The sequence below is a fragment of the Flavobacterium sp. HJJ genome, assembly GCF_015351475.1.
GTDB lineage: Bacteria > Bacteroidota > Bacteroidia > Flavobacteriales > Flavobacteriaceae > Flavobacterium > Flavobacterium marginilacus.
Map to the genome: position 1 here is coordinate 1 of NZ_JADKPR010000006.1, position 57,671 is coordinate 57,671.

At 35.9% G+C, this 57,671-nt stretch carries 57 protein-coding genes, 3 tRNA genes and 1 pseudogene (1 of these 61 running past the window's edge); 46 read left to right on the plus strand and 15 right to left on the minus strand.

Going from position 1 to position 57,671, the window contains the following annotated elements:
* The first annotated feature begins 101 nt into the window (after positions 1–101).
* The 10 genes from IRZ80_RS06300 (at position 102) to IRZ80_RS06345 (ending at position 9,147) form a co-directional block, all read left to right on the plus strand.
* Positions 102–431 (plus strand): winged helix-turn-helix domain-containing protein, encoded by a 330-nt coding sequence (locus tag IRZ80_RS06300; RefSeq protein WP_228520822.1) that lies wholly within the window; start codon positions 102–104, stop codon positions 429–431.
* A gap of 7 nt (positions 432–438) precedes the next feature.
* Positions 439–1,008: a molybdenum cofactor guanylyltransferase gene (locus IRZ80_RS06305; protein ID WP_194640716.1), complete on the plus strand. Its 570-nt coding sequence runs from the start codon at positions 439–441 to the stop codon at positions 1,006–1,008.
* Entirely contained in the window at positions 1,005–1,247 is a 243-nt protein-coding gene (locus IRZ80_RS06310) for a MoaD/ThiS family protein (protein WP_194640717.1), read from the plus strand. The genes IRZ80_RS06305 and IRZ80_RS06310 overlap by 4 nt, the downstream gene beginning before the upstream one ends.
* Before the next feature lie 89 nt (positions 1,248–1,336).
* Positions 1,337–2,404 (plus strand): ThiF family adenylyltransferase, encoded by a 1,068-nt coding sequence (locus tag IRZ80_RS06315; RefSeq protein ID WP_194640718.1) that lies wholly within the window; start codon positions 1,337–1,339, stop codon positions 2,402–2,404.
* Between the two features lie 141 nt (positions 2,405–2,545).
* A complete protein-coding gene (locus IRZ80_RS06320) occupies positions 2,546–2,992 on the plus strand; it encodes a molybdenum cofactor biosynthesis protein MoaE (RefSeq protein WP_194640891.1) in 447 nt (148 codons plus the stop codon).
* Between the two features lie 128 nt (positions 2,993–3,120).
* Entirely contained in the window at positions 3,121–4,035 is a 915-nt protein-coding gene (gene moaCB, locus IRZ80_RS06325; protein WP_194640719.1) for a bifunctional molybdenum cofactor biosynthesis protein MoaC/MoaB, read from the plus strand.
* Positions 4,025–5,032, plus strand: a complete 1,008-nt coding sequence (moaA, locus tag IRZ80_RS06330; protein WP_194640720.1) for a GTP 3',8-cyclase MoaA — start codon at positions 4,025–4,027, stop codon at positions 5,030–5,032. The genes moaCB and moaA overlap by 11 nt, the downstream gene beginning before the upstream one ends.
* Positions 5,033–5,301: 269 nt before the next feature.
* Positions 5,302–6,381, plus strand: a complete 1,080-nt coding sequence (locus tag IRZ80_RS06335; protein ID WP_317174740.1) for a TIGR01212 family radical SAM protein — start codon at positions 5,302–5,304, stop codon at positions 6,379–6,381.
* Positions 6,382–6,429: 48 nt separating this feature from the next.
* Positions 6,430–7,377 (plus strand): Fic family protein, encoded by a 948-nt coding sequence (locus IRZ80_RS06340; RefSeq protein WP_228520823.1) that lies wholly within the window; start codon positions 6,430–6,432, stop codon positions 7,375–7,377.
* A 240-nt stretch (positions 7,378–7,617) separates the two neighbouring features.
* Positions 7,618–9,147, plus strand: coding sequence for an ArnT family glycosyltransferase (locus tag IRZ80_RS06345; RefSeq protein WP_194640721.1), 1,530 nt, complete (start codon positions 7,618–7,620; stop codon positions 9,145–9,147).
* Positions 9,148–9,304: 157 nt separating this feature from the next.
* Here IRZ80_RS06345 and nadB read toward each other — a convergent pair whose 3' ends face one another.
* Positions 9,305–10,843, minus strand: a complete 1,539-nt coding sequence (nadB, locus tag IRZ80_RS06350) for an L-aspartate oxidase (protein WP_194640722.1) — start codon at positions 10,841–10,843, stop codon at positions 9,305–9,307.
* 2 nt (positions 10,844–10,845) lie between these two features.
* Positions 10,846–11,772, minus strand: coding sequence for a quinolinate synthase NadA (gene nadA / locus IRZ80_RS06355; protein ID WP_194640723.1), 927 nt, complete (start codon positions 11,770–11,772; stop codon positions 10,846–10,848).
* A 258-nt stretch (positions 11,773–12,030) separates the two neighbouring features.
* On the opposite strand from nadA, the gene IRZ80_RS06360 reads away from it, so the two are divergent.
* Positions 12,031–13,854, plus strand: a complete 1,824-nt coding sequence (locus tag IRZ80_RS06360; protein ID WP_194640724.1) for a hypothetical protein — start codon at positions 12,031–12,033, stop codon at positions 13,852–13,854.
* Positions 13,855–13,936: 82 nt separating this feature from the next.
* Here the strand turns inward: IRZ80_RS06360 and IRZ80_RS06365 are convergent, their stop codons facing one another.
* The 8 genes from IRZ80_RS06365 to ric all read right to left on the minus strand — a co-directional run bounded on the left by IRZ80_RS06365 (position 13,937) and on the right by ric (position 21,204).
* A complete protein-coding gene (locus IRZ80_RS06365; RefSeq protein ID WP_228520824.1) occupies positions 13,937–14,671 on the minus strand; it encodes a hypothetical protein in 735 nt (244 codons plus the stop codon).
* Between the two features lie 61 nt (positions 14,672–14,732).
* Positions 14,733–15,167: an RrF2 family transcriptional regulator gene (locus IRZ80_RS06370; RefSeq protein WP_194640725.1), complete on the minus strand. Its 435-nt coding sequence runs from the start codon at positions 15,165–15,167 to the stop codon at positions 14,733–14,735.
* A 224-nt stretch (positions 15,168–15,391) separates the two neighbouring features.
* Entirely contained in the window at positions 15,392–15,841 is a 450-nt protein-coding gene (locus IRZ80_RS06375; RefSeq protein ID WP_194640726.1) for a CopD family protein, read from the minus strand.
* Positions 15,842–16,020: 179 nt separating this feature from the next.
* The gene (locus tag IRZ80_RS06380; RefSeq protein ID WP_194640727.1) at positions 16,021–17,229 is read right to left on the minus strand and encodes a hypothetical protein; all 1,209 of its coding nucleotides are present in this window, start codon (positions 17,227–17,229) and stop codon (positions 16,021–16,023) included.
* Between the two features lie 2 nt (positions 17,230–17,231).
* On the minus strand, positions 17,232–17,948 hold the full coding sequence (locus IRZ80_RS06385) for an anaerobic ribonucleoside-triphosphate reductase activating protein (RefSeq protein ID WP_317174741.1): 717 nt from the start codon (positions 17,946–17,948) through the stop codon (positions 17,232–17,234).
* On the minus strand, positions 17,902–18,069 hold the full coding sequence (gene nrdD, locus IRZ80_RS21225) for an anaerobic ribonucleoside-triphosphate reductase (RefSeq protein WP_115813472.1): 168 nt from the start codon (positions 18,067–18,069) through the stop codon (positions 17,902–17,904). The genes IRZ80_RS06385 and nrdD overlap by 47 nt, the downstream gene beginning before the upstream one ends.
* 267 nt (positions 18,070–18,336) lie before the next feature.
* On the minus strand, positions 18,337–20,442 hold the full coding sequence (locus IRZ80_RS06395) for a ribonucleoside triphosphate reductase (RefSeq protein ID WP_194640728.1): 2,106 nt from the start codon (positions 20,440–20,442) through the stop codon (positions 18,337–18,339).
* 30 nt (positions 20,443–20,472) lie between these two features.
* Entirely contained in the window at positions 20,473–21,204 is a 732-nt protein-coding gene (gene ric, locus IRZ80_RS06400) for an iron-sulfur cluster repair di-iron protein (protein ID WP_194640729.1), read from the minus strand.
* A gap of 431 nt (positions 21,205–21,635) precedes the next feature.
* Here ric and IRZ80_RS06405 point away from each other — a divergent pair, with 431 nt between their 5' ends.
* From IRZ80_RS06405 to IRZ80_RS06480, 16 genes and pseudogenes are all read left to right on the plus strand, one after another.
* Entirely contained in the window at positions 21,636–22,070 is a 435-nt protein-coding gene (locus IRZ80_RS06405; protein WP_194640730.1) for a c-type cytochrome, read from the plus strand.
* 12 nt (positions 22,071–22,082) lie between these two features.
* Complete coding sequence (locus IRZ80_RS06410; protein ID WP_194640731.1) at positions 22,083–23,417, plus strand: cbb3-type cytochrome c oxidase subunit I; 1,335 nt, start codon at positions 22,083–22,085, stop codon at positions 23,415–23,417.
* A gap of 107 nt (positions 23,418–23,524) precedes the next feature.
* Entirely contained in the window at positions 23,525–24,316 is a 792-nt protein-coding gene (locus IRZ80_RS06415) for a CbbQ/NirQ/NorQ/GpvN family protein (protein WP_194640732.1), read from the plus strand.
* Positions 24,317–24,381: 65 nt separating this feature from the next.
* Positions 24,382–26,157, plus strand: a complete 1,776-nt coding sequence (locus IRZ80_RS06420) for a nitric oxide reductase activation protein NorD (protein ID WP_194640733.1) — start codon at positions 24,382–24,384, stop codon at positions 26,155–26,157.
* A 316-nt stretch (positions 26,158–26,473) separates the two neighbouring features.
* Positions 26,474–27,439, plus strand: a complete 966-nt coding sequence (locus tag IRZ80_RS06425) for a DUF438 domain-containing protein (protein ID WP_194640734.1) — start codon at positions 26,474–26,476, stop codon at positions 27,437–27,439.
* A 195-nt stretch (positions 27,440–27,634) separates the two neighbouring features.
* The gene (locus IRZ80_RS06430; RefSeq protein ID WP_194640735.1) at positions 27,635–28,216 is read left to right on the plus strand and encodes a cytochrome c oxidase subunit 3; all 582 of its coding nucleotides are present in this window, start codon (positions 27,635–27,637) and stop codon (positions 28,214–28,216) included.
* Between the two features lie 2 nt (positions 28,217–28,218).
* Positions 28,219–28,470 (plus strand): cytochrome C oxidase subunit IV family protein, encoded by a 252-nt coding sequence (locus tag IRZ80_RS06435; protein WP_194640736.1) that lies wholly within the window; start codon positions 28,219–28,221, stop codon positions 28,468–28,470.
* A gap of 117 nt (positions 28,471–28,587) precedes the next feature.
* Entirely contained in the window at positions 28,588–30,048 is a 1,461-nt protein-coding gene (nirK, locus tag IRZ80_RS06440; protein ID WP_194640737.1) for a copper-containing nitrite reductase, read from the plus strand.
* A gap of 74 nt (positions 30,049–30,122) precedes the next feature.
* A pseudogene (locus IRZ80_RS06445) lies at positions 30,123–30,455 on the plus strand (c-type cytochrome); the annotation flags it as partial.
* Between the two features lie 26 nt (positions 30,456–30,481).
* Positions 30,482–31,249: a formylglycine-generating enzyme family protein gene (locus tag IRZ80_RS06450; protein WP_194640739.1), complete on the plus strand. Its 768-nt coding sequence runs from the start codon at positions 30,482–30,484 to the stop codon at positions 31,247–31,249.
* Positions 31,250–31,286: 37 nt separating this feature from the next.
* Positions 31,287–31,928, plus strand: a complete 642-nt coding sequence (locus IRZ80_RS06455; protein WP_194640740.1) for an SCO family protein — start codon at positions 31,287–31,289, stop codon at positions 31,926–31,928.
* 204 nt (positions 31,929–32,132) lie between these two features.
* Positions 32,133–33,410, plus strand: coding sequence for an alginate export family protein (locus IRZ80_RS06460; protein WP_194640741.1), 1,278 nt, complete (start codon positions 32,133–32,135; stop codon positions 33,408–33,410).
* 120 nt (positions 33,411–33,530) lie between these two features.
* Complete coding sequence (locus IRZ80_RS06465; RefSeq protein WP_317174742.1) at positions 33,531–33,905, plus strand: hypothetical protein; 375 nt, start codon at positions 33,531–33,533, stop codon at positions 33,903–33,905.
* A gap of 121 nt (positions 33,906–34,026) precedes the next feature.
* A complete protein-coding gene (locus tag IRZ80_RS06470) occupies positions 34,027–34,827 on the plus strand; it encodes an MbnP family protein (RefSeq protein ID WP_194640742.1) in 801 nt (266 codons plus the stop codon).
* Positions 34,828–34,877: 50 nt separating this feature from the next.
* Positions 34,878–35,918, plus strand: a complete 1,041-nt coding sequence (locus IRZ80_RS06475) for a cytochrome-c peroxidase (RefSeq protein ID WP_194640743.1) — start codon at positions 34,878–34,880, stop codon at positions 35,916–35,918.
* A gap of 80 nt (positions 35,919–35,998) precedes the next feature.
* Positions 35,999–36,979: a transporter gene (locus IRZ80_RS06480; protein WP_194640744.1), complete on the plus strand. Its 981-nt coding sequence runs from the start codon at positions 35,999–36,001 to the stop codon at positions 36,977–36,979.
* Positions 36,980–37,016: 37 nt separating this feature from the next.
* Here the strand turns inward: IRZ80_RS06480 and IRZ80_RS06485 are convergent, their stop codons facing one another.
* From IRZ80_RS06485 to lysS, 3 genes are all read right to left on the minus strand, one after another.
* Positions 37,017–37,328, minus strand: coding sequence for a type II toxin-antitoxin system RelE/ParE family toxin (locus tag IRZ80_RS06485; protein ID WP_194640745.1), 312 nt, complete (start codon positions 37,326–37,328; stop codon positions 37,017–37,019).
* Complete coding sequence (locus IRZ80_RS06490) at positions 37,310–37,546, minus strand: hypothetical protein (protein ID WP_194640746.1); 237 nt, start codon at positions 37,544–37,546, stop codon at positions 37,310–37,312. Before IRZ80_RS06490 ends, IRZ80_RS06485 begins: the two co-directional genes overlap by 19 nt.
* A 126-nt stretch (positions 37,547–37,672) precedes the next feature.
* Complete coding sequence (lysS, locus tag IRZ80_RS06495; RefSeq protein ID WP_194640747.1) at positions 37,673–39,373, minus strand: lysine--tRNA ligase; 1,701 nt, start codon at positions 39,371–39,373, stop codon at positions 37,673–37,675.
* A gap of 352 nt (positions 39,374–39,725) precedes the next feature.
* Here lysS and IRZ80_RS06500 point away from each other — a divergent pair, with 352 nt between their 5' ends.
* From IRZ80_RS06500 to IRZ80_RS06520, 5 genes are all read left to right on the plus strand, one after another.
* Entirely contained in the window at positions 39,726–40,439 is a 714-nt protein-coding gene (locus IRZ80_RS06500; protein ID WP_194640748.1) for a hypothetical protein, read from the plus strand.
* A 199-nt stretch (positions 40,440–40,638) separates the two neighbouring features.
* Positions 40,639–41,379, plus strand: a complete 741-nt coding sequence (locus IRZ80_RS06505) for a hypothetical protein (RefSeq protein WP_194640749.1) — start codon at positions 40,639–40,641, stop codon at positions 41,377–41,379.
* 123 nt (positions 41,380–41,502) lie between these two features.
* Positions 41,503–42,255, plus strand: a complete 753-nt coding sequence (locus IRZ80_RS06510; RefSeq protein ID WP_194640750.1) for a hypothetical protein — start codon at positions 41,503–41,505, stop codon at positions 42,253–42,255.
* A 5-nt stretch (positions 42,256–42,260) separates the two neighbouring features.
* Positions 42,261–42,965: a lipoyl(octanoyl) transferase LipB gene (gene lipB / locus IRZ80_RS06515; protein WP_194640751.1), complete on the plus strand. Its 705-nt coding sequence runs from the start codon at positions 42,261–42,263 to the stop codon at positions 42,963–42,965.
* 282 nt (positions 42,966–43,247) lie between these two features.
* The gene (locus IRZ80_RS06520; protein ID WP_194640752.1) at positions 43,248–43,388 is read left to right on the plus strand and encodes a hypothetical protein; all 141 of its coding nucleotides are present in this window, start codon (positions 43,248–43,250) and stop codon (positions 43,386–43,388) included.
* 192 nt (positions 43,389–43,580) lie between these two features.
* Here the strand turns inward: IRZ80_RS06520 and IRZ80_RS06525 are convergent, their stop codons facing one another.
* Positions 43,581–44,243 carry a ribonuclease HII gene (locus IRZ80_RS06525; RefSeq protein WP_194640753.1) on the minus strand — a complete coding sequence of 221 codons (663 nt, stop codon included), beginning with the start codon at positions 44,241–44,243 and terminating at the stop codon, positions 43,581–43,583.
* 739 nt (positions 44,244–44,982) lie between these two features.
* Here IRZ80_RS06525 and IRZ80_RS06530 point away from each other — a divergent pair.
* The 5 genes from IRZ80_RS06530 to IRZ80_RS06550 all read left to right on the plus strand — a co-directional run bounded on the left by IRZ80_RS06530 (position 44,983) and on the right by IRZ80_RS06550 (position 50,594).
* Positions 44,983–46,953, plus strand: a complete 1,971-nt coding sequence (locus IRZ80_RS06530; RefSeq protein WP_194640754.1) for a putative porin — start codon at positions 44,983–44,985, stop codon at positions 46,951–46,953.
* A 120-nt stretch (positions 46,954–47,073) separates the two neighbouring features.
* The gene (locus IRZ80_RS06535; protein WP_194640755.1) at positions 47,074–48,435 is read left to right on the plus strand and encodes a pyridoxal-phosphate dependent enzyme; all 1,362 of its coding nucleotides are present in this window, start codon (positions 47,074–47,076) and stop codon (positions 48,433–48,435) included.
* Positions 48,436–48,459: 24 nt separating this feature from the next.
* Positions 48,460–48,942, plus strand: coding sequence for a 3'-5' exonuclease (locus IRZ80_RS06540; protein WP_194640756.1), 483 nt, complete (start codon positions 48,460–48,462; stop codon positions 48,940–48,942).
* A 101-nt stretch (positions 48,943–49,043) separates the two neighbouring features.
* A complete protein-coding gene (locus tag IRZ80_RS06545; protein WP_194640757.1) occupies positions 49,044–50,315 on the plus strand; it encodes a DUF2851 family protein in 1,272 nt (423 codons plus the stop codon).
* Between the two features lie 51 nt (positions 50,316–50,366).
* Positions 50,367–50,594 (plus strand): PspC family transcriptional regulator, encoded by a 228-nt coding sequence (locus tag IRZ80_RS06550; protein ID WP_100841929.1) that lies wholly within the window; start codon positions 50,367–50,369, stop codon positions 50,592–50,594.
* Between the two features lie 76 nt (positions 50,595–50,670).
* Here the strand turns inward: IRZ80_RS06550 and IRZ80_RS06555 are convergent, their stop codons facing one another.
* Positions 50,671–52,149 (minus strand): amino acid permease, encoded by a 1,479-nt coding sequence (locus IRZ80_RS06555; RefSeq protein ID WP_194640758.1) that lies wholly within the window; start codon positions 52,147–52,149, stop codon positions 50,671–50,673.
* 287 nt (positions 52,150–52,436) lie between these two features.
* Between IRZ80_RS06555 and IRZ80_RS06560 the strand changes: the two genes are divergently transcribed.
* From IRZ80_RS06560 to tuf, 9 genes are all read left to right on the plus strand, one after another.
* Positions 52,437–53,303, plus strand: a complete 867-nt coding sequence (locus tag IRZ80_RS06560; RefSeq protein WP_228520825.1) for a ComEA family DNA-binding protein — start codon at positions 52,437–52,439, stop codon at positions 53,301–53,303.
* A 17-nt stretch (positions 53,304–53,320) separates the two neighbouring features.
* A complete protein-coding gene (locus IRZ80_RS06565) occupies positions 53,321–54,460 on the plus strand; it encodes an acyl-CoA dehydrogenase family protein (protein ID WP_194640760.1) in 1,140 nt (379 codons plus the stop codon).
* 167 nt (positions 54,461–54,627) lie between these two features.
* Positions 54,628–54,825 (plus strand): 30S ribosomal protein S21, encoded by a 198-nt coding sequence (rpsU, locus tag IRZ80_RS06570; protein ID WP_115813444.1) that lies wholly within the window; start codon positions 54,628–54,630, stop codon positions 54,823–54,825.
* A gap of 74 nt (positions 54,826–54,899) precedes the next feature.
* The gene (locus tag IRZ80_RS06575; protein ID WP_194640761.1) at positions 54,900–55,799 is read left to right on the plus strand and encodes a tyrosine-type recombinase/integrase; all 900 of its coding nucleotides are present in this window, start codon (positions 54,900–54,902) and stop codon (positions 55,797–55,799) included.
* 34 nt (positions 55,800–55,833) lie between these two features.
* Positions 55,834–56,136, plus strand: a complete 303-nt coding sequence (gene hpf / locus IRZ80_RS06580; RefSeq protein ID WP_115813442.1) for a ribosome hibernation-promoting factor, HPF/YfiA family — start codon at positions 55,834–55,836, stop codon at positions 56,134–56,136.
* 91 nt (positions 56,137–56,227) lie between these two features.
* Positions 56,228–56,301 (plus strand) — tRNA-Thr (locus IRZ80_RS06585).
* 66 nt (positions 56,302–56,367) lie between these two features.
* Positions 56,368–56,448, plus strand: a tRNA-Tyr gene (locus IRZ80_RS06590).
* 61 nt (positions 56,449–56,509) lie between these two features.
* Positions 56,510–56,581: transfer RNA gene (locus IRZ80_RS06595), tRNA-Thr, on the plus strand.
* Between the two features lie 54 nt (positions 56,582–56,635).
* Positions 56,636–57,671, plus strand: the 5' portion of a protein-coding gene (gene tuf, locus IRZ80_RS06600) for an elongation factor Tu (RefSeq protein ID WP_194640762.1). 152 nt of this gene lie beyond the right edge of the window; the window shows 1,036 of its 1,188 coding nt (coding positions 1–1,036); it begins with the start codon at positions 56,636–56,638; its stop codon lies beyond the right edge, outside the window.

A 57,671-nucleotide genomic window follows, 5' to 3' on the forward strand; every position in this document is an offset into this window, starting at 1 on the left:
ATCTTTTTTTATAACAAAAAATATATCATAAAGCCGTTTTTATATTTTTTTGAAAAACAGATTTCGTTATATTTGTAAAAGTATAACGAAAAAGACTGACTTTGAAAATCAAGAGCAAAATCTGGATAGAAACCGATGAGGGAATTCTCATTAGCGAAGGGCGTATTCATTTGCTAAAACAGATTGAAGCTACGGGTTCGCTCAACAAAGCGGCGAAGGAAATGAATATTTCGTATCAAAAAGCGTGGAAATTAATCGACGCTTCGAATAAAGCTTCCAAAGAGCCCTTAATTGCAACCCAAGTGGGCGGAAATAAAGGCGGAGGTACTGTTATTACTCCTTATGGGAAATCGCTTATCGCGTCTTTTGAAAAAATCAATGTGGCCTGTTGGGAATTTTTGGATGCCGAACTCAAGAAACATTCGTTATAATTAGTTTATGGAAAACAAAATCACAGCAATACTTTTGGCCGGAGGAAAAAGCCAGCGAATGGGAACCGATAAAGGCTTATTGGACTGGAACGGAAAAACATTCATCCAGCACATTTGCGATACTCTGCAGCCTATCGTAGGCTCGAATATCTTGATTGTTTCTGCCAACAAAGAATACGATAAATTAGGTTTTTCAAGAGTCGAAGACATTATTGAAAATAAAGGCCCAGTGGGCGGACTTTACACAGGTCTGAAAGAATCCAAAACAAAAGTAAATCTGGTTATAAGTGTCGATGTACCACTCGTAACAACCGAATTACTGCAATGGCTTTTAGAAAACCACAACGAAACAGATATGGTTACACAAACTGCAATCGGAGACAAAACCAGTCCGCTGATTGCAGTCTACGACCGCTCGATGAAAATTGTTTTTGGCGAGCAGATAGCAGGAAATAAATTGAAATTAAAGCAGGCAATCGAAGATGTAAAACACCGCACTATTGAAATTCCTGAAAAATGGAGCAATCAAGTGCAAAATATAAACACAAAAGAAGAATATCAAAATTTAATCAAATGACCATTACGCTAAAATATTTTGGGTCACTCGCCGATATTACGAAATTGAGAGAGGAGCAATTCACTTTTGATGAAGAGACTATTTCGGTTTCTGCATTAAAGTCAAAAATTGAAAGCAGTTATCAAAATATGCAAAATACAGCTTACACCATTGCGGTCAACCAGACGATGAGTGATTTGCAAAACAAAATAAAAGATCAGGATGTGATTGCCTTTTTACCGCCTTTTGCGGGAGGATAAGGATTTAAGATTGCAGATTTTAGAATTTAGATTTCAGGTAGAAAAAACTTATATGACTTATATGTTTCCAAAAAAGTTTTAAAAATAAAATGATAAACGCCAAACGCTATAACAGACAGATTATCCTCCCTGAAATTGGAGAAACTGGTCAGCAAAAATTGCAAGACGCCCGCGTTTTGGTAATTGGTGCGGGAGGTTTGGGTTGTCCAGTGCTTCAAAACTTGGCAGGTGCAGGAGTTGGAACTATTGGAATTGTCGATGGGGATGTCGTGGATGAAACCAATCTGCACAGACAATTATTATATACTTTAAAAGACTGTGGAAAAAGCAAAGCAGAAACAGCAAAAAAAGTGGTTTTGGAGTTGAATCCAGAGATTAATGTTACTGCTTTTTCAGAGTTTTTCACGACACAAAATGCAATCCAAATTGTAAATGATTACGAAATCATTGTGGATTGCACTGATACATTGGCTGTCCGTTATCTGATAAATGATTTGGCTGTAGCCAAAAAAATTCCGGTTGTTTATGCCTCTATTCATAAATTTGAAGGGCAGGTTTCGGTGTTTAATTATAAAAATGGGCCAAGTTACCGCTGTTTGTTTCCGGAGCAGGAAAGTCTGAAAGCGGTTCCAAATTGTACAGAATCAGGTGTTTTGGGGGTTTTGCCAAATACCTTAGGTACGCTTCAAGCTACCGAAGTACTTAAAATAATACTTGAAATTGGTACAGTATTATCGGGAAAATTACTGATTTACGATGCCTTGAATTTTCAGACTCAAACCATTGATTTCGCCAGAAATCCAAAAGCAATCGAAAAAGGATTTATCAATGGAAGTCTGCTTTTGAATCGTAAAAAAGCAAATGAAAACTTAAGTCCTGATGCTTTTCTAGAAAAATGCAATCAGTTGGGAATGGTTATTATTGATGTCCGTGAATCAGATGAATTGCCCGAGTTGAAGAAAGATAATGTGATTCGGATTCCTTTGAGTGAATTGGAAGAGTATAGTAAGAAATTAAATAAAAATCAGGAAATTGTACTGTTCTGCCAAACAGGCCAGCGTAGCCAACAGGCGATGAATTATCTGCAAAACTCTGGGTTTATTGGAGTTTTTCATTTAGCAAGAGGAATTGCATCCCTTAAAAATCAAATAGAATAGCAATGATAATGCAAAATTCAATGACAATTTCAATAACAATATCAAAAAAATAAAAATAGGCTATAGATGTCACAGATAATTAAAAAAATAATCGACGGAAATCCGTTCAATCCGTGTCATCCGTGGCCCAATAACAAAAATATGTCAACAGATAAACCAAAAAAAAGTTCTTTTATTCAAGGACAAATAACCTCCGAGTTCATAGGGAATTCGATAGCCAAACACCAAAGTAAAACCACAATTGGCGCCCATAACATTTTTTTAGGTCAGGTCCGTGCCGATGTCATTGAAGGCAAAACGGTAACCGCAATTGAATATACCGCCTATGAAGAAATGGCAGAACAAACGTTTTACGAAATTCGGGAATCGGCTTTCTCCAAATATGATTTGACCTGCCTGCATATTTACCACAGTTTGGGATTGGTAAAGACGGGGGAAGTCTGTTTGTTTGTCTTTGTCTCGGCACCAAGACGAAAAGTGGTTTACGAAGCTTTGGAGTTTTTGGTGGAAGAAATAAAAGAGAAAACAGCGATTTTCGGAAAAGAAATTTTTGATGACGAAAGTTATACTTGGAAAGTAAATAGTTAAGCTGTTTCGCAAAGTAACTCTAAAAAAACACAGAGATACACAAAGAAAAAATAAAACTTTGCGAGGCTTTGCGGATCCTTTGCGAATCTTTGTGAAATAAAATCATTAATCAAAAATCTGAAATCTAAATGGTAGATATCACCCATAAAATAATTACCCAGCGCACTGCAACTGCTCAGGCCATTGTAAAAGTAGGTTCGCCTGAAACGATGCAGGCAATTGTAAATAAAACAGTTCCAAAAGGAGATGTATTGGAAGTCGCTAGAACTGCCGGGTTATTTGCGGTAAAAAACACTTCAAATTCGATTCCCGACTGTCACCCGATGCCGATAGAATTTACAGGGATTGAATACGAATTGCTCGATGATTCAGTGTTGATAAAAGTAACCGTTAAAGCAATTTACAGAACAGGAGTTGAGGTCGAGGCGATGCACGGTGCTTCGATAGTGGCTTTGACCATGTACGATATGCTAAAACCCATAGACAAACAAGTCGAAATTTCGACTATAAAACTGCTTCATAAAAAAGGTGGAAAATCCGATTATGGAGTAAAAGAAAATCTTGATTTATCGGTGGCGGTGATCGTTTGCTCGGACAGTGTTGCCAGTGGAAAAAAAGAAGACAGAGCCGGAAAAGTAATTTCGGATAAAGTTAAAAAGATGGGAATGACGGTTTCCAATTATACGGTAATTCCGGATGAGGTTGCTGATATTCAGGAAACGATTACCAAATTATGTTCCGGCAATAAAGATTTGATTATTCTAACCGGCGGAACAGGTTTGTCCAATCGTGATGTAACTCCCGAAGCGATTATTCCAATGCTTGACCGTTGCATTCCGGGGATTGAGGAAGCGATTCGTTCTTATGGACAAGACAGAACGCCTTATGCGATGTTATCCCGAAGCGTTGTTGGTTTCAAAGGAAACACGCTGATTATGGCTTTGCCAGGATCGACAGCGGGAGCAAGTGAATCGATGGATGCCGTTTTTCCTTCGGTGTTGCATTTATTTAAAATACTAAATGGTTTCAACCATGGAAAATAGCAAAAATCCAATGCAGGACGACCACGGAAGGGTACACAATTACCTTCGCATTTCGATTACAGAACATTGTAATTTGAGATGTACGTATTGTATGCCTGCCGAGGGGATTGCGCTTACACCAAAAGCGCATCTGATGACTGCAGAGGAGATTGTTACCATTGCGCAGACTTTCGTAAAACTTGGCGTCAACAAAATCCGATTGACAGGAGGTGAGCCTTTGGTCCGAAAAGATGCCAAAAAAATTATTGAAGAATTAGGAAAACTTGGCGTAGAACTGACTTTGACGACCAACGGAATCCTAGTTCACGAATTTATAGATACTTTCAAAGAAGCCGGAATTACCACTCTGAACGTGAGTATCGACAGTTTGAAACAAGACAAATTCAACGAAATCACCCGTCGTAATTATTTTGAGAAAGTCATTGAAAATATTGATTTGCTCGAAAGAAACGGCTTTAAAGTAAAACTGAATGTCGTTGTTGTCAAAGGATTTAATGACAACGAAATTGTTGATTTTATTGAATTGACCAAAGAACGAAATATTCAGATTCGGTTTATAGAGTTTATGCCTTTTGACGGTAATCGATGGAATAAGGAAAAATTGGTAAGCTATGCCGAAATACTTTCACAAGTGAATGATTTTTATGGTAAATCTAATGTAAACCGTTTGCAGGACAGACCAAATGATACCTCCAAAAATCATAAAATTGAAGGTTACCAAGGGAGTTTTTCGGTAATCAGTTCGGTTACGAATCCGTTTTGCAGTACGTGTAATCGTATCCGTTTGACCGCCGATGGAAAATTGAAAAATTGTCTGTTTTCGAATACTGAAACTTCTTTGCTCGATACCTTGCGAGCAGGGGAATCAATAGAACCGCTTATTTTTCAAAATATAAAATTCAAATTCGCCATGCGTGGCGGAATGGATAATGATGCTAAATTCCAAGATCCGCTTCTTTTTTCGAAAAACAGGAGCATGATTAAGATTGGAGGGTAGTATTATTTCACAAAGATTCACAAAGTCTATTGAGTAAGGTTTTTAATGAATTTCTAAAAAAAAATCTGCGAAATCTGAGTGAGAAACAGTGGCACGCAGATTTTCGCTGATTAACGCAGATAGAAAGGATTAATTTTATAGGCAAGGACTTTGCGCCTTAGCGTCTTTGCGAGAAATTGGGTTCGTAAGGAGTCGCTAAGACGCAAAGAAAAACGAATTATGAAAATAAAATATTGATTTTTAGCCCCGATTGCAGTAGAAATCCTTGTGTGCCGGGGTTCGGCACGCAAGATTGTAACGGAGCGGGAGGAATTTCTCTGAAAATAACAAATCTTTCTGCTCCAAAATACCTGACAAAAGTCATTTCTGCGCCATATAATCGTGGATACCTTTGCGAAATGAATGCAGAAAAAGAATCCGGAAAGAAAGGTTATAACAATTACGGGACACATCTCCGTGAGAAATACAATGGAAAAAAAGTTTTCAAGGTAATTGTCGATGGTAATTTTAGCTGTCCCAACCGCGACGGACTTAAGGGTTACGGAGGTTGTACCTATTGTAATGTCGATTCCTTCACACCGGATATTTCCCGAAAAGCGCCGACAATTGAGGAGCAATTGCTTCAGGGGATGGAGCGCGCCAAAAAATCATATAAAGCGGATCAATTCATAGTTTATTTTCAGCCGAATACGAATACGTACGCCAATGTCAATTATTTAAAAACGATTTACGACCGTGCTTTAGCCTTCAATCCTGATGAGGTTGTTGGGTTTTCGGTGGGGACGCGTCCTGATTGCATCGATGCCGAAAAAGTGGCTTTACTCGAAAGTTATTGCGACCGTTTTGATGTTGATCTCGAAATGGGAATGGAATCGATGTATGACGAAACACTGTTGAAAATAAATAGAGGCTGTACCCACGCCGAATTCATTACTGCAGTGGAGCTATTAAAAGACAGCCCAATCGATTTGTGCGTGCATACCGTTTTTGGATTTCCGTGGGAAACCCGCGAAATGATGCTCAACTACATCAATGAAATCAACCGTTTTCCGCAAATAAAATTCGTTAAATTCCATCACTTGCACATCGTCGAAGGCTCGATTATGGGCGTACATTATAAGCGAAACCCTTTTCCGCTCTTCACTTTGGAACAATACACTGATTTGCTTTGTGAGTTAATTCCGCTCTTGCGACCTGATATTGTTATTCAGCGCCTCTTCGGGATCTCCGATTGGGACTTGCTCATCGCCCCAAATTGGGGACTCAAAAAAACCGAAATCCAGCATTATATCGACTCCACGATCGAAAAAAGGGGAGTTATTCAAGGTTCGCAGTACAAAGGGAATTAGAAAGAGTGTTTTTTTGCCGTTACCGGCAAAAAAGTAAAGTTTTTAAAGATGTTTTTTGTTGTATATTTGCCGATAACGGCAAGTTTAAACAAAGCGATGAGGTATATTTCTGTAAATGTGTTTGCAAAAAAATGGAGTTTGTCTGAAAGGACTGTGCGTCATTATTGTGCTTCCAGTAAAATAAAAGGTGCTTTCCAGACAGGCAAAACCTGGAATATTCCCGAAGATGCTGTTTTGCCTGAAAAGGAGAAAAAGAAAAAATTCAGTAACAATATTTTGCTGAATCACCTGAAAGAGCAAAAGGATATGAAGCTTAAGGGAGGGATTTATCATCGTACACAGATTGATCTCACTTATAATTCCAACCGCATTGAAGGGAGTAAACTTAGTCACGATCAAACCCGATATATTTTTGAAACGAATACGATTGGCATTTCTAAAGAAGCTATTAATGTAGATGATATTATTGAGACCTCAAATCACTTCCGTTGCATTGACCTGATAATTGATAAAGCTAAAGCAAAATTGACAGAATCATTTATCAAGGAATTACATTTTTTATTGAAATCGGGTACTTCTGATAGTGGTAAAGATTGGTTTAATGTCGGTGAATACAAAAAGCTTCCCAATGAAGTTGGAGGAAATGAAACTTGTTTGCCTAAAGAGGTCGCTGTTAAAATGAAAGAACTGCTTTCTGAGTATTATAAAATTGAGAAGAAATCTCTAGAAGATATTATTGATTTTCATTATCAGTTTGAAATTATTCACCCCTTTCAGGATGGTAATGGCCGTGTGGGACGATTGATTATGTTTAAAGAATGTTTGGCAAACAATATTGTGCCATTTATCATTGATGAAGATTTAAAATTATTTTATTATAGAGGTTTGCAGGAATGGAATAATGTAAAAGAATACCTTTTGGATACTTGTCTAACCGCTCAAGATAATTACAAAGCCATTCTTAATTATTTTGAAATAGTTGGTAATAAAGATTAAGAGAAGTAGTGTCTGTATGCTATCTGTTCGAAGAAAATTTGTTTTTCTTTTTTGGCAAACAACCAATATTTCGACAAGTTATTCAATAAGTTTTTTTGCCCTTTTGGTGAAAATTTAGTTTTGTAATATAATTCTATATAATATTGATGTTAATAAAAGATTTTATTGCAATATCTTTTATATTTACGAGCTTGAAATATCGAAAATGAATATTATCCTAATCGATAACTAACTTATATCATGACCAAAAAAATATTATTACTACTTGGCTTCGTTTTATTCAAATTTGTTTTACAATATTCATTAATAAGCTCCGACTACGATTTACAACGAGATGAATATTTGCACTTAGATCAAGGCCATCATTTGACCTGGGGATATCTATCGGTACCACCGTTTACTTCCTGGATTTCCTATATTATTTATCTTTTAGGGAATTCGGTTTTTTGGGTGAAATTTTTTCCCGCTTTGTTTGGCGCAATGACTTTAGTTGTGGTTTGGAAAGCAATTGAGGAATTAAAAGGTAAGCTGCCTGCCTTAATATTGGGAGCTGTTTGTGTGCTGCTTTCGTCTCTTTTGCGATTAAACACCTTATATCAGCCTAATTCTTTTGATGTTTTGTGCTGGACGACTTTGTATTTTGTCTTAATAAAATACATCAATTCTGATAATACCAAATGGCTTTTCATTGGAGCTGTCGTTTTTGCTTTAGGTTTTTTAAATAAGTATAATATTGGCTTTCTATTCATTGGTTTGATTCCCGGATTGTTAGTGACGAAACAGAGAAAAATCTTTGCTCAGCCCAAATTTTACTTGGCATTGATTTTAGGATTGTTACTTATTGCACCGAATATTTATTGGCAGATTCAAAACAGTTTACCTGTTATTCATCATTTAAAAGAATTGGCAGATACTCAGTTAGTTTATGTTGATCGGTTAGGATTTTTAAAATCACAATTGTTCTTTTTTATCGGCTCTTTTTTTGTTATTGTTTCGGGATTATTAGCCTTATTATTCTACAAACCATTTGAGAAATACAAATTTTTCTTTTGGTCTTTACTTTTTACACTAGCCGTTTTTATGTATTTCAAAGCCAAAGATTATTATGCTATTGGGTTATATCCTATTTATATTGCCTTTGGTGCTGTCTTTTTAGAAGAACAATTAAAAAATGGCTGGAAAAGGTATTTATTTTTAGTTTTAATTGTAATTCCTATGTTGATTTTTATTCCAATGTATAAAGTTGATTTTCCAAATAAAAGTCCGCAATACATTGTGAGTCATGCCAAAGAATTTCAAAAATACGGACTGCATCGCTGGGAAGATGGAACAGAGCATATACTTCAGCAGGATTTTGCCGATATGGTAGGATGGAAAGAATTGGCCGTGAAAGTAGATTCTGTTGCCGGAACATTGCCGGATTTGGAACATACCTTAATTCTCTGTGATAATTACGGACAGACCGGTGCTATCAATTATTATACTAAAAATAAAAAAGTAATCGCTCATTCCTTCAATGCCGATTATGTTAATTGGATTCCTTTGGATAAAGAAATTAAAGACATTATTTTGGTAAAAGAAGATAATGATGATGATAAAGAAAGGAAAAGAGAAATTCCAATTTTTGACACCGTTTATTTGGCAGGTAAAAGGATTAATAAGTTTGCTAGAGAGCCAGAAATTTCGATTTATGTTTTGCGGGGTGCCAAAGTGGATATCAACAAAAGAATAAAAGAAGAAATGGAAAGAAAGAAAAATTATCAAGAATAATGCATTAGTATTCTCAGCGGATATTATCGTCGAGAAGAAAAGTTATATGTTGGATTATAGTATTAGATAAACAGCAGAGCATTCCATTTTTAAATTAAACTAAAAACTCCCTCAGCTATTTTGTCGAGGGAGTTTGATAATTTATTTTTAATGCTAATTATTTAATGTCTTTAGATTCATATTTTACAAATCCGCCACAATTGCCGTTTCGGTCGATGGATTGCTGAACGATTAGGTTTCCAATATCGATCATATTATGTAATTCATATAAATCCTTGCAGACCAAATGATTTTTTATTTTGTCATCAATTTCGTTCTGCAGATTTTTAAGAACATTTTTTGCCAGTAATAAATCCGATTCAAATCGTACGATTCCCGCATTCTGACGCATTAACAATTGTAATTTTGCTTTGGTTTGTGCGATATATTCGGGAGCAATTTTATCTTTAGACTGGTTAGGCCATTCAGAAATAATGCTGGCAGTTTTTGAAGTGATAAAAGGATTTTCTGCCAAGTAATGATATATTTTATCCGAGTAAACCAAAGCTTCTAAAAGTGAGTTTGAAGCCAGTCTGTTAGCGCCGTGTAATCCTGTTCGGGAACATTCGCCGCAGGCAAATAAATTCTCTATTGAGGTTTTTCCGTTGCTGTCTACCACAATGCCGCCACATAAATAATGCTGGGCAGGAACAACCGGAATCCATTCTTTTTCAAGATCAATTCCCACTTTTTTGCAGTGGTTGTAAATCATTGGGAAATGGTTTTTGAATCCTTCCATATCCAAATGTGTGCAGTCTAAATACACACATTCATCACCCGATTTTTTAAGTTCCAAATCAATGCTCTGCGAAACAATATCTCTTGATGCCAAATCGCCTCTTGAGTCATAATTCAGCATAAATAATTCGCCTTTTTTGGTTCTTAAATGAGCACCAAAACCACGGACAGCTTCGGATATTAAAAATTTGGATCCTGGAGAATCATCGTATAAAGCTGTTGGATGAAACTGGATAAACTCCATATCCTGTATTCTCGCATTGGCACGATACGCCATTGCGATTCCATCTCCTGTTGCTATGACTGGGTTGGTGGTATGTCCGTATAGATGTCCGATACCGCCAGTGGCCAGTAAAGTAAAATCAGATTGATATGTGATTACTTCATTTGTTTTTTCATCCAAAGCATAAGCTCCTATACAGCGGTGATCTTGCGTAATCAATTCCAGAGCAAAATGATGATCGAGAACATTTATATTTTCTTTTTGCATTACCTGTTCCAAAATGGCACGCTGTATCTCATGGCCGGTTTGGTCTTTGTGATGCACAACTCTGTTTTCAGAATGACCTCCTTCTTTTCCTAAATCAAAAGTACCTTTGGCATTTCTATCAAATTGGGCTCCCCATTCGATAAGTTCTTTTAATCGTTTTGGGCCTTCAGTAACAACCATTTTAACTACGGCTTCGTCACACAATCCGTCTCCGCAAATCAGAGTGTCTTCGATATGTTTTTGATACGAATCTTCAGTCTTGTCGGTAACAATAGCGATACCGCCTTGAGCGTATTTAGTATTGGACTCGTCTGCGTTTGCTTTGGTGATAATGGTGATGGTTCTCTCAGGAAAACGGTTGGCCATTTTTAAGGCAAATGTCAGACCTGCAACTCCTGAACCTATAATTAAATAATTGGCTGTGATCATTATTAAGATAATTCGAGCATGCGTTCGATAGGGATTAATGCTTTTTCTCTAATGTCATCGGGAACATTAACTTCGGGAGTTTCATTCAATAAACAGTCGTACACTTTTTGTAATGTATTCATTTTCATGTACCCGCATTCACTGCAGGCGCAGGTGTTGTCTTCGTTTGAAGGTGCCGGAATCAATATCTTATTAGGAACTTCCTGTTTCATTTTGTGTAAAATACCCGCTTCAGTGGCTACAATAAATTTGCTGCTTGGATTGGTTTTTACATAATTAATCATTCCTGCGGTAGAACCGATGTAATTGGCAGTTTTCAATATATGTGTTTCCGATTCTGGATGCGCAATGATTTGAGCGTCTGGATTTTGTTTGTATAAAGCCACCAGTTTGTCAAGTGAAAAAGCTTCGTGAACTACGCAGGAACCATCCCAAAGCAGCATTTTTCTGCCTGTTTGTTCCATTACATATTTTCCTAAATTTTTATCCGGAGCAAAAATAATTGGTTTGTCTTTTGGAATAGATTCCACTATTTTAACGGCATTGGATGAAGTTACTACAATGTCTGTCAGCGCTTTTACTTCGGCAGAGCAGTTTACATAAGTGATAACGATATGATCGGGATGTGCTTCGGTAAATTTTTTGAAATCTTCTGGGGGACATGATTCGGCTAGTGAACAGCCTGCTTTCAGATCCGGAAGAATTACTTTTTTGGCAGGGTTTAATATTTTGGCAGTTTCGGCCATAAAATGAACTCCTGCAAAAAGAATAATATCGGCATCTACTTTCATCGCTTCCTGAGATAATCCCAAGCTGTCCCCAACATAATCTGCCACATCCTGTATATCGGATTCTTGATAATAATGCGCTAGAATTACCGCATTTTTCTCTTTTTTTAATTCCAATATACGCTCTTTAAGACTTTTCATTTTTTAAAAACTTTAATGGTGTTTTTTTAATTGAGATTAATTCTATGCAAATATAAGGTAAAACTTTGAAGCTGCACGTTTCCGCAAGCTTTCTAAACCATTCAAAAAAAATGTTTTTGTTAAAAAAAACAGCTTTTCAGGTTTTTGCAACTGGCAAATTTAAAGGGATATGTTTCATTTGAACATGATATTTATCAGGTTTTAAGCGGATGAGTATTGTGATATTTGCACAAAGTTTTAAACCAAATATTTACATTTATGAACGCTAAAAAACAACTGCATAATTTTCATATTCCTGTGATGGGACTGGCCTATACGATTGATAGTCCAATTCGTGTTGCACAGTATGGAATTTCATCTGTAGTATCAATTATAGATGATGATTTGATTGAAAGAATGAACGCTTTTTACAGCGAAAAATTCAAAATGCCGTATCAGGAAATCACAGAAAAGATCCATGATTATCGTGCTGAACGTGTTACTTCCTATTTGAATCTGATGGATACTATCGTTAAAGACAAATTCGAAAAATTCAAAGTAGAACTGACAGAAAGCAAGCAGGCTTTGGAAAATTACATCGCGATGCTTCCTAATAAATCGGAGATCAAAAAAGGGCTGCAGAATTTTATTGATGAAGGAATTACTTTCAAGGATACCATCAAAAAATACATCGAAGAAAATCTTTCTCCAGGTGAAATTGATGTGAATATCATGACCAAAGTCGATAAAGATAATTTCATAAAAGACAAGCAGTTACCAGTTGAGTTTAATGATGCTCATGCTTCACTTCGCGGTTTTGCAAACAGTAATCTGTCTTCATCAGTGGTGCTTTCTGCGGGAATGAATCCGAGATTGTACGCTTATTTTGAAAATTTCCCGGTTTTTTATCCGAATACTGATAATAAACTGCAAAAGAAAATTATCCTTAAAGTGAGCGATTTTCGTTCGGCAATGATTCAGGGAAATTTCCTGGCCAAAAAAGGACTTTGGGTTTCAGAATATCGAATTGAATCAGGGTTAAACTGCGGTGGACACGCTTTTGCTACCGACGGATACTTGCTGGGACCAATTTTGGAAGAATTCAAACAAAAGAAAGAACAGTTAATCCAATCGGCTCACGAGCTGATGGTGAAAGCTTTGGAAATAAAAGGACTGTATGTTCCAGAAACTCCATTAGAACTAAAAATCACAGTTCAGGGCGGTGTTGGTACCGCCGAAGAACATGACTTTTTACTAGAACATTATCAAGTAGATTCTGTGGGCTGGGGTTCACCTTTTTTATTAGTTCCCGAAGCCACTTCTGTTGATGCCGAAACTAGAGCATTATTAGAAAAAGCAAAAGAAGACGATTTTTATTTAAGTCATATTTCGCCTCTTGGAATTCCGTTCAATGCGGTGAAAGGGACAACGAATGAGTTTTTTAAACAAAAGAGAATTCAGGAAGAAAAAGCGGGAAGTTCCTGCCCGAAGAAATTCTTGGCTTTGAGCAAAGAATACGGTCCAAAAGGAATGTGTCCGGCATCTAAAACGTACCAAGATTTAAAACTGGAAGAATTGAATACTGAAAAAGATTCATTAACCCAAGAAGCTTTTGACAGAAGAAAAAACAGTATTACAGAGAAATCGTGTCTTTGCGTAGGTTTGGCAAATGCTTCTTATCTTGAAAACAATTTGAAAATAAAAGGACAGCAGCAGGGAGTTGTTATCTGTCCAGGTCCAAATTTGGCCTATTTTGACAAAGAAGTTTCGCTTTCGGATATGGTAAAACATATTTATGGAAATGCTTCTGTTCTTGGAAATAAGGAGCGTCCGAATGTTATTATCAACGAATTGAAAATGTACATGGATTATCTGAAAAATGAAATCAATGAATTTTCAGAACAAATCACAGCAGCACAGACAAAAAAACTGAAAGCTTTCAAAACTAATCTGAATGAAGGAATTGAATATTATCAGTCTTTAATCGCATCTAATAACTGGTTTGAAAAAAGCAGACAAACTATAGAAAAGCAGTTAAAACAATATAAAGACGAACTGCTGGAGCTTTGCATTCCGGAGCAAATACCTGCAATAGCAGTTTAAACAGAAAGAGGCTTGATTCAGAATCGAGCCTCTTTTTTTTATAGTGTTTTTCAAGTTGTTTTTATTTTGAAAACAATTGTTGTCAGTTATGATCTTTAAAAAGGGTTTCTCCTTTAACTAACCATGCAAAACCGAAGCTTTCAACTGCCAGCGTTTCCATCCAAAATGTTAGTGGATACTTTGAAAAATAGTAGGAAGGAATTATTTTTAGTAAGCCGGCAAACGGAACCAATATTGCCAAAAACATAAGTACAGCACAAATTCTGTAAATTCGGTTTCGGAGGATTTTTTTACTTCCTCTTTTACTAGGCTCCATATTTGATTTTGTAAATAAAAAAAAGCACATATACGATAGGCAAATAAAAAATAATGCTGCCATGGTATAATGAAAATACATTCTGAAATTGCTTACTGGTAATATAGTAACTGCATATTTTTTTGCAGGATCTCCGCATATATCCGTAATATTACTAGTAGGAAACAAAACGGCCAGTAAGGCAAAAATTCCTGCAGATAACGAAATATAAAAGTCAGCAGGCTCTTTGCCCTTGTAAACAATCAGAAAAAAGGCGAGGAGGCTCAAAACAATTACAAAAATACTGCCAGCACGGGTATAGTAATAATGGCTGATAGATTCTAAAGGATATTGTAAGCCATTGTCAAGATACAGGACTCCAAATAACAGTAAAGGCAAAGCCATTCCCATGATACCAATAATCTTTCGAAGGGTCAGACTATTGGTAAGCCAAATTTTATTATCATCTTCATAATCTATTTTTAGAAGAGAATTTAAGCCGGATTCCTTAGATTTAGTCATGATAATTAGAGGTTTTAAGATTGGCTGCTTAAAATTATCATGTAAATATAGGATTACTATTTTAATACCTCAAAAATGTATCACTAGATTTTATACCTAAAGCTAATTCTTCAAGATTGGTATTCTCGAGCATAAAAGCTAATTCGCTTCGAATTGATTTAAATTTTTCATGCATCGGGCAGGGATGACCATCGGAACAATGCGCGAGACCTAAACCACAGCCCGTAAAAACGCGGTCCCCTTCCAGGGCATTCACGATTTGTGCTAGTTTAATGTCCTTCATTATTTCTCTTGGAATCTCGAAACCACCACCAACACCTTTTATGGAATTAATGATGTTGTCTTTTGATAGTATTTGAAGAATTTTGGCCGTAAAAGCTTCTGGGGAATCAATCTTTTTGGCAATGTCTTTGAGTCCAACTCTTTTGTTTTGATAAGACTCTGAAGCGATGAAAATCGTGGCTCGAATGCCGTATTCACAGGTTTTGGAAAACATAATCGGTTTTTTACAAATTTAAGAAATTAGTTCCAAACTCTCTAGAAATTACCCTAAAGGTTTGGCAGTTTTTTGAATAAAAATCATCATTTGGGCGTGTCCCTTCGTAAAAAACTCAGGGTCGGGTTTTTCGTTCCCGCTTCCCGATGAAAAATCGGGAGAGCTCCACTGCAACCCCTCACGCGGGTAACTGCAGAAGAAGAGAATTAGTTGTTCGTTCAAGATTAAAGTCCTCCAAAACGAACAAAAGAACCCAAAATAAGCATCACAACACCAATCAGTGTAACCGAAAGAATATGAAATGTCATTTCGGGCAGTTTACGGGAATCAGTTTTCAGTTTTGGCAGCACTCTGAATTGTGCGCTCAGCGCAAAAAGCACCGTCAGAAAAAGCAAAAGCAGTTTGGTAGAAACCACTTTTTCTATCGGTGTAGCAAATTGAAACCAGTATTCGATGCTTACGCCATATTTGTAAGCCATCATAATTCCCGTGGTTACTAATAAAACCAGCGAAGTCATTCCCACCGGTTCGTACTTTCGTTCATAGTCGAGAATTATATTTTGGTTTTTTTCTTTCAGCGCTTTTGGCAAATGCCCAAAAACCAGTAACAAATGCCCTCCCACCCAAATGGAAGCACATATAAGATGGATGATTAACAGTAAATGATGGCTCATATCGTTTTTGGTTTAAGTTTTTAATAAAACATATAAGTCATGTAAGTTTTTTAGTTCAAACCATTAAGTTATTAAGGTTCATTAAGGAATAACCTTAATTTTCTTAATCTCTTAATGGTTCAAGATTTTGAAAATTTATTTTCTGTTAAAAAAACTTATATGACTTATATGTTTAAAAATTAATCGTTTGTTTTTTTAAATGAAATACCAATCGTAAGCATCAAAAGTCCCACCGGTAAAAAGATACTCACTAAAAATAAATTTAGATAATAATCAGGAAACGAACCTTTGTTCAGGAACAGCCAAATGCCTTGGAGAAACAGCAAGATTTCAGTTGCTACAAATCCGAGCAGAAATAGATTCATTCCCCATTTTTGAATAATTTTTTTCGGGTTTAAAAAACTATTCTGAAAAGTAAATCCAAACAGAAATCCAGTGATAATTCCCAGCATCGTCAAATGAATATAACCAATAACAAAATTCCGAATCTGATGGGAAACCTGTGCCAGTTCAGGAACCAAAACTACCAGCTGAATGATGATTTTTAAAGCTAATGAGAACAGCGCAAATCCGTAAACGGTTTTTACCAATGCAGAAAGATTCGGAAAAAACACCGTTAATTGTGGCTTGATGTGATGAATAAAAAGAACCGCCGAAACCAATTGCAGGACAACGCCAATTGCATTTATCCAGTGAAAAACGGGGTTGGACAAATACCAGCTCACGGGCAAGGCCAAAGTCAATACTGTAGAACAGACGAATAAATTATAAATTAGACTGAATTTTTTCTCATCGAAAATGAGTTTTGCCTGCTTGAAAAACAAAGCCAAAACAGCAAACAGAAACCATCCATTAAACTGAAAATGGAGGAAAAACTGAATAGCAATTTGATAGAACGCACTTGCTTTTCCCAACAATCCTACCGCAGGACCCAGACACCAAACGCCAGCGGTAGATAAAAGCATAAAAAACAAAGCGGTTCGCAGCATTTTCTTTTCGGGCAAAGCGGCGGGTTCGGCGTCTTTCCAAACTAAATAACAGAACCAGTAACTGCAAAAAATATGCAAAGTCGAAAAAAGGATCGAAAGAAAGGCATATCCCTGCGCAGGGAAGTCGATCATCATCCCGATGACTGCGATTTCTGTTACCCAAAACAATTTGTTGTAAATGGGTTTTTCTTGTGCTTTCTTAGGGATAAAAGAGTAAAATATCAAGCAATAAAGCATCATATAGACCCAGCCCAGCATTGCAACATGCGAATGGCCGTGCATCAAAAACTGAAAATTGACACCTTCAATTGGGGCAACATACATCCATCGCAACAATAATCCCATTAGCGAAGCAATGAAAAAATTGATAAAACAAACAAGAATCCAGCTCTTTCTCATAATTAGCCTCTAAAATGCACTTTAATTTTTTCTGTTGAAAGATTTTCGTTTTCCAATTCCCTGAACGAATGCCCTAGTTTTTCAATCGTTGGGGCCTCATTCCTAAAATGCTGAAGATAATAATTTCCTATATAACCGATGTTTTCCAGATAGGAAATCATCTGCTGAATATCATTTTTCTTCAATAAATCAGAATGTACCGTTGTGCGGACTTCAAATGGAACTTCGCTCTCAAGCAATAAATGTAGTGACTTTTCAAACGGAATAAAAAGATCCGACTGTGTTATCTTTTCGAAGTTATCCGGCATGGCCTTAAAATCAAGTGCGACATAATTGACAAGTTTTTTGTTGATAAGTTCTTTGAGTATTTTGGGCTGTGAGCCGTTCGTGTCAATTTTGACCAAGAATCCCATATTCTTGACTTCTTCAATGAAGGAGACGCTTCTTTTGTGCAGTAAACATTCGCCGCCGCTAAAGACGACAGCGTCCAGCAGTTTTTTTCTGTTTTTTAGAAACTGGATTGCATTTTCGAATGAAATAATGCCTTTCCCAAAAACAATTTCGGGATTGTAGCAATATAGACACCGCATATTACAGCCTGCAAACCAAAGAATGCAAGCTGATTTGTGCGGATAGTCTAATAAAGTGAAAGGTGTTAGGCTGTAAATGGGTCTAACAGCACTTTCCTTCTGTAAAATGAGTTCGTTGTCTGTGTTCACCTTTTTTTCCTATGTTAAAACTTTCTACGGGTCTGTGATAGCCCATTACTCGTGTGTACACTAAGCATTTAGTGCGTAGTTCTTGATTTTCTTCTAGAATCTGCTTGGCTGTTATTTTCATATTTATTTGGGTTTAAAAATGGTTTAAAGTTGTTTAAAAGGTTTAAGGGTTTAAAATTGTTTAATGTTGTTTCGCAGTTTATCGCGTAATATTGTCATTTCCGACGAAGGAGGAATCTCCACAAGTGGCTCCGCAATCAAAGGCAATAATCGTTGTCGATTTTGCAACTGAGATTGCTTCGCCAATTCGCTGTCGCTCGTGTCCCCCTACGGCGGAAATGACAAAATCGAGGAATAGCTTACGGTTTTTAAACAACATTAAACAATTTTAAACACTTAAACTTTTTGTTTTTTCCTCAATGATGGCTTCATCACATTTTGGACAATATTCGTGTTCGCCGTTCAGGTAACCGTGCACCGGACATACACTAAAAACAGGCGTTACGGTAATGTACGGTAATCTGAAATTGGTAATCACTTTTTTGACAAACTGCTTGCAGGCTTCGGGTGAGCTTATTTTTTCGCTCATGTACAGGTGTAAAACTGTTCCTCCGGTATATTTACACTGTAGTTGATCCTGTAACATCAAGGCTTCAAACGGATCCTGAGTGAAATCTACTGGAATTTGAGAACTGTTCGTATAATAAATATTGTCCTGCTGTCCTGCCTGAATAATATCGTCATAACGTTTTTTGTCTTCTTTGGCAAAACGATACGTTGTTCCTTCGGCAGGTGTTGCCTCGAGATTGTACAGATTTCCGGTTTCTTCTTGGAATTCTTTCATTCGGTTGCGGATGTGATCAAGGATTTCAGAAGCAAACTCGATGCCTGTTTCAGAGGTTACATTGTCTTCTTCGTCAGTAAAATTTTCAATCATTTCATTCATTCCGTTCACGCCAATGGTCGAAAAGTGGTTTCTGAAATGTTCCAGGTAGCGTTTGGTGTACGGATACAATCCTCGGTCGTACATCTCTTGGATAAATACCCTTTTTTTCTCCAAAGTCGATTTGGCTATATATAAAAGATGATCTAGTTCAGTGTATAATTTACCTTTGTTCCCTTTGTTTAGATAACCCAGACGAGCCATATTGATGGTTACAACACCAATGCTTCCGGTCATTTCGGCACTTCCAAAAAGTCCGTTGCCGCGTTTCAATAATTCACGTAAATCCAGCTGCAGGCGACAGCACATACTGCGGACGGCATTGGGTTTATACGCATTTTCATTTTCAACCTGATTGCCATTTTCATCCAAAACATATTGACTTCCGATGAAATTCTGGAAATAAGAAGAACCAATTTTGGCCGTATTTTCAAAAAGCAGATCAGTGTTTTCTCCGTCCCAGTCAAATGCTTCGGTGATATTCACTGTAGGAATAGGAAAGGTAAAGGGCTGTCCGTTGGCATCGCCTTCGGTCATTACGGTATAATAGGCCTTGTTGATGAGGTTCATTTCTTTCTGGAAATGCTCATAACGCAAGTCGGTTACTTTAGATACTCCTCTTCTTTTTGCTCTGACTAATAAGTCAGAAGTAATGCAGTCTTCAAAGATATGATGGTCATTTTTGGTTGGAATCTGCGTTTTTAAATCATCTGGAACGATCCAGTCCAAAGTGATGTTTGTAAAAGGTGACTGCCCCCAGCGCGCGGGAACATTCAGATTGTAAACAAAACCTCTGACCGCTTTTAAAACATCTTCAAAACCCAAATTATCTTTGAAAACATAAGGAGCCAGATACGTATCAAACGAACTGAAAGCCTGAGCTCCCGCCCATTCGCTCTGCAGAATCCCAAGGAAATTTGCCATTTGCCCCAAAGCCTCCCTAAAATGAGACGGTGGCTTACTCTCTACACGGCCCCTCACGCCGTTAAAACCTTCGTTGAGCAGTACACGCAGACTCCAGCCAGCACAATAGCCGGTTAAACAATCCAAATCATGAATGTGAATGTCACCGTTGCGGTGCGCATAACCTTCTTCCTTTGTATAAACTTTATCTAACCAATAATTAGCAATAATTTTTCCAGCCACATTGTTCACCAGACCCGCATTAGAATAAGAAGTATTGGCGTTGGCATTGATGCGCCAATCGGTTTGTTCAATATATTCTTCGATTGTCTGAGAACTGTCCACATAAGTTGTGTCATCATTTAAGCCTTGTATATGTTCGCGCTGTAACTTCCTCGTGTGACGGAAAAGCATAAAAGAACGCATGACGTCAAAGTATTTCTTTTCGTATAATTTCTTCTCAATCATGTCCTGTATTTCCTCGACGGCCCATACTTCTTCAGCTTCAAGCTGGATGATAATGCTTTCAAAAACACTTTCATCAACAACTGCAGAGACGCTTTTGAAACTTTTTTCAATGGCATCTTTAATTTTATAACTTTCAAATGGCTTGTATTTACCATTTCTCTTTATTACATAGTTCTCCATAGTTGTTGATTTTTTAGTGTTTGACATAGTTTATGATTGTGCCGAAAATTCCTTTTCGAGTTTAGCTGCTTTTGGGAATAAAATATTGTTTTCTAGATGGATGTGTTTGTGCAGATCCTGTTCAAATTCCTGTAACATGGCAAATGTTACTTTATAAGTATTACATGCATCAGATGGCGGTGTATAATCGTTGCTTAATGATGCTATTTTTCTAAAACGTTCTCCTTCAGCATCATGTTCGTGCATCATCATCGCAATTGGATTTTCTACAGTTCCAAAATGTGGCTGTTCAATTAATTCATCTGAAATAGTGGCACGAACCATTTTTTTGACAAAAGGAAACAGAATCAGTTCTTCTTTTTTCATGTGCTGGGCCAATTCTCCTGCGCATCCTTTAAAAAGTTCGTTTATTTCTAATAATTCAGGATGATTGGCTCCGTGTACTCTGCTCAGTTTATCTAAAAATTGAAGCAGCGCTGGTGTTTTTTCGGATACATAACGGTGGTGTGTTTTCTCGATATAATCCGCTAATAAATCGATCGGCCAAGAATTGAAATCAATTCCCGAATCACTTTTTTGAGACAAAACAGCTTCAATTTCTTTCAATAATTCATCAGGATTAACTGATTTTTTCTCGCATGCTTCTTCAATACTTCTGTTGCCGTTACAGCAAAAATCGATGCCGTATTTTGAGAATAAAGCTGCAGTTCTAAAATCTTTTGCTACATATTGACCTATTGTAATTTTTTCTAAAGTTTCCATATTGATTTTTTTTATTTAAAATTTATAGGCACAAAAATAGATACTATTTTAATAAAAGACAAGTTTATCCTTAATTAATTTTATTATTTAAAATTTTTTATAAATACTTGAAGGTTAAAATAATGAGATTGTAGGGGGTCTCTTTTTTTGACTTTGTAATTTTACGACTAATTGAAAATTAGGAACATGATTTTTATCATATTCCGGCTTCAACTTAAGAACATTTTTGTGTTGAAAACTCCTAAAATCTATATTCATAATCAGTTGCGCTGAAATTTTTTTTTAAAGAGCAGTCAAATTATTTTTTTTGAAATAAATGATAAAAATCATAATAAAAGACAAAAATATCTTTTATATTTGCATTTGAATAAAAGACAACTTTATCCTTTATTTAAAAATAACATTTTACTAACTAAAAAAAACAGATTATTATGCTTTCAAAATCACAAGCACGGGCATTTTTTCTGGGAGGAACATTGGTCACCTTTTTAATCTTTATCGGATTGACCATTTATTCGTTTATGCCTAGAAATGATCAGACAAATTACAAGGCGATTGATAAACAGGTCGTGAGAGGAAAAGAAATTTGGGAACACAACAATTGTATGGGCTGTCATACTATTTTAGGAGAAGGAGGCTATTATGCACCGGAATTGACAAAAGTTATCGACCGCAGAGGCGAGGGTTACGTTAAGGCTGTACTGATGTCACCAGTGCCTTGGGCACCAAATGGACGAAAAATGGTGGTCTATAATATGAATGAAAAAGATGCCGATGCCGTTGTGGCTTATTTAAAATGGATCGGGAAAATTGATTTGAACGGATTTGACCACATCGTTTCGCCTTTAGCTAAAGAAAATAATTAAAAGAAAATTACAATGAAATATAAATCACAAAAAGTAGCCTATTGGTTTTTTGCACTCTGTATGCTGTTGTTCTCACTGCAGATTGTCTATGGCTTTATTATGGGCTTTGATAGAATCGGAGTTCAAGGACTGCATGATATTATCCCTTTTAATGTTGCCCGTGCGGTGCATACTAATTTATTGGTAGTTTGGCTGTTAACTGGTTTTATGGGAGCGGCCTACTACATTATCCCTGAAGAAGCACAGTGCGAACTGATAAGCGTAAAATGGGCGTATGTACAACTGATTTCCCTTGCCGTTGTTGGTGTTGTGGCCATCGTTGGTTTCCACTTGAACCACTGGGAAGGAAGAAAATTTCTTGAAATTCCGAGAGAATTGGATTTCTTGGTTGTTGTCAATGTATTGCTGTTCCTTGGACTGATTCTGGGAACGCTTTTCAAAGGAAAACGTAAAACAACAACTGCACTGGTATTGACAATGGGATTGTTATTCGCCGCTTTATTGTATCTGCCTGGAATGATTTGGTTCGACAGTCAGGTGATGGATTCCTTCTTCCGCTGGTGGGTAGTTCACTTGTGGGTTGAAGGTGTTTGGGAACTAATTATGGGAGGTATCCTTTCGTATTTATTAATCAAGTTGACAGGAGTTGACCGAGAAGTTATCGAAAAATGGCTGTATGTAATCGTTGGTTTGACATTCCTTTCAGGAGTGTTGGGGACAGGACACCATTACTATTATATTGGAGTGAATAAAATTTGGTTAATCGTGGGCGGAATTTTCTCTGCATTGGAGCCATTGGCTTTCCTCGGAATGGCTTTGTTTGCTGTAAATATGTACCGCAAAGGTGAAAAAAGCCACCCGAACAAAATAGCTCTTTTCTGGACAATAGGTTCTTCAATCGTGTCATTTATCGGAGCTGGATTACTAGGTTTCGCACATACTTTACCGCAGACAAACCTTTATACTCACGGAACTTTGGTAACGGCCATGCACGGACACTACGCTTTCTGGGGCGCTTATGCGATGATTGTTTTGGCGATAATTAGTTATGCTTTACCCAATTTAACAGGTCGTAAAAGATACCAAAGCGCAACTGGAATGGCCGCTTTCTGGCTGTCAAATGTCGGTATGCTGGGAATGACAGTCGCTTTTGGAGTTGCCGGAGTGGTACAGGTATATTTGGAGCGAAAAATGAAAATGGAATTTATGGTCGTGCAGAACGAAATCAGTATTCACTTCGTAGTATTATTGATCTGTGCAACAATGTTCGCCACCGGAATCTGTATGTTCATCTATGATTTTATAAAATACGGCCGACCAACGGATGAAGCTTTGGAAATAAAATAACTAACCTGCCTTTTTTTCCAACCGGAACGTTCATTCAAAAGTTTTAAACTTCCATTTCCTCAAAACAATTGTTTGACGTTTCGGTTTTTTCAAAAAAATAAAAAAATATGTTAGCAGATACTTTAACAATAACACCGTATTACCACGCTGTAGGTAAAGAAGTGGAAGTTTTTGAACACTCGTACAAAAACAAAATTCCCTTTTTGCTGAAAGGTTCAACAGGAACGGGTAAATCCCGATTTGTGGAATATATGGCACATCAATTGGACAAAAAACTGATTACGATCAGTTGTCACGAGGAAACTTCTTCCACCGATTTGATTGGCCGATTTATTATCAAGGGAGCCGAAACGGTTTGGCTTGACGGTCCTTTGACCACCGCAGTAAAGGAAGGCGCAATAATTTACCTTGATGAGGTTGCCGAAGCCCGACCTGATGTAATTGTGGCAATTCACTCCTTGACCGATCACCGGCGAGTGCTTTTCATAGACAAATTGGGTGAAACCATAAAGGCGCACGATGATTTTATGCTGGTGGCGTCTTTCAATCCTGGTTATCAAAGAGGTTTTAAGGAATTGAAACCTTCCACAAGACAACGTTTCATTGCCGTTTCATTTGATTATCCTGAACCGAAAATCGAAGCCGAAATTTTGGTAAACGAAACGAATATTGATCACGACACATCCAAGAAATTAGTAGCAATAGGCAATAAAATCAGAAATCTAACCGAATTGGGTTTGACCGAAACGGTTTCGACACGACTTCTAGTCGATGCCGCTAAAATCATCCACAGCGGTCTGCCAAAACGATTGGCGGTTCACGTAGCCGTTGTCGAGCCATTGACAGATGATTTACAAACGCTGGAAGCACTGAAGGATCTGTGCAATTTGATGATATGATTGTAGGAACAATTCGCACATAGGGACAACTCGCGAGTTGTCCGTACATGTAATAAAAAATAAAAATGGGTTTCGAGATAGATGAATATTTAGTTGGGAAGTTTTTTAAGCATTTAAAAAGCCGAAAAAAAATAAGCCCCGAAGTAGAAGCCAGAACGGTTTCCCTTGCCAAGATACAGTCACGCCTGACGATAATGGCGCGCGCTTTGACGGGAAATCCAATCGAAATATTTCCTGCCGAAAGAGAAGGAGGTTACAAAAACAATAATTTTTTCCTTCCGGTTTCGTTTGCCGAATTTTCAGCAACAGAGGAGAATCTTGCTTTTTATCACTTCAGGATTTTATATTTAAGCATTCAACAGCGTTTGAATTACAATTGGACTCCCGAAGATGCGGAGCAGAGTCTGCTTCTTTCGCAACAAAAAGCATTGGAAACTTCTGAAGCCATTCTTTCAGTTTTGTTTGAAGAATTTGCTTTCGATAGACAGTTTTTGGTGAAAGCCAAAAAACATTTTATCGAAAAACAGGATGCTAAAAACGAACCTGATTTTTCTTTTCTTTTTGGCAAATGGATGAAAAATGAAGTGGTTGCCGAAACTGAAAATGAACTTCAAAATTTTACGGACAAGATTCAAAAACCGAACGAAATTCAGCCTTTAACGACATTGAAAGCACAGGCTGTTGAGGAGGTAGTTACTGTTGAACTCGACAAAAAACAGCAGGAAGATTATGTAATGCTTCATAATTTTGAAAAAGTAGAAACGGCTGAGGAATTCAACGGAAACTGGCGTGATTTTGACGGATCGGATGAACTTGAAGACCATCAGGATGCTTTGGAGGAACTGAATATGAAATTCACAGTCCGAGTTGACGACACTGCACATTCTGTCTATCAAGCTGATTTTATTGAGAACACCACAATTTCTGAAAGTGCGTCGGTAGACGAAAAAGGTTTTCACCACAGTTACGATGAATGGGATTTTGCCAAAAAAAGTTATAAAACAAATTTTTGTAAAGTATATCCAAAACTACAGTTAAAAAACGACAGCGATTATTACCAAAAAACAATTTCAAAAAACGACTCCACATTGATGGGCTTGCGCAAAATGCTGACGAATGTCAACAACATAATGCAACAACAAAAAAGGCAGACTCAGGGCGATGAATTCGACATCGATGCCATCACCGACTTGTATGTTGATGTACATTCCCGTAGAACGCCATCGGAAAAAATTTATGTTTCGAATAGAAAAAAAGAAAAGGATTTATCGATCTTGATTTTGTTGGATATCAGCCTTTCGAGTGATGGCTATGCTTCTGGAAACCGTGTGATTGATGTAGAGAAAGAAGTCTCGATTTTGTTTGGAGAAATCCTGAACGAGTTCCAAATCGATTTTTCAATTGACAGCTTTTATTCCAAAACCCGAAATTACTCAACCTATCTGACCATCAAGGATTTTGATGAAAATTGGAATGTTGCCAAGCATAAAGTGGGTGCAGTAGAACCTAGTGGTTACACCCGGATTGGGTCGGCCTTGCGCCACGCAGGAGTTCGCCTCCACAAACGAAACACCAAAAATAAATGGGTTATCCTAATCTCTGACGGAAAACCCAATGATTACGATAAATACGAAGGTAAATATGGAATCAATGATGTAAAACAGGCACTTCGGGAACTGAATTCAAAAAACATCAATTCCTACGCATTAGCCATCGAGGCCGAAGCCAAATACTATCTGCCGCAGATGTTCGGGCAAAACCACTACCAGATTTTGACAACTCCCGTCGAGTTGCTGCAGTCGCTAGTGAAATTATACGAGAAGATAAAACACCAAAAATAATGCAAGACCATTTTTTTAAATGAACCATTAAGATATTAAGATTGATTAAGGTTAATGTGAAAATATAGATTGAAATTTAATTTTATTAAAGTCTTAAAGCTTAAAAAAGGAAACATAATCCAGCTTAATTTCCTTAATACCTTAATGGTGAAAAATAAAGAAATAAATGGTTTAAAAATGAATCATTAAGATATTAAGGATCATTAAGATTGTAAACTTAATTTTCTGAATCGTTAAAAAAGAAACACACAATCCAGCTTAATTTCCTTAATACCTTAATGGTAAAAAAAATAAAATGATTCAAAATTTAATCAAGATGACAGATACAACAGATATCCCAGTATTACCCGAAGGACATCCCGTTTGGATTTACTTTCAGGAAAAAGAATTAATAGTGTCTCTTTTGGAAGAGATTCAAGGTGTTGACCCAGCGATTGATTTGCCAAAGTATACCAACATATTCAATCAGCTGCTTACGATTGAGAAACGTTTTGCCCGCAAGGAAAATCAGCTTTTCCCTTTTTTGGAGAAAAAAGGCTGGGTTGGCCCGTCGCAGGGAATGTGGTCTTTTCACGATAATTTGAGAGAGCAAATCCGCTTGATTCAGTACTATGTCAAAATGAATAATCCTGAAAGAATAGCAACTAATACTCCCTTTTTGGTGGACGGAATCTATCGATTGTTAGGTGTGGAGGAAAACGTGCTGTTTCCAAACGCACTAGATATTCTTACCGAAAATGACTGGGTCGAAATGCGCAAAGGCGAAGAGGAAATAGGCTGGATGCTTTCGCACACACCGTCGCCTTTCCCAAAAGTCGAATACATACACCCGAGCGAAGATTTCACCGTAAGGGAAATGCCTTTTTCGTTGGAAAACACTTCCCATTACGACGAGGGTTATATGACGGTCGAGCAGGTGAATCTGCTTTTGAGAACGATGCCATTGGACTTGACTTACGTTGACGAAAACGACAGGGTTATTTTTTACAACCGCGGAGAAGAACGCGTATTCCCAAGAAGTGCAGGAATCATCGGTCGTGAAGTGAAGTTTTGCCATCCGCCAAAAAGTGTGGGAACGGTATTGAAAATCCTCGAAGAATTCCGCAAAGGAACTCAAAATGAATCGTCGTTTTGGATTAACTACAAAGACAGATTGATTTATATCCGCTATTTTGCCGTAAGGGACGCAAATAAAAACTACAAAGGCGTAATCGAAATGTCACAGGATATCACCGACATTAAGAAAATAGAAGGTGAAAAAAGACTGTTGGATTGGGAATGAAAAGATTTCTGATTTTTGATTAACGATTTTTGATTTCTGATTTTGGTGCAGAAGGATTAGTTTTTTTTCGTTATGTACAAAAGAAAAAGCTGAAATAATCGACTTCGTTTTTCAACATCTAAAATCTTTTATCATTCCTCTATCGTTTACCCAAAATCATAAATCTAAAATCGTTAATCTTCAATCTAAAATCAAATGGAAAGTTTGAAAATAAATTACAAAAACATTTACTATCCGCCAGGAGGTATTCTGATGTGGATCATCATTTTTCTGGAACTCATCACTTTCGGGATGGCACTGCTGGCATTTGTCTATTACGGAACTGAAAATGCCACGGTTTTTCACGAGTCGCGTATGGAATTGAATACGGTTTTCGGAACAGTGAACACTATTTTCTTATTAACAAGCGGATTTTTTATGGCCAATGCCGTGCATTTGTTTAAGGAGAATGAAGTTAAAAAATCATCTCTGTATTTTAAATTGGCAATGCTTGGCGGATTTTTATTTTTGGCATTAAAAAGTGTTGAATATTACCATAAAATCGAAAGCGGAATTTCATTGGACACCAATATGTTTTACACTTTTTATTGGCTGTTGACCGGATTTCATGTTATTCATGTGATTATGGGATTGGTCATTTTGGCGTGGACAAATTACGGAATGACGAAGAAAAATTCTGATACCACAGCTGAAGATATCGAAGCTTGCGGTGCTTTTTGGCATATGTGTGATTTGATTTGGCTGCTGTTATTTCCAATCCTTTATTTATTTTTTTAATTATGAGAAAATCATTAATTTTAATCTATATTTTATTGTTAATAATCACTTTTACAGTTGTTTGCGTGGCTGAATGGCTTGGGGTTTCAAATATCGTTGCTCCTTTGATAATGTTTTTTGCGGTCATTAAATTTCTGTTAGTAGCTTTTCAGTTTATGGAATTGAAGAAAGCACATTCGTTTTGGAAAATCAGTTTGACGTTTACTTTGGTTTTGTTCACGGTATTGGTTATTTCGCTAAAACAAAAGTCATAAAAAAAAGTTAAGAAATATGATATTTATCATCCTTTTTATGGAACTCATATTTTAATTTTACCCTATAAAAGACATAATTATCCTTAATTGAAGTACTATTCTAAAACCAAAAATAAAATGAAAAAACCATTAAATTTTAGCAGACCTTTTAGCTTGAAGGCATTGGCATTAATTGCATTTATTTGTATTTTTTCCTGTGCAAAAAAAGAAGAGGAACATGATGCAGCTTATTACGAAAAAATAAAGGTCGAAGGACAAAAAGAGGCCGAACTGACTGCACCGCCATTGGTTCCAAAACCAATTGGTGACCGTCCGGCGATGAAATTGGTTGTCAATATGGAAATCAAGGAAGAGGAAGGCGAAATGGTTGATGGAACCAAATACGTCTATTGGACATTTGGTGGATCTGTTCCTGGAAATTTCATTCGTACCAGAGTAGGCGACGAAGTGGAATTTCACTTAAAAAACCATCCAGACAATAAATTGCCGCACAATATCGATCTGCATGCAGTAACCGGTCAAGGCGGAGGAGCAGCTTCATCAATTGTTGCGCCTGGACATGAAAAAGTATTCAATTTCAAAGTACTGAATCCTGGGTTGTATGTGTACCATTGCGCCACTGCGCCTGTGGGGATGCACATTGCGAACGGTATGTACGGTTTGATTTTGGTGGAGCCAGAAGGCGGATTACCACCAGTTGATAAAGAATACTACGTGATGCAGGGTGATTTCTATACCAAAGGAAGTTACGGAGAACAGGGAGTGCAGCCTTTTGACATGAACAAAGCCTTGAAAGAAGAACCCGATTATGTGGTTTTCAATGGTAAAGTGGGAGCGATTGCCGGTGATAATGCCCTTACGGCAAAAGTAGGTGAAACGGTACGTATCTTTATGGGTAACGGTGGGCCAAACTTGGTTTCTTCATTCCATGTTATCGGAGAGATATTTGACAAAGTACACATCGAAGGCGGTGACTTAATCAATAAAAATGTGCAGACAACGATGATTCCTGCGGGAGGTTCTGCGATTGTGGAGTTCAAAGTTGATGTTCCTGGAACATTTATATTGGTGGATCATTCTATTTTCAGAGCGTTCAATAAAGGAGCCTTGGGAATGCTGAAAGTAACGGGTGAAGAAAATAAAAAAATCTATTCAGGAACTACTCAGGAAGGAATTTATTTGCCTGAAGGCGGAAATGTGCAAAATATGCCGGAAGGTAAAAAAGAAACTAAACCTGCAGTTGCCAAAACATTGCCTGAACAAATTAAATCAGGAAAAGCGATTTTCGGGACAACTTGTTTTGCCTGTCATCAATCCGAAGGACAAGGGGTGCCGCATGCATTTCCTCCATTGGCAAAATCAGATTTCTTGAATGCCGATCCTAAGAGAGCTATCCAAGTTGTTATAAGAGGATTGAGCGGAGAGATTACAGTAAACGGTCAGAAAATAAATAGTGTGATGCCAAGTCAAAATCTTTCAGATGAAGAAATCGCAGATGTTTTAACCTATGTTTACAGCAGCTGGGGTAACAACAAAACGGTTATAACTCCTGCAATGGTAAAAGCGCAAAGAAAATAATAAACACAATTTTAAATATTTTAGAAGTCATGAAAAAATACATTTTAGGAATAGCATTGATTGGATTAAGTCTGAAAGGGTTTAGTCAGGATGTAAACAAGGGTAAAGGTGTTTATACCAAAACTTGTATTGCCTGCCATCAGGCTACAGGAGCTGGAGTTCCTGGTGCTTTTCCTCCATTAGCTAAATCGGATTATCTGAATGCCGATGTAAACCGAGCCATTAAACAGGTAATCAAAGGGTCAACTGCACCAATAACCGTAAATGGAAAAAAATACACAACGGCTATGCCTCCGCAGGCTTTAAGCGACCAACAAATCGCTGATGTACTTACTTATGTTTACTCAAGCTGGGGCAATAGCAAAAAAGTGGTTACCACAGCCATGGTGAAAGCTCAAAGAAAATAATTAATTTTAAAGCAAAAAGAGTTCCTATGTCTCCACTTAAAAAAATAATGATCTTCTTTTTATTGCTGATAAACAGTATTCTTTTTGCTCAAGAATCAAAAATGGCATTCATAGATAGGGGGACTTTTGTCCCCCTTTATGGTGCCACCACTAAAAAACCGGTTAAAGTGGAGTCTTTTAAATTAGATGTTTATCCGGTTACCAATGCACAATATCTTGCCTTTGTAAAAAAATATCCGGACTACAGCCGTTCGAAAATGAAAGGATTATATGCCGATAAAAGTTATTTGAATCAATGGGAAAGCGATTTCAGTATCGGAAAAAATAATTTGGCCGATGCTCCCATAACCAATGTATCTTGGTTTGCTGCCAAGAAATATTGTGAGTGCCAAGGGAAAAGACTGCCTACGATGGACGAATGGGAATATGTGGCTATGGCCGATGAAAAACGCTCCGATGCCCGTACCAAAGAGGAGTTCAATCGATATATTCTGTCTTGGTACGAAAAGCCAAAGACCTATTCGAATCCGATAGGGAAAACCTTCAAAAATTATTGGGGTGTTTATGATATGCACGGATTGGTTTGGGAATGGACTTCGGATTTCAACAGCATTTTTCTTTCGGGTGAATCCAGAAAGGACAAAGACACTGATAAGAATCTCTTTTGCGGAAGCGGATCTGTAAACGCCACAGATCTGATGAATTACGCCGCTTTTATGCGCTACGCTTTCAGGGCAAGCCTTAAAGCAAATTATACTACAAAAAACTTAGGTTTTAGATGTGCCAAAGATTAATTGGCACTTTCTGAAATCAGCCAAAACCAATCCAAAAATGAAACTTAATTTAACTCCAAACCGTAAAGGGATTTTTAAAACAGAATGGTATTTTTTACTTGTTTTACCTATTTTTGTGCTGTTTTTAGCTTTTCAAGGCTGTAACAAAAAAGAGATTGCTGCCAAAGAGAAACCTATTTCTGATTTGTCGATTTACAATCTGCCATCTAAGTGGACCACACAAAACGGGCAGAATATTGAAATGAAGGATTTAAGGGGGAAAGTACTCGTAATGGTCATGATTTACACTTCCTGCAAAGCGGCCTGTCCGCGTCTGGTGGCAGATATGCGTAATATCGAATCGCGTCTGCCGAACGATATCAAGGAAAATGTAAAACTAGTATTAGTTAGTATTGACCCGGAAGTAGATACTCCAAAACGGCTGAAAGACTTTTCGATTGAAAATAAAATGGAAGGTGACCAATGGCTTTTTTTGCGTTCGACAGAAGAAAACACCAGAGAGTTTGCAGCGGTTTTGGCTGTTAATTATAAAAAAATATCTCCAATGGATTTTTCTCATTCCAATATCATAAGCGTTTTTAATACCGAAGGCGAATTGGTTTATCAGCAGGAAGGATTAGGTGTGAACTCGGATGCAACAGTTAAAAAAATTACCGAAGAATCTGCTAAAGTACAGTAAGCGTAACTATTCGGCTGGATAAAAGTTTGATACGAATGTCGCCGATTAGTACAAATTCAAGATGAAAATGAGGAGAATTTCACAAATACAGCCTCAATTCAATTTGTGCAAATTTGCGAGATTAGTGTTTCGTTTTATTTCGATTTTATGTTTTATTAATGTTTAGCTGAATAATTACAAGTAAACTAATTTAAAATTTCACTAATGAAAATGTTCAAAAAAATGGTACTGGCAGCTGTATTAATTGCCAGCGGGAATATTTTTGCCCAAGAGTTTGATGCCAACTTACAGATTAAGCCCCGTTACGAATTTAGGAACGGCTATAAAGCTCCGATTCCTTATGGAGAAACGCCGGCGCAGTTTATAAATTCAAGAGCGCGTCTGAATCTGAATTTTAAACAGGATCAATTTGTTACCAAATTTACTATGCAGAATGTCCGTGTCTGGGGAGATGCTGCTCCAAATACCAAATCGGATGTGAATGGTATTCAGGTTTTTGAAGCGTGGGCGCAATATAATTTTAATGAAAAATGGAGTACCCGTTTAGGCCGTCAGGTGATTTCGTATGACAATCAGCGTATCCTTGGTGAAGCCGATTGGGCACCGCAGGCACAAAGCCACGATGCTGTATTGGTAACCTATAAAAACAGTAAAAGCCATTTGGATTTAGGTTTTGCTTTAAATGCAAACGGAGAATCTGATATCGCTGTACAATATACTGTTGCCGCTTACAAAGCCATGCAGTATGCCTGGTATCATACCGAATTGGGTAAATTGAATATGAGTTTGTTGTTCTTAAACACTGGTTACGAAAATAAACTGACAGCACCAATTCCAACACCAACCCCAGAATTGAAAGTAGATTATATGCAGACTTTCGGGACCTACATGAACACCAAAGGTAAATCCTGGGACGGAAATCTATGGTTTTATGGCCAGACTGGAAAAAATAGTACTTATAACGTGAGCGCTTTTGATGCTGCGCTTAATTTTAATTATGCTGTAACCGAAAAATTTAAAGCCGGTTTTGGTTATGAATTTTTATCAGGAAAAGGTCAAGACAATACAAGTACCGACATAAAATCATTCAGCCCTCTTTTTGGAACCAACCACGGATTAAATGGTTATATGGATTATTTCTATGTAGGTAATCATAAAAATTCGGTAGGACTGCAGGATGTATTTTTGAAGTTTGGTTATAACGTAAACAAATGGCAGTTTGCTTTACTGCCTCATGTCTTTAGTGCTGCTAATACTGTTTTAGCTGCCAATGGAAATGAAATGGACGACTATCTTGGAACGGAAATTGATTTTACAGCCGGTTATGCAGTTCACAAATTTATAAATGTTACAGGCGGTTATTCTCAGATGTTTGCTAGCGATACAATGCAGCGATTAAAAGGCGGTGATGTGGACCACACCAATAATTGGGGATGGTTATGTATTAATGTAAATCCTCAGATTTTTTCGTTTAAAAAGTAATTATTGATTCTTGTCTTGAAAGGAGTTTCAGCAGGAAACTCCTTATCATTTTATGGATTTTTTTGATGTTAATTTGTCTTTAAAACGAAAGTTTAAAATTTTTATATATATTTTTGCATCGTGAAAAAAATAATATTCATAATTGTATTAACGATGCTCCTAAAACCGATATTTCCGGTTGTAGAGTACGTGGTTAATTATGAATACATTTCAAAAGTGCTTTGCGAAAATAAAGCAAAACCCATGATGCATTGTAATGGGAAATGTCATCTGATGAAAGAACTGGCCAAAGCTTCTGATGCTGAAAACCCAAAATCATCAGACAAAAAAGGAACTGTTCAACTTACCGAAGTGTTGTTTTTTGAAGAAATAAAATTATTCAAAATCAATACTTTAATTTCTTCAAATACTCAGAAAATAAATAAAAGCTATTCGGATTTATACTTCTATCTGAATGGTGATGCAGTTTTTCGTCCCCCTATTTTTATTTCTTAAAATTTAGATTTATTAAAAGTTTCTTCTGTCGTTTGCACAGATGGGATTAATTTTGCTTGCATTAAAATGAATTGTTTTGATGCAGACTGTTATGATATTTTAAAAAATAAAAAACTTAAAAATGAAATTTCAAATAAAAAAAATAATAGCTGTTGTGGCTATAGCATTTGCATTGGGTTCATGTTCAAATAATGATGATGAAGCGGTTACTGGGGAAGGAAAATTAGGAGTAGAATTTGATAATGTTTTTGGAAGCAGTAATTTGATTCTGAACACACAAAGTAATGTTACTTCTCAAGGGGAAACCTTGAAAATTTCGGATGTAAAATACATTATAAGCAACATTGTTTTAACAAAAGAAGACGGAACTACTTTTACCTATCCAAAATCTAAAAGCTATTTTGTAGTAAGTGAAGCGGATGCTGATACTCAGGAAATTGAATTAGAAAATATTCCTGCTGGAGATTACACAAAAATTAAATTCGGAATAGGAGTAGACAAAGCCCAATTTGATTTGGGAGCAACAGGACAAGGAGACTTTTTAACAGTAGCAGATGATGCTGGAATGATGTGGTCTTGGAGTGCGGGGTATAAATTTGTGCTTTTCGAAGGTAAGTTTACTTCATCTACAGTAACTGCGGAAACTGCTTTTATGGTGCATACAGGACAAACGGGAACGGATTACAATTATACCGAGGTAACACTTAATCTCCCAACTAAAGCTTTGGTAAGAACTACTATTACACCAGATATTCACATTTTTGCAGATGTTGCCAAAATTATTGATGGAACTAATAAAATCAAACTTTCGGATAATAATATGGGAGGAATGGGAGCGATGATTATGGGAGGAACAAACCTGCCATTAATCACAGCTAATCTTTCTAATATGTTTACTGTAAATCACGTGCATAACGACTAAAAAAGGATAAAAGCGGTTGGTTATACTGACCGCTTTTTAAAACAAAAAATATGCAAGTAAAATATTTAGTATTGCTCATTTTCCCTTTTTTCTGGAGTTGTTCTGATAATGATGATGAGGTGTATCAAAATATTCCTTTAGCTTTTGAAGTGCCGTCTAACTTTCCGCCTTTGGTGTATGATTTGGCTAATAATCCGCCAACTGAAAAAGGTTTCGAATTAGGTAAAAAGCTTTTTTATGACGGAAGATTATCCTCGGATGGATTGGTTTCCTGTGGATTTTGCCACATTCAGCAAGATGCATTCACACATCACGGACACACCGTAAGCCATGGTGTGAATAATGCTGTAGGAACCCGCAATACACCGTCTATTCAGAATTTAGCGTATCAGACAAGTTTTATGTATGATGGAGCGACAGCGCATTTGGATTTACAGCCCATAATTCCATTTACGAGTGCAGTGGAGATGAATGGTAATTTTAGTAGTGCCATTGCGATGATGAAAGCCGATCCTGAATATCAAAAATTATTCAAAATTGCTTTTACCGATGGAGAAATCAATTCAGAGAATATGCTCAAAGCCTTGGGACAATTTATGGTGATGGTAACATCGTCTAATTCTCGATTTGATAAATACCGCCGTAAGGAATCTGGAGGGACACTTACTCAGCAGGAGTTAGATGGCTACACTGTTTTTAATGCAAAATGTGCTTCTTGCCACGCTACAGATTTATTTACTGATAATTCGTTTCGAAATAACGGTTTGCCTGTAAATCCTGCCGTGAATGATGTTGGGCGTTATCGAGTTACCGAATTGGCGACTGATTATTATAAATTTAAAGTGCCCAGTCTGCGCAACATTGAGAAAACAGCTCCTTACATGCACGATGGAAGATTATTTACTTTGGAAGCCGTTCTGGAACATTATAATTCGGGAGTTGTTGCATCAGAAACATTAGATCCAATTTTGAATAAAAACAGCAAACTGGGAATTCCTTTAACTGAAACTGAAAAGTCACAAATAATTGCTTTTCTAAAAACCTTAACCGATAATCAATATCTAACTGATAAACGATTTTCAGAGTATTAAAGTTTCTAAGTTTCTAGGTGGCTAAGTTTCTCAGCAACTTAGCCACTTAGGAACTTAGAAACTATTTAAAAAAAATAAATATGAAAAAAATACTAATTCTTTTTCTTATTGCTTGTCAATGGGCAAATGCAGCCGAAAAAGATACACTGAATGTGATCAATCCGTTTGCTAAATTTCATTATTTCTCGAAAGTGGAATCTGAATTCGAATTTGAAGATGAGGATTGTGATGCCTGTGGCTGTTCTGCCAGTGGCGGAAGCATGGGTTTTGCTTCTGTTCTGAACGCCAATTTTGTAGGTATTCGGTATTTCAATCAGCAATACAAAACGAATGATGGATTGTATAGCAATTCACCATGGTATGTGGAGAATTTCAATACAGTTCAGGCTTGGGCTAGAATTCCAGTTGGTAATAAAGTACAGATTTCAGCTTTGATTCCATATCATTTTCACGAAAGAGAAACCGTCGCAGGAATGGAAGACATAAATGGAGTAGGTGATATTACGGTTTTGGGAATGTACACTTTGTACCAAACGCATAAAGACAGTACAATTGTGAGTCATACTTTGCAATTGGGCGGAGGATTTAAAGCGCCAACAGGAAAGTTTAATGAAGCCAATTCTGAAGGTGTAAATCCGAGTTTCCAGGTTGGAACCGGAAGTTGGGATTATTTACTGGCTGCTGAATATACTATCAGAAGAAATAAATTTGGCTTGAACACCATGCTTAATTATGTTATTAAAACCGAAAACGAAAAGAAATACCAATTCGGAAATCAATTCAATTACTCAGGCACTTTTTATTATTTGTACGAAAAGAATAGTCTTTCAATAGCACCTCAAGCCGGTTTGGCAGGTGAAGTGTATGAAAGTAATTATCAGCATGGACAGGAATTAGCAAATACTTCGGGAGATATTCTGTTTGGTAAATTTGGTGTCGAAATTGGTAAAGACCGTTTGTCTATAGGTCTTAATTATTTAGCTCCGATAAATCAGAATTTATCTGCGGGAAATGTTGTTGCCAATTATCGATGGAGCATTAATCTGAATTATAGTTTGTAAAAGAAAAAAAAGAGTTTCAATTTTGAAGCTCTTTTTTTTATGATTTTTTTAGAATTTTAAAAAGTTTCTTTGGGTTTTGTCTGTTGTCCCAAAAAGCAACAACAATTAATTCTTTTTCAGTTGTTTTGTAGTAAATATTATAGTTACCTAAAGTTGAGGTTCTAATGTTTTTGTAATTAGTGTTAACGAAGTTTTCTGGATTTTTGAGTAGAAATTGTACTCTAGCCAAGATTTCATAAATTAGTTTTTCAGAATAGGCAGAAGATTTATTTCGTTTTGTCCAATACTCCAATATTTTTCTTCTTTCACGAACCGCTGTGTTTGTCCAAATTACTGTTTTGACAGCCATTCTAAATCTTCTTTGTCTAGTTGCTCCTGCGTAATGATTCTGCCAAATTTTATATCTTCTTCACCTTCTTTTACCATATTTAATTCGTATTCACTCAAATGGTAAATTTTATCTTCATCAACTGTTTTTAGTAAAGCCATTATTTTTTTTAACAAACTCTCGTCTTCTATAGATTTTAGTTTGTCAAATATTTCTAGTTTTAATTCTAAAACGCTCATATATAGTATGGTTTTGATTAGTAAAGTTAAGGAAAAGGGAAATGTTTTTTTGTTTTAGTTGAATGTTTTTTGAAATAAAAAAGGAACTCCGTTAAGAAGTTCCTTTTTGGTATTTATATTAGGAAATTACTCCACCAATTCCACAAATTTACTTTCACCTTCAACGGCAACTTTTGTCAAACCGTGTTTAGATAAATTTTTCATAGATGCATCCCATTTTTTACCGCTTAAATTCGCAGTGATTTTTAGCTGCTGCAGATCCATTTTATTTTCATTTCCTTTCAATAAATCAACGATAAATTTCTCTTCGTCTGATAATTCAACGGTCTGTTTTTTCTCCGGACGCATTTGCGGGAACAATAAAACTTCCTGAATTGAAGCATTATTGGTTAAATACATAATTAAACGATCCATTCCAATTCCCATTCCAGATGTTGGAGGCATACCATACTCAAGAGCTCTCAGGAAGTCTTCGTCAATAATACCGTTTGCTTCATCATCACCTTTTGCTGCTAAACGCATTTGGTCTTCAAAACGCTCTCTTTGATCAATCGGATCATTCAATTCAGAATAGGCATTTGCAATTTCTTTACCGCAGACCATCAATTCAAAACGTTCAGTCAAGTCTGGATTATCGCGGTGTTCTTTACAAAGCGGCGACATTTCTTTTGGATAATCCGTAATGAAAGTCGGCTGAATATAATTGCCCTCGCATTTTGCTCCAAAAATCTCATCAATCAGTTTTCCTTTCCCCATTGTTTCGTCAACTTCAATGCCCATACCTTTGGCCGCTTCGTACAGTTCAGCTTCTGTTTTACCAGAGATGTCAAAACCAGTAAAATGTTTGATAGAATCTGTCATGGTAACACGTGCATACGGTGCTTTGAAATTGATTTTATGCTCACCAAAAGTAACTTCGCTAGTTCCATTCACAGCAATTGCGCAATGTTCAAGCAAGCCTTCAGCAAATTCCATCATCCAGTTGTAGTCTTTGTAGGCTACATATATTTCCATTGCGGTAAATTCAGGATTATGCGTTCTGTCCATTCCTTCATTACGGAAGTTTCTGGAGAACTCATAAACACCTTCAAAACCGCCAACGATCAATCTTTTTAAATACAATTCGTTTGCAATACGCATATAAAGCGGAATGTCAAGCGAATTATGGTGTGTGATAAAAGGTCTCGCCGAAGCACCACCAGGAATGGATTGCAAAACCGGAGTGTCTACTTCCAGATATCCAGCATCATTAAAATAACCGCGCATCGCAGTGAATAACTTTGTACGCTTGATAAAAGTTTCTTTCACTTGCGGATTAACAGTTAAATCCACATAACGCATTCTGTAGCGCAATTCAGCGTCGTTAAAAGCGTCGTGTACTTTTCCGTCTTCATCTACTTTTGGCAATGGTAATGGACGCAGCGTTTTGCTCAAGAAAGTAAAACCGCTCACACGAATACATTTTGCACCAACCTGAGTCGTAAACAATTCACCTTCAATACCAATAAAATCTCCTAAATCAGTTAATTTTTTAAAAACCTGATTGTAAAGTGTTTTATCATCGCCTTCACACAAAACATCACGGTTCACATACAATTGAATGCGTCCTTCGCTATCCTGCAACTCAGCAAAACAAGCTTTTCCCTGATCTCTAACACTCATCAAACGACCAGCTGCAATCACCTTTTTACCTTCTTCAAAAGACTCTTTAATCTGTTTTGAAGTATGATTTACAGGAAAAAGATTGGCTGGATAAGGATTGATTCCTAAATTACGTAAGGATTGAAGTTTTTCTCTTCGGATGATTTCTTGTTCTGATAAGGCCATTATGTTCTGATTTTTAAGTCCGCAAAGATAACAAATTGATTGCAGATTTCAGAAAGCAGATTTTAGATTTTTTGGAGCACAAATTTTCTGTGTTTTCAGGAACATTTCTCCCGTCATTCGCTGCAATTTCTTGTGCCTCCCGATAGCTATCGGGACCGGTACAAGAGGATTTTCACTGCTGCCGGGGCTAAACGACGGTTTTTACATTTTATAAGATGTGTTTTTGAATAGCATTGACATTATTATTGATAAAAGTAAAAGAATAAACTTGTTAAGTATATATGATTGTTTCCGAAAAGTTCTCTATGTTTACATGTAATAATTTTAAATCAAATTTAAAGAAACAACGAATATGAAATTTTTAGTTACAATATTTTTTATGTTATCAATAATTCCTGTTCACTCACAAGAGCTAGACAAGTTATACTATATACTTGGCTATAATTGGGATTATAGTATTCCTCGTACTTATCGAGGTGATTTAAAATCGAGTATAATGGGTTTTCAAATGCACGAATCCCATATGGGTGATGTTTATCGTTTTTCAGAAGTGGCAGGTTTTAAATTTAAAAAGCGCAAACGTGAAAGAGACTGCGATAATTGTCATCAATTTTATAAATTTATTGATATACCAGACTTTTACAAACTTGGCGATTTCTATGATTTTACATCTTCTACGAATAAGGAAACTTATTATAGTGTTCTTGAAATAGAAGTAAAAAGACAACAGGGCTTTTTTAAACCAAGTGTTTTAGAAAATGTAACACAACTGCAAATGAAATCTTTTTTGGCAGGTGCATATCTTGAAGCAGGTGCAATTAAAGGGGATACTATAAAATTTACGTTTCATCAAGCTCAAAATCAAAGATTAACAGTAATAAAAGATTTTATAAATTCAATTGAAAAACCTAAGTATTTAAATGTGATTCATAGACAGGACGAACAAGATGATTGTTGTGGGCCTACATTGTTGTTGTTGCCAAATAAAAGACTCATGGATTTGTTTACATATGAAGAAGAAAGAAAGAATGCACTTGTGGCTAGTCACAATCTTTCTAAAAAATGATTATTGCTCCATTTATGTTTTTTTTTACTGCTGCCGGGGCTATTTTACAAGTTTTGTTTTTCATAACCTCTCTGCCAAAGTAATAATTAGAGATTGAAAATGTTAATTATTTAAAAACAATAATGAAGGCTGCAAGAAAACTAATTAACTTCGATTTTTATGAACTCTAAATTTTAGAAAATTAACATATTGCAGTCAAATGAAAAAAGGTTTCTTATTACTCTTACCATTTCTAATCATAAGCTGTCAGGTAACAGAAACACTGCGCCTTAATAGTGATGGGAGCGGAACAATCGAAGTAACTAATTTGCGTGACGAAAACAGTTATATGCAGATTGCTAGAGATAATTACTCTATGGAAAATATTTACAGAGACACAACTTATGTTTTTGGAGATTATATCAAAAAACACCAAGAAACGTTTTCCCGAACGCCAATTGCCGATCAAAGAGTGTTCTTGAAATATTCCGAAGTAAAAATTCATGTAAAAGCAAGTTCATACGATAAGGAATTCAGAACGGTCTATACACAGAATTTTCAAAAAGCGGCTGATATTGCTGATCTTACCAAAACAGACCATTATTTGGCTGACATTAAAAATAATTATGCATTAAGTGCCGAAGAGCATTATTATAACGTCTGCTACGATTACAACGGCAATCGTTTCCATCGAATCGTCACGGTTACAGATACACTGGAGCAAAAAAAGGAATTTGATAAGATTGAAAAAATGAAAGCTGAATACAAAGGCCGTAAACTAGTTCAGAATTATGTCCTGAATTACCATTTTCCTCGAAAAATTCAGTCGGTTTCTAATCCGCTTGCTAAAATTAGTGATGACCAAAAATCGCTGTCACTGCAGTTTTTTTTAGCGGATTGTCTGCAAAATCCGCTGAGCACAAATCTGGAAGTGATTTTAGAACCTGAAGCAGTAGATTAATACCTTTTTGGTTTATGTTCTTTTAAGTCAGATTGCGATGAAATAGTTAAGTTTTTTTAAAATAAATCTGGGGTTAAAAGGTTTAAAATAGAGTTCGTATATTTGGTGAAAAATAATTCTGCAATGAAAATATATAAATTACTGTTTTTTACTTTTTTATTAACGGCGTTAACTAGCTGTACTTTCACTGAAAACATTTATATTAATGATAACGGAACCGGAAAATTTTCTATAGATGTAGACGGCTCTGCTTTTATGGGAATGGCTGGCGATCAGTTAGGAAGTCAAATGGGAGCTGGTGCCAAAAATGATATCGATTCTACTTTTACTTTCAAACAGCTGTTTGCTGAGAAAAAAGACAGCATTGCTAAATTATCGACAGAAGCTCAAAAAGAAATTAAAAAGCTGGAAAATTTTGTGGTAACGACAAAAATGAATGCAGAAAAAAAGCAGTTTTTAATGACTATTGCAACTGATTTCAAAAATGTGAATGAACTTCAGGATATTCTGCAGACAGCTGGGACACTGCAAAAACTTGAAGGAGGTTCAAGTATAAATCCTCTCGGCAGTGGTTTAGGAGATAATAACAGTAAATTAAGCTACACTTACGATGGGAAGAAGTTTTCTCGAAAAGCTGTAATTAATCAGCAAAAAGTGACTGAAAAGGTAAAAGATTCTGCAGCTGATATGTCAAAAATGATTTATTCATCGTCTAATTATATTATGAAATATCATTTTCCGAAAAAAATAAAGAAAATTTCTAATCCGAATGCTTTATTCAGCGATGACCGGAAATCAGTTACAATACAATACTCTTTCACGGATTATATAGAAAATCCAGATAAACTTAACTTTGATGTTGAGTTTGAAAAATAATTAAAATGAATAAAAAAATTCAGCTTCAAGATATAGGAAATAAAGATTACAAAGAAACTTGGGCATACCAAGAAGAGCTTTTCAAAGGAATTGTAGATTTGAAAATTCAGAACAGAAGAGAAGAAACGACTCTTGAAACTCCCAATTATTTTCTGTTTGTGGAGCATCCGCATGTGTATACTTTAGGTAAAAGCGGTGATTTCAGCAATCTGCTTTTATCCGAAAAACAGCTGGAAGCCAAAGGTGCTGCTTTTTACAAAATCAACCGTGGCGGCGACATTACGTATCACGGTCCTGGACAGATTGTGGGATATCCTATTCTGGATCTGGAAAATTTTTTCTCGGACATTCATAAATACCTGCGTTTTCTGGAAGAAGCCATTATTCTTACTTTACTGGAATACGGAATAGAATGCGGACGAAGCGACGGCGAAACCGGAGTCTGGCTAGGAGCAGGTACACCATTCGCGAGAAAGATTTGTGCTATGGGTGTTCGTGCTTCCCGCTGGGTAACGATGCACGGTTTTGCTTTAAATGTTAATGCTGATTTGGGATATTTCGACAATATAATTCCCTGCGGTATCCGAGGCAAAGCGGTTACTTCACTTAACGTTGAACTCGGAGTTGAAAAAGTGGATGAAGCCGAAGTGAAAGCGAAAATCTTAAAACATTTTACTCAATTATTCGAAGCAGAGTTTGTTGCTTTTTAAACAGGTCTGAAAATAATAAGAGCCTGTTTAAATTTTATTTTTGAGATTTATTATTAGATGATTTTTGAGTGAAACTAGGCAAATTTTTATAAAATAGCAGAGCTATTGTATAAAAATTTAACGAAGTTGTAGCCAAAAATCGTCATAAGAGAGCCAATAAATAAAACTTAAACAGGCTCTAAGTATAATTTTTTTTAGTTTTCTTTTTAATTTATTGAATATCTGCTCTATATTAATAAATTCGATTGATACAAATTTACAACTGCCGGCGGACGTTATTATATGCTTGTAGATTTTGAAGCTTCTAACGATGCAGGTTATGAAATCAAGGATGATGCCAATGCGTTTAGTAAACAATATGATTCGTATTTAAGGCTGGATGTGAAATTTGGAATTAAATTCAACAGCAAAAAGAGAAAATGATTCCATCTGTTTTATGTTGATTTAGAAAATGTAATCAATCATACCAATGTTTTTCAGTTAGAATATAACCGATTGACCAATAAAATAGATCAAAAAGACCAGATTGGTTTTTTACCCGATTTTGGATATAAATTTCAGTTTTAGATTTTAATAAATTGGCTTGTCGATTTTGGATAAGCCTTTTTTTATTGTTTAAAAAAGATTCAGTTCCAACTGTTCGGGCAATAATCTAAAACTCATTCGGTGGTATTTCGTCGGACCATATTTTTTGATTGCTTCACGGTGTTCCTGCGTTGGGTAGCCTTTGTTTTTTTTCCAGTTATACATTGGGAATTCCTCGTGAATTTTATCCATATATTCATCGCGGTAGGTTTTTGCCAAAATAGAAGCTGCTGCAATGCTTAAATATTTAGAATCTCCTTTGATGATACTTTGGTTGGGAATAGATTTCAATAATTCAATTTCCGAGTTAGAGAATTGTTTTCCAATTTTATTTTTCAGTCCCAATTTGGCATTCAGTGCTCTGTTTCCGTCTACAATTATAAATTCCGGAATTCGGGATAATTTCAAGATACTTTCCTGCATTCCTTTCATCGAGGCGTTTAGGATGTTTATTTCGTCAATTTCCTCTGGATGCAGATGAGTTACTGCAAAGGTGATGGCTTCCTGCTCGATAATTGGTCTGAGTTTCTCTCTTACTTTTTCGCTTAATTGCTTACTGTCGTTTAGAAAGGCATTTTTAAAATCGAATGGCAGAATTACAGCTGCAGCAGTAACCGGACCTGCAAGACAACCGCGCCCCGCTTCATCGGTGCCGGTTTCGAAAACAAAAGAAGAGAAATTATTTTGAAGCATACGGACTGAAGTCTATTTTGTACTGCAAATATTGTGATTTTTTTTGATTTTTGAAAAAGGCAGTAAGCAGTACACGGCATTCGCATTTAAAAAAAGATAAACACGAATTTCACCAATTAGCACTAATTCTTATCAAAATTGAAATCAAATTTTACAGTTTCGAATATTTTGTGTAATTAAATAGCAATCTTAATTCGTGCTAATTAGTGTAATTCGTGTCAGAAACTTTTAAAAGCGAATGCCGTGTTAGCAGTATTAAAAGATGAAAAGCTTATTGATTAAATTGATTAATATGACTGTCCGCAAATAATACCATGTTTTTTTTTTTGCCACTGATTACATGGATTCTCACAGATTTCATTACTATTTTTTTAAAAATCTGTGTAGTCAGTGGCTAATTCGATCAGTTTGGTATTAGTTAAGGATAGTTATATTGATTAATGTTTAAAACTTTCTAAGTCACTGCTGAGACGCGAGAAGGATAGAAGCAATCCGCCGCTGCGGAGCGTATAGCCTGACAGCATACCGATAAAAGGGCGTATATCCGTACAGTGAAATAGCCCTTTTATTGGGATGGTGGCTCGCTCCGATTATTTGGAAATGAAAAGTTATGGTTTGTAAAAAAAATATGTGTTAATGTTTACTTTATAAATTGGAGTGTTTTTTTATTTATACGTTTTTATCCTTTACCTTTGCTGGATATATCTGTAAAATAATTGCCTAATTATAACCGTTTCAAATGAGGATTTTCTTTTCTTTAATTTTTTTAGCTTTTCCGATTCTCCTTTTTTCACAGAAAAACAAACAGGTTAATAGTGCTAAAGAAATTGATTATAATAGTAAATACAATTCTTCGGACTCCATAAAGAAGAAGAAAGCGCCAGAGGCAACATATGATATGTACCAGTTTATTTCACTGAGCCGTGATACTACTTATATTGATACTACTCAGTCTATCAGAAAATCGTACAGTCATAATTATTTAAGAAAAGATAATTTTGGGCTTTTGTCATTTCCAAATATCGGACAGACATACAATACGCTGCAGTATGGAATGAATGGTTTTTCGCCTTATCCGGAATTTGGTTTTACGGCAAGACAGTTTAATTATCTAAAAGTTAATGATATAAAATATGCAAATGTTGCTACGCCGGTGACTGAACTGTATTTTAAATCTACGATTCAAAGAGGACAGTCAGCTGATTCTTATTTTTCATTGAATATTTCTCCAAGGCTAAATTTTTCGATTGCTTATAAAGGATTGCGGTCGAAGGGAAGGTATATCAATCAAGAGACCAAATCGGGGAATTTTAGATTCACAACAAGTTATAATTCCAAGGACGGGCGATTTATTGCAAATATACATTATACTTCACAGAAGCTTCAAAATGAAGAAAACGGGGGAATCAGTAATGTAAGCGATTTTACCAATGGTGACTCTTCGTTTGATAATAGAGAGCGGTTAGGAGTATACCTCGAAGATGCGAATTCGGTATTGAAAGGAGGACGTTTTTTCTTTGATCAGGCCTTTAGAATAAATCCTAAAAAAGGAGATAACAATTTGTATTTTACCAATCAGTTTAATTACGAAGAAATATATTACAACTACAAACAGCAGACAATTGCATCAAATGTTGGCGGTGCTCTTGTGAGCCGTTTTGGTGAATCGTTTGTGACTGGTGGAATTGATGATATTACGAATTATAATAAAATGTATAATAAAGTTGGAGTTGTATATGAGAATATGATGCTGGGTTCTTTTACTTTTTTTGTTGATGATCTGCATTCTAATTATTTTTACAATAATATTTTGTATTTAGATAATGGAAATACGGTTGGTAATCTGTTAAGTCAAAAAATTAACACGTTTGGCGGTCAATATAATTATCGTAAGGACAAATGGAATGGTAAATTTTTATATTCTAAATCGATAACAGATCAAAATTTATATAATATTGATGCTTCGGCTGTTTATGACTGGAATGATGAAAATCAGTTATCATTTCGTTACCAAAGCATGAATAAGCTGCCAAATAATAATTATAATTTATTTCAAAGCAGTTATAAAGAATACAACTGGTCTAATGATTTTGTCAACGAAAAAATAAATTCTATCAGCGCCAATGCGGATACCAAATGGGTTTCATTGTCAATGCAGCTGAATACCATAAATGATCATTTATATTTTGCCGATGTCACTACTGCCACACAAAGGGAAGACAGCATGCAGATTGTCGCTCCTAAGCAATATGGTAAAGCAATTAATTATGCTTCGCTAAAGGCAGCTAGAGAGTTTGTTTTTGGGAAGTGGGCATTGGATAATACTTTATTATTTCAAAAAGCAGATCAGCCGGATAATGTTTTGAATGTTCCTGAATTTGTTACCAGAAACACTTTGTATTATACTAATTATATGTTTAATAGGAAGTTATTTTTCCAGACAGGTATTGAATTGAATTATTTTACAAGCTATTACAGTAATGTTTATAATTCTGTAATTGGTGAGTTTTTTGTGCAGGACAGAGTTAAAATTGGTAATGCTCCTCTTCTTGATTATTTTGTAAATGTTAAGATACAGCGTACGAGGCTTTATTTGAAAGCAGAACATTTTAATTCGCTGTTTTCGAAAAATAATTATTTTTCAGATCCCAATAATCCATATCGTGACTTCTTAATTCGTTTTGGATTAGTTTGGAATTTCTTTAATTGATTTTTTGTAACAAAATCAATTTAAAAAGTTATTTCAAATAAAAAAATACACTAATTTTACTTCCATACGAACTATATAGAAATGCTATAGTTTAAGTTGTAACTGCTGAAAAATAACTAAATGGAATACTCAGAAAATATATTAGGGACTATTGGGAATACGCCGTTGGTGAAACTCAATAAAATAACTGCAGAAGTGAATGCTTTGGTTCTTGCCAAGGTAGAGACATTCAATCCGGGAAATTCGGTAAAAGACCGTATGGCAGTAAAAATGATTGAGGATGCCGAAGCTGATGGCCGTTTACAGCCAGGCGGAACAATAATCGAGGGGACTTCCGGAAATACAGGAATGGGACTTGCACTTGTAGCAATCATTAAAGGATACAAATTAATCTGCGTGATATCCGACAAACAATCCAAAGAAAAAATGGATATTCTTCGTGCAGTTGGAGCCAAAGTAGTGGTCTGCCCAACTGATGTACAACCGACCGACCCTCGTTCTTATTATTCAGTTTCCAAAAGACTGGCTGAAGAAACGCCAAATTCCTGGTATGTAAATCAATATGATAATTTATCCAATACTTTGGCTCATTATGAGCAGACAGGTCCTGAAATCTGGAAACAGACTGATGGAAAAATTACTCATTTTGTGGTTGGAGTAGGTACCGGGGGAACGATTTCTGGTGTTGGTAAATTCTTAAAAGAGAAAAATCCAAATATTAAAATCTGGGGGATTGATACTTATGGCTCAGTTTTTAAGAAATATCATGAAACTGGCATTTTTGACGAAAATGAAATCTATTCTTATATAACTGAGGGTATTGGTGAAGATATTCTGCCGAAGAATGTTGACTTTTCTTTAATCGATGGATTTACCAAAGTAACTGATAAAGATGCTGCAGTTTATACCCGGAAAATCGCACTCGAGGAAGGGATATTTGTTGGAAATTCTGCTGGTGCTGCGATAAAAGGTTTGTTACAGTTAAAAGAACATTTCAAGCCAGAGGATGTTGTGGTGGTATTATTTCATGATTCGGGGAGCCGATATGTGGGCAAAATGTTCAATGACGACTGGATGCGTGAAAGAGGTTTCTTAGAGGAGGAGGTTACAACGGCAGAAGATGTAATCAAAGATCATATCAATCAGCAATTGATTGTCGTTCGAACTGAAGAATTGGTTTCGCATGCAATTGACCGTATGCGCAAGTATGATATTTCACAAATCCCCGTTGTTGATATCAATGGATTTGTGGGTTCTGTTGATGAAACGGATTTATTTCGAAGTTATGTAGCCGACAAAAATGTTGCGGATAAGCCAATTAAAGAAGTGATGGGAAAACCTTTCCCGGTGGTAAAATTGAACACTTCTATTGAAGAAGTTTCTAAATTATTCACCAAAGGAAATGATGCCGTATTGGTAGATCTTAATAACGGAAATCATCAGATTATTACAAAGTCCGACATCATTAGATCAATGAAATAATATTGTTTTAAATTTTAAATTTCCATGACTTTTACGGCAATAGATTTTGAAACTGCAACTGCTTATCATCCATGTTCGGTTGGAATAGTAATGGTTGAAAACGGGGTGGTTGTTGATGAATTTGTAACTTTGATTAAGCCTCCAAATAACGAGTATAATCCGTTTACAATTAAAGTTCATGGTATTTCACCTAGAGATACCGCAAATGCCAAAACCTTTATCGAAGTTTTTCCCGAAATTCAAAAAAGGATTCAAAATAGAGTTGTAGTAGCACACAATGAAAGCTTCGATCGGAATGTTTTGATTAAATCAATGCTCCTGTATGGCTTGAACTACGAAGATTTAAATATTGGTTCGCGTTGGGAATGTACGGTGAAGATATATAAATCTAAAGGATTAAAACCAACAAAGCTTAGTGATTGCTGTCGTGTAATGAATATTAAGCTAAACCATCACGAGGCATTATCGGATGCCAGAGCTTGTGCTGAATTGTATTTATTGAAATAAACTCTTTCGGATTATCTTCGAAGCTGTCTTTTTTTAATTTTGTAAGACAAGTTGTTAGTTTTTTTTATTACTTTAGTTTAAAAGTCTAACAAATCTGAATTATGAAAGAAGATTTTCTCCACTACCTTTGGAAATTTAAAAAGTTTGATACTTTAAATCTAAAAACCTGCTGTCAGGAGGAAATCACAATTAGTAATTCGGGTCAATATCTCGAATTGGCAGGGCCTGATTTTTTTAATGCACAAATTACCATTGGAGATCAAAAATGGGCAGGAAATGTAGAAATTCATGTCAAATCATCTGATTGGTATATTCACCATCATGAAAGAGATTCAGGTTATGAAAATGTAATTTTGCATGTAGTCTGGGAACATGATTCTGAAATTTACAGAAGCAACAATTCCGAAATACCAGTTCTGGAACTTAAAAATTATGTTAGTTCAGAAACAGTAAATAGTTATCAAAAATTACTATCGCCAAAATCTTGGATTTTTTGCGAAAAGCAATTAAAGGAAATTCCTCAATTTACTTTAATTAATTGGCAGGAGCGTCTTTTTTTTGAGCGCTTGGAAAGAAAGTCAAAACCAATTTTGGAATTGCTGGAATTAACCAATAATGATTGGGAAGCGGTTTTGTTCTGTCTGTTGGCAAAGAATTTTGGTTTGAATACTAATGGTGAAATATTTCTCAAAATTGCTCAGTCAATTCCGTTTTCTGTAATCCGAAAAGAATGTTTTGAAGTAGAGAATCTCGAAGCATTATTGTTTGGTTCCGCAGGATTGATGGATAAAGAGAAAGAAGACGCCTATTTCAAGGATTTAAAATTCAGGTATTTTTATCTCCTTCATAAATATCAAATTGATAAAAACAGTATCGAGCCTGTACAGTTTTTTAAACATCGTCCTGATAATTTTCCCACGATCAGGCTTTCGCAATTAGCTGATTTATATCATAAACAGCAAAATTTATTTTCTAAAATATGCGAATTGAATTCACTTGAAGCTATATATGAAATTTTTGGTGTTTCGGCTACGTCCTATTGGCAGACTCATTATCAGTTTGACAAAGAAAGCCCCAAGAAAAAGAAAGCTTTAACAAAATCTTTCATTGATTTAATTATCCTAAATACTATTATTCCGCTTCAATTTGCTTATGCCAAAAGTCAGGGAAAAGAAGATTCGGAAGATTTGATTACTATGCTGAATAAAGTTGAGGCTGAAAAGAATTCAATCATGGAAAAATTTAGTTCCTTTGGATTAAAACCAAAAAATGCGTTTGAAACCCAATCATTATTACAGCTCAAAAATGAATACTGCAGTAAGAATAAATGTTTAGATTGCGCTATTGGGTTAGAATTATTGAAAAAATACTGATTTGCCGATTCGGAAATTTTGTATTTTTGTAAAAATCATAACTTAAAAAAAATGCGGGCAGTAATACGGTTGAAATTCTTTTTAGAAAAATATGGCTTTCATGTGTCATCACGTTTGGCAGATAAATTAGGGATGCGTGTAACAAACGTCCGCTTGTTTTTTATTTATATTTCTTTTGTAACTGCTGGTTTAGGATTTGGAGTTTATCTTACTTTGGCTTTTTGGATTAGATTGAAAGACTTAGTCCGTGCTAAACGAACTTCTGTTTTCGATTTGTAGAAAATTAATTCTAGAACATATAAAAAGGGTCATAAAGTATTTGCTTCATGACCCTTTTGTGATTTTATTTTAAATTTTATATTTCTGGATTGTTCAATTTACTGTTTTTCTTACCATAAGAAAAATAGAAAATGACGCCTATAGCCATCCATGCAAAAAGTCTCAGCCAATTTGTCCAGCCTAGACCGTACATCATAGCACAGCATACGAATACTCCCAAAAGGGGTACGAAAGGTACTAGCGGAGTTTTAAACTCTCTGATCATGTTTGGTTCTTTTTTTCTTAAAATAATAACAGAAATACATACAAGAACAAAAGCAAATAAAGTCCCAATACTTGTCATGTCTCCAACAATATCTCCTGGAACAAATGCTGCAAACGCTCCAACAATTAATAGAATTACTAGATTCGCTTTATAAGGAGTTTTGTATTTTGAATGCAGATCACTAAAAGCTTTTGGTAATAATCCATCTTTACCCATAGAGTAAAAAACTCTTGACTGTCCTAATAACATTACTAAAATAACGGATGAAAAACCTGCTAATATGGCAATAGTTACAAATTGTGCAAGCCAGTTATAACTTTCTCCCATAGCATGAATAATCGCATTGGCTACTGAAGCTTCTTTACCGCTGGTTCTAAAAAACTCAACTGGTTCAAGCCCTGTTAATACATGACCAAAAAGAATATATAAAATGGTACACACTGCTAAAGATCCTAAAATACCAATTGGCATATTTTTTTTAGGGTTAATCGTTTCTTGTGCAGCAGTACTCACAGCATCAAATCCTATGAAGGCAAAGAAAACCGTACCAGCTGCTCCTAATATTCCCATTATGCCTCCATAGGCGTGTCCTACACCGTGTTCATCAGTGAAAACATCTGTAGGAGGGATATAAGGTGTGTGGTTCGCTGGATTTATGAAATGCCATCCTACAACTATAATTAATATAACAATTAAAACCTTTACAACAACAATGATAGCATTTACAACTGCTGATTCATGTATTCCTTTTATCAATAGTAAGCTGATTACGGCAACTATAAAAAGAGCAGGTAAATTTACTAAACCATGTTCTCCTGTTACTGATGTTTGGAATGGCGAATGAGAATAGGCGTAAGGTATTGGATCCATATGCAGTACGTTTGTGAGTAAATTGTTTAAATATTCACTCCAGGCGATTCCTACGGTTGCAGCTCCCACTGCATATTCAAGAATTAAATCCCAGCCGATAATCCAAGCTAAAAATTCCCCCATAGTTGCGTATGTGTATGTATAAGCACTTCCGGAAATGGGGATAGAAGAAGAAAGTTCTGCGTAACACAATCCTGCTAATGCACAGCCTATAGCGGCAACAACAAAGGCAATTGTTACAGATGGGCCAGCACTTTGTGCCGCTGCGGTAGCTGTTCTTACAAACAATCCAGCTCCAATTATAGCACCTATACCTAATGCAATTAAAGACCAAGCGGTTAGTGTTCTTTTTAATCCTTTTTCAGAATCAGCTGCTTCTGCTAATAGTTGAGCTAATGGTTTTCTTTTCCAAATAGACATGGTTTATGGTTTAAATGTTATTAAGTTCCAAATGTATCGTTTTTTGTAAAAAATAAAAACAATTATCGTCTTTTAAGTTATAAAAACTTTAAGATTTGAAAAATAAGAGGTTTGGTTTTTGTTTATGTATTGATATTTAGTGTGTTGTCAATTAATTAAAGATGTAATAAATTGATATTATGAAATGTGTGAATTTGATGTTTTTCTTAATAAAATGATTTTTTTTATTTTAATTTAGATTTTAATAAAGACAAGAACATTATTCTGAAATGAATTCTAAACAACAAATGCAATATTTTAAGTTTACTAAGCAACAGCAAAAAGGGATTTATTTGCTTTTTGGAATTATTATTGTTTTGCAATTGGTTTATTATTTTGTGGATTTCAGTCCTATTCAAGAAAAGAATTCAGGTAAACAGCAATGGCTTTCTTTGCAGCCTGTTGTAGATTCTTTAAAATTGCATAAATCTAATGATAAGCCTGCTGTTTATCCTTTTAATCCAAACTTTATTTCTGATTATAAAGGTTACAAATTAGGTATGTCTGTAGCAGAAATTGATAGGCTTTTAGCTTTTAGAAAACAAAATAAGTTTGTTAATTCTGCCAAAGAATTTCAAGACGTAACAAAAGTTTCAGATTCATTATTAAATACAATAGCACCGTTTTTTAAATTCCCGGATTGGGTAAATAATAAAAAGAATAAAGCTGATTTTAAGAAATATCCAAATTCAGCTTTCGCCCAGAAAGAGAAAATAGTTCCTATCGATATAAATACCGCCACTCAGGATGATTTAATTAAGATTAATGGTATTGGCGAAGCAATATCACTAAGAATTTTGACTCAGAAAGAAAAGTTAGGGGCATTTGTATCAATGGAGCAGATGAAAGAAGTTTGGGGTTTGTCTCCAGAGGTGATTCTCAATTTAAACAAGTATTTTGCCATTACAAAACTCCCTGATTTAAATAAAGTAGATATTAATAATGCTTCGTTAAAAGAATTGTCTGCGTTTTTTTATTTTAAAAATGATCTCGCAAGACAGATTGTAAAATACAGGAGTATGAATGGTGATTTTAGGACTATTGAGGATTTGATAAAGATTAACAATTTTCCTGTTGATAAGGCAAAATATATTGCCTTATATTTGAACTTTTAATATAAATGATATTTATTATGAATTTTGATTATAACGAAACTCAATCTTTGATAGCGCAATCTATAAAAGATTTTGCCGAAAAAAATATAAGGCCTTATATAATGGAATGGGATGAGGCTCAGATTTTTCCAGCGCATCTTTTTAAAAAATTGGGCGAAATGGGTTTTATGGGGGTGTTGGTTCCTGTAGAATTAGGAGGCTCAGGATTGGGGTATCATGAATATATTACAATTGTAGAGGAGATTTCCAAAGTCGATCCGTCTATTGGTTTGTCAGTAGCTGCTCATAATTCATTATGTACTAATCATATTTTAACTTTTGGGAATGAAGAGCAGAAGAAAAAATGGATTCCAAAATTAGCATCAGGGGAGCATATAGGAGCATGGGGACTGACAGAGCATAATACAGGATCCGATGCCGGCGGAATGAATACTACAGCAGTTCGCGATGGTGATTTTTGGGTGGTAAACGGAGCAAAAAACTTTATTACTCATGCTATTTCAGGAGATATTGCAGTTGTGGTTGTGCGTACTGGGGAAAAAGGGGACTCAAAAGGAATGACAGCATTTGTTTTTGAAAAAGGAATGAAGGGTTTTGCATCAGGAAAAAAAGAGAATAAATTAGGCATGCGCGCCAGTGAAACTGCTGAATTGATTTTTGACAATTGCCGTATTCCGGATGCGAACAGATTGGGTGAAGTTGGGGGAGGATTTGTACAGGCAATGAAGGTTTTAGATGGAGGCCGTATCTCGATCGGTGCTTTGTCGCTAGGTATTGCTAAAGGCGCTTATCAAGCTGCTTTAAAATATTCTAAGGAAAGACATCAGTTTGGTCAGCCAATTTCTGACTTTCAGGCAATTTCATTCAAATTGGCTGATATGGCTACTGAAATTGAAGCTTCGGAATTGTTACTGCATAAAGCGGCTTTTTTAAAAGAACAGCAAAGGCCGGTTACTACATCAGGAGCAATGGCAAAAATGTATTCGTCAGAGGTTTGTGTAAAAATTGCTAATGACGCTGTCCAGATACACGGTGGCTACGGTTATACTAAGGATTATCCGGTAGAAAAATTTTATAGAGATTCCAAGTTATGTACCATTGGAGAAGGAACTACTGAGATTCAAAAATTGGTAATTTCTAGAAATTTATTGAAATAGTTAATGAGTGTTTGGCTGTGTACTTCATAATTGTGTGTTGCTTTTATTTTTTGTGAATCTGGGTTTGTGATCAAATTTAAAATGAATTCAAAAAAAGTAAAATAAAATGCTTTAGTTCTAAAATAATGTTTAATTTTGCGCACTTAACGAAAGGGGGTGATAAAATTATGTTAATTATACCAATTAAAGACGGAGAAAATATCGATAGAGCACTTAAGCGCTACAAAAGAAAATTCGATAAAACTGGAACTGTAAGACAATTAAGAGCACGTACTGCTTTCATTAAGCCGTCAGTTACAAATAGAATGAAATTCCAAAAAGCAGCTTATATTCAAGGATTAAGAGATAGTATTGAGAATATTTAATACTTAACTGCATTTTAAAATAAATTACCGTTAGTAATTAAAGTTTCTTAACTTTGATGCTAACGGTTTTTTTTATGACTACAAATAATAAAGATGCATTTAGAGATTATCTGCAGCTGGAAAAAAAATACTCTCCGCATACGGTAAATGCTTACTTAAATGATCTCTCTTTTTTTGAGGTTTTTAATAGGGAGTGTTTCGGTCAGGATACTATTGATCAGGTGAATTATAACCAGATTAGAAGCTGGATTGTTTTGCTTGTTGATGATGGTGTTTCTAATGTTACTGTGAATAGAAAAATTGCCTCCCTTAAAGCGTTTTATAAATTTCTATTAAAAATTAAACAGATTCAGGTTAGTCCTTTCTTGAAGCATAAGGCTTTAAAAACAGAAAAAAAACTTCAGATTCCTTTTTCGGAAAAAGAATTGGTTGAGGCTTTGTCTTGTAATTCAGCTCCTGAAGGATTTCAGGAGGTGAGGGATAGGCTTATTGTAGAATTGTTTTATACTGCCGGAATCCGAAGGGCAGAGCTAATCCAATTAAAACTTTCGAATGTGAATTTCGCGGCCGGTACTATAAAGGTGTTAGGGAAGAGGGATAAAGAGCGGATTCTGCCTGTTTTGGGTGTGGTTATGGAACAGTTAGTGTTGTATGTAAAGGAACGTTCTGTGTTGGAAAATATTGAGGATGAGGATTATCTTTTTCTAACAAAAAAAGGGTTAAAATTGAATGATTCTTTTGTGTATCGATTAATAAATTCATACTTTAGTAGTGTCTCCGAAAAGGTAAAAAAAAGTCCTCATATATTACGTCATACATTTGCGACTCATTTATTAAATAACGGAGCTGATTTGAATTCAGTAAAAGAATTATTGGGGCATTCCAGTTTGGCTTCTACACAGATTTATACTCATAGTAGTTTGAATGAACTTAAAAAGGTGTATAAAGAAGCGCATCCTAGGAATAGAAAATAATTCAAAAAGTGTTTAACTATTAAAAAGATAGATTATGAAGGTAAATGTTCATGCGGTTAACTTTACTGTTGACAAAAAGCTGGTAGATTTCGTTCAGGAAAGAATGGATAAGTTGGAAAAATATTATGACAGAGTTGTTTCTTCTGATGTTTTTTTGAAAGTTGAAAAGACAAGTGAAAAGGAAAATAAAAATGTTGAGATAAAGATTAATGTCCCCGGAGATGATTTTTTGGTTGAAAAACAATGTAAATCCTTTGAAGAAGCAGTCGAACAGGCAGCGGAATCTCTAGAGCGATTGCTTGTAAAACGTAAAGAAAAGTTAAGAACACATATTTAATTTAATTTTTTTTAAAAAAATGTTTTGATTAAAGGATAAAATATCTACATTTGCAGTCCGTTAGAAATAGCGGACTTTTTTTATTGAAATCGCCAGCGTAGCTCAGCTGGCTAGAGCAGCTGATTTGTAATCAGCAGGTCGTGGGTTCGAGTCCCTCCGCCGGCTCTTTTTTTGTTTCAAATGCGATTTGAAACGGGTTCTTTAAGGTATTGGAATTTTAATAAAAAAAAAGGGGAGATACTCAAGCGGCCAACGAGGGCAGACTGTAAATCTGCTGTGTGAACTTCGCAGGTTCGAATCCTGCTCTCCCCACAAAATGATTTGAGATTTAGAATTCTGAATTGAAAATTGTAAAATCCTTAACAGGGATTCTGCCGACTTAGCTCAGGGGTAGAGTGCTTCCTTGGTAAGGAAGAGGTCACGGGTTCAATTCCCGTAGTTGGCTCAAGTAAGTAGGAAATTGAAATAAATATATAAACTAGATTAAAAATTAAGTAAAATGGCAAAAGAAACCTTTAACCGTTCGAAACCGCACTTAAATATTGGTACGATCGGACACGTAGATCACGGTAAAACTACTTTAACAGCAGCAATCACAAAAGTGTTATCTGATGCTGGTTACTGTCAAGCAAAATCATTTGATCAAATTGATAATGCCCCTGAAGAAAAAGAAAGAGGTATTACTATTAATACATCACACGTTGAGTACGAAACTGCTAACCGTCACTACGCACACGTTGACTGTCCAGGTCACGCGGATTACGTAAAGAACATGGTTACTGGTGCTGCTCAAATGGATGGTGCTATTCTTGTTGTAGCTGCAACTGACGGACCAATGCCACAAACACGTGAGCACATCCTTTTAGGACGTCAGGTAGGTATTCCTAGAATTGTTGTTTTCATGAACAAAGTGGATATGGTTGATGATGCTGAGTTGTTAGAGCTTGTTGAAATGGAAATTAGAGATTTATTATCTTTCTATGAGTACGATGGAGACAACTGTCCAGTTATTCAAGGTTCTGCTTTAGGTGGTTTGAATAATGATGCTGCATGGGTTCCTAAAATTATTGAATTAATGGAAGCTGTTGATGCTTGGATCGAAGAGCCAGTTCGTGACGTTGCTAAACCATTCTTGATGCCGGTTGAAGACGTATTTACAATTACAGGTCGTGGAACTGTTGCTACAGGTCGTATCGAAACTGGAGTTGCTAATACTGGAGATCCAGTTGAAATCATTGGTATGGGAGCTGAGAAATTGACTTCTACTATCACTGGAGTTGAGATGTTCCGTAAAATCCTTGACAGAGGTGAAGCTGGAGATAACGTAGGTTTATTGTTGAGAGGTATTGATAAAGAATCTATCAAAAGAGGAATGGTTATCATTAAGCCAGGATCTGTTAAGCCACACGCTACTTTCAAAGCTGAGGTGTATATCTTGAAAAAAGAAGAAGGTGGACGTCATACTCCATTCCACAATAACTACCGTCCGCAATTCTATGTACGTACAACTGACGTAACAGGAATCATTACTTTAC

Coding starts and splice junctions, on each gene's coding strand:
- IRZ80_RS06305 (WP_194640716.1), top strand. CDS start 439: ATGGAAAACAAAATCACAGCAATACTTTTGGCCGGAGGAAAAAGCCAG.
- IRZ80_RS06310 (WP_194640717.1), top strand. CDS start 1,005: ATGACCATTACGCTAAAATATTTTGGGTCACTCGCCGATATTACGAAA.
- IRZ80_RS06315 (WP_194640718.1), top strand. CDS start 1,337: ATGATAAACGCCAAACGCTATAACAGACAGATTATCCTCCCTGAAATT.
- IRZ80_RS06320 (WP_194640891.1), top strand. CDS start 2,546: ATGTCAACAGATAAACCAAAAAAAAGTTCTTTTATTCAAGGACAAATA.
- moaCB (WP_194640719.1), top strand. CDS start 3,121: ATGGTAGATATCACCCATAAAATAATTACCCAGCGCACTGCAACTGCT.
- moaA (WP_194640720.1), top strand. CDS start 4,025: ATGGAAAATAGCAAAAATCCAATGCAGGACGACCACGGAAGGGTACAC.
- IRZ80_RS06340 (WP_228520823.1), top strand. CDS start 6,430: ATGTTTTTTGTTGTATATTTGCCGATAACGGCAAGTTTAAACAAAGCG.
- IRZ80_RS06345 (WP_194640721.1), top strand. CDS start 7,618: ATGACCAAAAAAATATTATTACTACTTGGCTTCGTTTTATTCAAATTT.
- nadB (WP_194640722.1), bottom strand. CDS start 10,843: ATGATCACAGCCAATTATTTAATTATAGGTTCAGGAGTTGCAGGTCTG.
- nadA (WP_194640723.1), bottom strand. CDS start 11,772: ATGAAAAGTCTTAAAGAGCGTATATTGGAATTAAAAAAAGAGAAAAAT.
- IRZ80_RS06360 (WP_194640724.1), top strand. CDS start 12,031: ATGAACGCTAAAAAACAACTGCATAATTTTCATATTCCTGTGATGGGA.
- IRZ80_RS06365 (WP_228520824.1), bottom strand. CDS start 14,671: ATGACTAAATCTAAGGAATCCGGCTTAAATTCTCTTCTAAAAATAGAT.
- IRZ80_RS06370 (WP_194640725.1), bottom strand. CDS start 15,167: ATGTTTTCCAAAACCTGTGAATACGGCATTCGAGCCACGATTTTCATC.
- IRZ80_RS06375 (WP_194640726.1), bottom strand. CDS start 15,841: ATGAGCCATCATTTACTGTTAATCATCCATCTTATATGTGCTTCCATT.
- IRZ80_RS06380 (WP_194640727.1), bottom strand. CDS start 17,229: ATGAGAAAGAGCTGGATTCTTGTTTGTTTTATCAATTTTTTCATTGCT.
- nrdD (WP_115813472.1), bottom strand. CDS start 18,069: ATGAAAATAACAGCCAAGCAGATTCTAGAAGAAAATCAAGAACTACGC.
- IRZ80_RS06395 (WP_194640728.1), bottom strand. CDS start 20,442: ATGGAGAACTATGTAATAAAGAGAAATGGTAAATACAAGCCATTTGAA.
- ric (WP_194640729.1), bottom strand. CDS start 21,204: ATGGAAACTTTAGAAAAAATTACAATAGGTCAATATGTAGCAAAAGAT.
- IRZ80_RS06405 (WP_194640730.1), top strand. CDS start 21,636: ATGCTTTCAAAATCACAAGCACGGGCATTTTTTCTGGGAGGAACATTG.
- IRZ80_RS06410 (WP_194640731.1), top strand. CDS start 22,083: ATGAAATATAAATCACAAAAAGTAGCCTATTGGTTTTTTGCACTCTGT.
- IRZ80_RS06415 (WP_194640732.1), top strand. CDS start 23,525: ATGTTAGCAGATACTTTAACAATAACACCGTATTACCACGCTGTAGGT.
- IRZ80_RS06420 (WP_194640733.1), top strand. CDS start 24,382: ATGGGTTTCGAGATAGATGAATATTTAGTTGGGAAGTTTTTTAAGCAT.
- IRZ80_RS06425 (WP_194640734.1), top strand. CDS start 26,474: ATGACAGATACAACAGATATCCCAGTATTACCCGAAGGACATCCCGTT.
- IRZ80_RS06430 (WP_194640735.1), top strand. CDS start 27,635: ATGGAAAGTTTGAAAATAAATTACAAAAACATTTACTATCCGCCAGGA.
- IRZ80_RS06435 (WP_194640736.1), top strand. CDS start 28,219: ATGAGAAAATCATTAATTTTAATCTATATTTTATTGTTAATAATCACT.
- nirK (WP_194640737.1), top strand. CDS start 28,588: ATGAAAAAACCATTAAATTTTAGCAGACCTTTTAGCTTGAAGGCATTG.
- IRZ80_RS06450 (WP_194640739.1), top strand. CDS start 30,482: ATGTCTCCACTTAAAAAAATAATGATCTTCTTTTTATTGCTGATAAAC.
- IRZ80_RS06455 (WP_194640740.1), top strand. CDS start 31,287: ATGAAACTTAATTTAACTCCAAACCGTAAAGGGATTTTTAAAACAGAA.
- IRZ80_RS06460 (WP_194640741.1), top strand. CDS start 32,133: ATGAAAATGTTCAAAAAAATGGTACTGGCAGCTGTATTAATTGCCAGC.
- IRZ80_RS06470 (WP_194640742.1), top strand. CDS start 34,027: ATGAAATTTCAAATAAAAAAAATAATAGCTGTTGTGGCTATAGCATTT.
- IRZ80_RS06475 (WP_194640743.1), top strand. CDS start 34,878: ATGCAAGTAAAATATTTAGTATTGCTCATTTTCCCTTTTTTCTGGAGT.
- IRZ80_RS06480 (WP_194640744.1), top strand. CDS start 35,999: ATGAAAAAAATACTAATTCTTTTTCTTATTGCTTGTCAATGGGCAAAT.
- IRZ80_RS06485 (WP_194640745.1), bottom strand. CDS start 37,328: ATGGCTGTCAAAACAGTAATTTGGACAAACACAGCGGTTCGTGAAAGA.
- IRZ80_RS06490 (WP_194640746.1), bottom strand. CDS start 37,546: ATGAGCGTTTTAGAATTAAAACTAGAAATATTTGACAAACTAAAATCT.
- lysS (WP_194640747.1), bottom strand. CDS start 39,373: ATGGCCTTATCAGAACAAGAAATCATCCGAAGAGAAAAACTTCAATCC.
- IRZ80_RS06500 (WP_194640748.1), top strand. CDS start 39,726: ATGAAATTTTTAGTTACAATATTTTTTATGTTATCAATAATTCCTGTT.
- IRZ80_RS06505 (WP_194640749.1), top strand. CDS start 40,639: ATGAAAAAAGGTTTCTTATTACTCTTACCATTTCTAATCATAAGCTGT.
- IRZ80_RS06510 (WP_194640750.1), top strand. CDS start 41,503: ATGAAAATATATAAATTACTGTTTTTTACTTTTTTATTAACGGCGTTA.
- lipB (WP_194640751.1), top strand. CDS start 42,261: ATGAATAAAAAAATTCAGCTTCAAGATATAGGAAATAAAGATTACAAA.
- IRZ80_RS06520 (WP_194640752.1), top strand. CDS start 43,248: ATGCTTGTAGATTTTGAAGCTTCTAACGATGCAGGTTATGAAATCAAG.
- IRZ80_RS06525 (WP_194640753.1), bottom strand. CDS start 44,243: ATGCTTCAAAATAATTTCTCTTCTTTTGTTTTCGAAACCGGCACCGAT.
- IRZ80_RS06530 (WP_194640754.1), top strand. CDS start 44,983: ATGAGGATTTTCTTTTCTTTAATTTTTTTAGCTTTTCCGATTCTCCTT.
- IRZ80_RS06535 (WP_194640755.1), top strand. CDS start 47,074: ATGGAATACTCAGAAAATATATTAGGGACTATTGGGAATACGCCGTTG.
- IRZ80_RS06540 (WP_194640756.1), top strand. CDS start 48,460: ATGACTTTTACGGCAATAGATTTTGAAACTGCAACTGCTTATCATCCA.
- IRZ80_RS06545 (WP_194640757.1), top strand. CDS start 49,044: ATGAAAGAAGATTTTCTCCACTACCTTTGGAAATTTAAAAAGTTTGAT.
- IRZ80_RS06550 (WP_100841929.1), top strand. CDS start 50,367: ATGCGGGCAGTAATACGGTTGAAATTCTTTTTAGAAAAATATGGCTTT.
- IRZ80_RS06555 (WP_194640758.1), bottom strand. CDS start 52,149: ATGTCTATTTGGAAAAGAAAACCATTAGCTCAACTATTAGCAGAAGCA.
- IRZ80_RS06560 (WP_228520825.1), top strand. CDS start 52,437: ATGCAATATTTTAAGTTTACTAAGCAACAGCAAAAAGGGATTTATTTG.
- IRZ80_RS06565 (WP_194640760.1), top strand. CDS start 53,321: ATGAATTTTGATTATAACGAAACTCAATCTTTGATAGCGCAATCTATA.
- rpsU (WP_115813444.1), top strand. CDS start 54,628: ATGTTAATTATACCAATTAAAGACGGAGAAAATATCGATAGAGCACTT.
- IRZ80_RS06575 (WP_194640761.1), top strand. CDS start 54,900: ATGACTACAAATAATAAAGATGCATTTAGAGATTATCTGCAGCTGGAA.
- hpf (WP_115813442.1), top strand. CDS start 55,834: ATGAAGGTAAATGTTCATGCGGTTAACTTTACTGTTGACAAAAAGCTG.